Here is a 54,859-nt window from a genome sequence, read left to right on the forward strand (position 1 = left end):
GAAGAAGGTACGGGCCGCGATCGACGCGCCGTCGCCTATCATGTCCCGAATCTCGCGAAGCCCCGCGGCCAATTCGCCGGTGGGATCTATTTCCGCCATGCTGGCGATCATTGCGCTCTTCGCTGGTGCGACGGACGTCATATGCGGCAAACCTCAATTCTCTTGTTTGTCCGTCGGGTCATAGCGCGATCTGGTTAATCAGTTCTTAGCCGTGATCGCCCGGTCCCTCTGCCAGCGCGGCTTGCCCTCTTGACCGTTCGCTCTTAAGGGGACGGGAATCAGGGACAAGCATCAGGGACGTAGGTAGATATGGCGCGAACCACGAGCCGGCCGCTCTCGCCGCATTTGACGATCTGGAAATGGGGGCCTGCTATGGCCATCTCCATCCTGCACCGCGTGACCGGCAACGGTCTGGCCACGGTCGGGATTCTGGGCGTGGTTTGGTGGTTGATGGCCGCTGCGATCGGTCCCGAAGCCTATACCACCTTCATCAAATGCGCCACTTCGCCGCTTGGTTATCTGGTGATGATCGGCATCAGCTGGTTCTTCTTCCAGCATCTGATGTCGGGCCTGCGCCACTTCGTGCTGGATATGGGTGCGGGCTATGAGCTCAACACCAACAAGACATGGTCGCTGGTGATCCCGGTGCTGTCTACGCTGGCCACCGTGGCGCTGTGGGCCACCGTCTTTTCGGGGAAAATCTGATGGGTACGGGAACCGGAATTGGCCGCGTCCGTGGCCTGGGCTCGGCGCGGCATGGCGCGCATCACTGGCTGGCGCAGCGTTACACCGCTGTCGGCAACCTGCTGCTCGTTCTGTGGCTGATCTTCAGCCTCGTGAGCCTGCCGGGGCTCGATTATGAGAGCGTCCGCAACTGGATCGCCAATCCGCTGGTAGCAGTGCCGCTGATGCTGATGCTGGTCAGCATTTTCTATCACCTGCGCCTGGGCATGCAGGTGATGCTGGAGGATTATGTTCACGACAAGGGGCTGAACTTTTTCTGCATCCTGCTGCTGAACTTCTACACCATCGCTGGCGCCGCCGCTGGCATCTTCGCGATCGCCAAGATCGCCTTCACGGGGATCGTCAAGTAATGAGCGAAGCCTACAAGATCATCGATCACACTTACGACACGGTCGTGGTGGGCGCTGGCGGTTCGGGCCTTCGCGCGACCATGGGCAGCGCCGAAGCGGGCCTGAAGACCGCCTGCATCACCAAGCTGTTCCCGACTCGCTCGCATACCGTCGCGGCGCAGGGTGGAATCGCCGCTTCGCTCGGCAACAACTCGCCCGACCACTGGACCTGGCACATGTACGACACCGTCAAGGGGTCGGACTGGCTGGGCGACCAGGACGCGATCGAATATATGGTGCGCGAAGCGCCTGCGGCCGTGATCGAGCTGGAACATGCCGGCGTGCCGTTCAGCCGCAACGAGAATGGCACGATCTATCAGCGTCCCTTCGGCGGTCACATGCAGAATATGGGCGCCGGCCCGCCGGTGCAGCGCACCTGCGCCGCCGCCGACCGTACCGGCCATGCCATGCTTCATGCGCTCTATCAGCAGAGCCTGAAGTATGACGCGGACTTCTACATCGAATATTTCGCTATTGACCTGATCATGGAAGACGGCCCGAACGGCAAGGAATGCCGTGGCGTGATCGCCATCTGCATGGAGGATGGATCGATCCATCGCTTCCGCAGCAAGGCGGTGGTGCTGGCGACCGGCGGTTATGGCCGTGCCTATTTCTCCGCCACTTCGGCACACAGCTGCACCGGCGACGGCGGCGGCATGGTGCTGCGCGCTGGTCTGCCTTTGCAAGACCTGGAATTCGTGCAGTTCCACCCGACCGGCATCTATGGCGCGGGCGTGCTGATCACCGAAGGCGCGCGTGGCGAGGGCGGTTATCTGACCAACTCCGAGGGCGAGCGCTTCATGGAGCGCTATGCGCCTTCCGCGAAGGACTTGGCATCGCGCGACGTCGTATCGCGCTCGATGGCGATGGAAATGCGCGAAGGGCGGGGCGTGGGTCCGAACAAGGATCACATCTTCCTGCACCTCGACCATATCGATCCCAAGGTGCTGGCGGAGCGTCTGCCGGGCATCACCGAAAGCGGCAAGATTTTCGCGGGCGTCGATCTGACCCGTCAGCCGTTGCCCGTCACGCCGACCGTCCATTACAATATGGGCGGCATCCCCTGTAACTATCATGGCCAGGTGGTGACCAAGGTCGGCGACGATCCGGAAGTCGTTGTGCCGGGCCTCTACGCGGTCGGCGAAGCGGCCTGCGTGTCGGTCCATGGCGCGAACCGTCTGGGCTCCAACTCGCTGATCGACCTTGTCGTTTTCGGCCGCGCTACGGGTCTGCACCTCAAGGAAACGATCAAGCCCAATGGCTCGCACCGTCCGCTGCCGACTGATGCGGCCGATCTGGCGCTCTCGCGTCTCGATCATTATCGCAACGCCAAGGGCGGCTCGCCGACGGCAAGGATTCGCCTCGAGATGCAGCATACCATGCAAAAGCATGCCGCCGTATTCCGCGACAGTGCGCTGCTGAGCGAAGGCGTCTCTAAGATGGCGCAGGTCAATGCGAGCCTGCAGGATGTGGGCGTGTCCGACCGCTCGCTGATCTGGAACACGGACCTCATCGAGACGCTGGAACTGGACAACCTCATGTCTCAGGCGGTCTGCACCATGGTCAGCGCGGAAAATCGCAAGGAAAGCCGTGGCGCTCATGCGCATGAGGATTTCCCGAACCGCGACGACGCCGAATGGATGAAGCACACCGTTAGCTGGTTCGAAGGCTGGGGCGGCAAGGGCGGCAAGGTGTCGCTCGATTACCGCCCGGTGCATGACTACACGCTCACCGATGAGGCCGAATATATCAAGCCCAAGGCGCGCGTTTACTAAGGCGCGCCGTCCAGTGGGATAGGTAAGAGGGCGGGCTGCAAAGCTCGCCCTTTTTGTTTATGGGTTCAGTTCAAGTCGAGGGAGGTCAGGCGATGGCGGATGCAAGCAGACATGGCGGCCAGTGTCATTGCGGCGCCGTCCGGTTCGAGGTTGAGCTGAGCAATGGCCTCGACAGCGCCCGCCGATGCACCTGCTCATTTTGCCGGATGCGGGGCGCCGTAGCTGTTACGGCGAAGTTGGACGGGCTTCATGTCGTTCGGGGCGCCGATATGCTGACGAGCTATCGCTTCAATACGGGAGCGGCGCAGCATTTCTTCTGCTCGCGGTGCGGCATCTACACGCACCATCAGCGCCGCTCCAATGCAAACGAATATGGGGTGAATGTGGCATGCCTTGAGGGAATGAGCCCCTTTGATTTCGATAAGGTGCCCGTGCTGGATGGCAAAAACCATCCGAGTGACAATGGCGGGCTTGCGCGGATGGCAGGAGTGCTGCGGTTTATTCGCGCTGAAAGTGAGGGGTGAGAGGTAGGTCGCCGAACGGGTTGGGACAGGCGGACTTGTCGGCTGACGACCAAAATCCGACTCTTTTTATCTCCCCTCCCTTTCAAGGGAGGGGCTATGACTGCAATCCACCCCTCGATGTCATTGCGGAGCTTACGTTTAGAATTGCGGCAAAACCCCCTCTAGCGCCTGTGCCGTCGTCTCGCTAAGCCTTTATTCAATGACGATAGATCCTCTGGTCCTGCTGCAGGCCTATTCCATCGGCGTGTTTCCCATGTCGGATGACCGGGATGCGGAGGAGGTTTATTGGATTGAGCCCAAGCGGCGAGCGATCATGCCGCTCCATGGCTTTCGCATGTCCCATTCGCTGGCCAAGACGATCCGGCAGGAGCGTTTCCGCGTGACTGCCAACCGCGATTTTGGCGGTATTGTCTCGCTATGCGCGCAGGCGGCGGAGGATCGGCCGTCGACCTGGATCAACAAGGAGATCGAGCAGACATACCGGCATCTGCACGAGATCGGCTTTGCGCATTCGATCGAGGTCTGGGATGGCGATGAGCTGGCGGGCGGCCTCTATGGCGTCGCTTTGGGCCAAGCCTTTTTCGGCGAAAGCATGGTGTCTCGAAAAACCGATGCTTCAAAGGTCGCTCTGGCCTGGCTCACCGCCCGGATGCTCTTTTCAGGCTTCACCTTGCTCGACTGCCAATTCATGACCGACCATCTTCGATCATTGGGCGCGATAGAAATCAGCCAGAATGATTATCTAGGGCTGTTGGCAGGCGCGTTGGGCGATGTACCGCTAGGCGCGGGCCGTTCCTCGGCATTGGCCGGGGGTTCGGGGGGCTGGGCCGAGCTGGCATTTGCACCGCTTGGCGGAGAGGCGTCCGCTGGGGGTTCGCCTTTGCCGCCAAGCTTGACCGTGTCGGGGCCGCTTTCCGGCCAGGACATCGTGCAGCTTCTTACCCATACATCGTAGATCGGATGCTGCACCACGTTGCGGTCGGGCCGTTCCTTGAACAGCCAGCCCGAAAAGTTGCGGCGCCATTTATTGTCGGCGGTGCTGCGCACGTCGAGTTGAACGAAAGCGCCGGTTTCCTGAACATTTTCCCAAGGAGCGGTCGTCTCACACGCTTGCAGGCGGACGATCGCATCGCCTACGCGTAAGGCGTCGCCGGGCTTCATCGTGAGGTCGGTGGTGATGCCGTTGCGCTTGTTGAGCAGGCCGATCACCGCGACGCGATCCGCCATGGGCGTGCCAGGCAGGGCAGAAGAATCGCCATTGCGAATCTTCTGCCCCTCGATCTTCACGGGGCCGGTCTGGTTCGCAGTGGGGAGTTCATCGCCGCCGCAGGCCGCAAGCGACAACAGCAGGGCGAGGGGCAGGATCGGCAGGACCGTCCCCGCCGGGCGCAGGGTCATGATGCGTCGGGGCTCCACGCTTCATAATCGCCGGTCGCGCGCTGGCGCTGCGCACCTTTTTCCAGCGCACCCGTGGGCCGGTAAGCATTGGGAGTGCCAGTCGCGTTGGGCGTGAAATCCCGTTCCCAGATACGGGGCGGGGGAGGAAGCTTTCCGGCGTTCCTTCGATCGTGTGATGCAGCCACCCATGCCATTCCGCAGGCACGCGGCTAGCGTCGTTATTGCCGTTGTAGATTACCCAGCGGCGGGTGTGGCCGTGCACGTCCGTGCCGCCTTCATAATAGATATTGCCCTGATGGTCCTCGCCCACTTTCTTGCCCTTGCGGGAGGTATAAAGTGCGGTGCCGATGGTCGCGCCATTCCACCAGGTGAAGATCTTGGCCAGGATTCCCATGGGGCAAGCGCTTAGCGCCTGCTGTGGGGGATTGGCAAGGCGGATATGGCGTCAGCGGGTGCGCGGTGGGCAGAAATCGAGGTTGGCGGGGCTTTTGACCGCGGGATCGACGCAGCTGCCCCAAGATACACTGTCGCCCTCGGCGATGCCGAGTTCAGCCGCCCGCCCGCCTCGCAGTTCAAGGACGGCCGCCACGGGAACGCCTGCAGAAACCGGCACGCGTGAATAGGGTGCGGCATTGGCGGCGATGAAGGCGATCACCCCGTCGGTGCGGATGAAGAGCATGTCGAGCGGGATCAGGGTGTCCTTCATCCAGAAGCTGGCGGTGCGGGGCGGCGACATGGGAAAGAGCATGCCGCCATTTGCATCCAGCGACTTGCGGAACATCAGGCCCTTTTCCTGCTCCTTTTCGGTGATGGCGGTTTCCACCGCAAAACGGTGCTTGCCCGAGTCCGTACGGATTTCAAGGGGGAGCAGATTGGTCTGCTGGTTTGTAGGGCTGGCGGTCTTTTCCGCCTTGGGCTGAGTGGGAGAACAGGCGGCTAAAACCGCGACCAGGAAGGGAAAGGCGATCCGCATCCTGCTGTGCTAGCCTATCCGGGAGTAGTGGCGCCACAGATTTTCCAAGGCCCCATGGCGCGCCGTCACTGGTCGGGTTCTGGCGGTTCGCCTGGAGCAGCGTTCGTCCAGCGACGGGCGGTGTCGAAACTGTGGCCTGCGCGTAGGAAAGCGGCGATGGCCTTTTCACGCTGCTTAGGATCGGTTGCTGACGTGGCATAGGGGCCGAGGCGTTTGCGGCGGGCGAAACGATCGGCCGCAGCCCAGCTATCGTTATCGACCTGAGCGTCTGCTTCTGCCCGATCGGCGTCCGCTATGCCATCGGCGCGTAGGGTCTGCGCAACGCGGCGTGCGCCATAGCCGCGACGGGTAAGCGCCGCGCTTTTCATGACGGCAAAGCTGCGATCATCGACATAGCGCAGTTCGGCCAGCCGCTCGACCAGCCGTTCCGGCGCGGGCGGACCTTCGCCAGCCCATCCGCGTTCCTGCAACTTGCGGTTGAGATAAGCGAGCAGCTTCGCCCGGCTCGTCGCGAAACGGCCGACATAGCGCAGGGCCAGATCGCGCAGGCTATCGCCATCCAGCGGCGGTCGGGGGCGTTTGCCGGTCATATGAGCGCCTTCATGGCAATGGTTTATGCGACGGGCGCCTTGATTATGCCACAGTGGGGCCGGAATTTTACCGCGCCTCATGCTGTAGAAGGCCAAGCTGGAATGCAACTATCCGGTGCATTGCCGCGTCAAAGATGATAGCGGCGCGCCCGGATGACAAGATTGAAATTGGGTGAAACCAATATGACGGGTTCGCAAAGCATGATGGCACCGACGCCGACCAATGACGCCCTTCCCCGGCGCTTCTCGGATTTCGAGACGCTGGGCGAGGCGCTCGACTATGCGGCGCAGGGTCAGCGCGGGCTGAATTTTCATGATGCGCGGGGCAATCTGGCGCGACCCTATCCCTTTGCCGAACTGCGCGCCGATGCCATCGCATGCGCCCACCGCCTGATCGCCCATGGTGTGAAGCCGGAGCATCGCGTGGCTCTGGTGGCCGAAACGGGTACGGACTTTGCGCAACTTTTCTTCGGCATTATCTATGCCGGTGCGTGGCCGGTGCCGCTGCCGCTGCCCACCAGCTTTGGCGGCAAGGAAAGCTATATCGACCAGCTGAATGTCCAATTGGATAGCTGTGATCCGATGCTGTTCCTCTTCCCCAAGGAGCTGGAAGAGATGGCGGGTGAGTCAGGCCGTCAGAAGGATGTCGAGAGCATCGCTTTCGAGGACTTCATCGCGCGGGAGGCCGTGGCCTGCGATCTGCCGCAGGCGAAGGGCGAGGAAATCGCCTATCTGCAATATTCGAGCGGTTCGACCCGCTTCCCCCATGGCGTCGCCGTGACGCACCATGCGCTGCTCAGCAACCTCGCCGCGCACAGCCATGGCATGCAGGTGCAGGATAGCGATCGCTGCATCAGCTGGCTGCCTTGGTATCATGACATGGGTCTAGTCGGCTGCTTCCTGTCCGTCGTCGCTAACCAGGTGTCGACCGATTATATGAAGACCGAGGATTTTGCCCGTCGTCCGCTCGCGTGGCTGGACCTCATCAGCCGCAATGAAGGCACCTCGATCAGCTATTCGCCGACATTCGGCTACGACATTTGCGCACGGCGCATGTCGAGCCAGACGAAGGCTCAGGATCGGTTCGACCTGTCGCGCTGGCGGCTCGCGGGCAATGGCGCGGACATGATCCGGCCCGACGTGATGCAGAGCTTCGTCGACGCCTTCGCTGATGCGGGTTTCTCGCCCAAGGCTTTCCTGCCGAGCTATGGTCTGGCCGAAGCCACGTTGGCGGTCACCATCATGCCGCCCGGTGAGGGTATCATCGTCGAGCTGGTCGAGGAAACCGACCTGTCGGGCGGCGACGCGACCGAGGGACGCCCGCAACGCTTTCGTTCGATCGTCAATTGCGGCAGGCCCGCGCGCGACATGATTGTGGAAATCCGTGACGAGGACGGCGGGCTGCTGAATGAGCGGCAGATCGGCAAGGTCTGGACTACCGGCCCATCGCTGATGGTGGGCTATTTCCGCGATCAGGAGGCTACCGACGCCTGCATGGCGGATGGTTGGCTCGACACCGGCGACATGGGCTATCTGAGCGACGGCTATCTCTACATTGTCGGCCGCGCCAAGGACATGATCATCATCAACGGCAAGAATCACTGGCCGCAGGATATTGAGTGGGCCGTTGAGCAGTTGCCTGGTTTCAAGCAGGGCGACATCGCGGCCTTCGCGATCACCACGCCGGGTGGCGAGGAAGCGCCTGCGGTGCTGGTGCATTGCCGCACGTCAGACAATGACGAGCGTACGCGGCTTCGTGACCAGATCCGCGAGCGGGTGCGGGCGATCACCGGTATGAACTGTGTCGTGGAGCTGGTGCCGCCGCGTACCTTGCCGAGGACAAGCTCGGGCAAATTGAGCCGGTCGAAGGCGCGGAACCTGTATCTGACGGGTGAGATCAGGCCTTATGACATTGCTGCTTGATTGGTGCGTCCGCTCCGGAACGCACTGAGGCATAATAGGATAACTAACCTCCGTTCGGGCTGAGCTTGTCGAAGCCCTTCACTTGCTTCAGCGAAGTAAAGCCCTTCGACAAGCTCAGGGCGAACGGCGGTTCAGTAGCGTTTTTAGCTCGCCTTCAGCACCTGCCGCTCGATCGTCGTCCACAGGCCTGCGAAAGCCTGCGCCGGGGGTGAAGACGCCGCGAAGGCACCCAGCGGCTTCCTCTTCACCGTCATCTGTTCGACCATGCTGGCCATCGGGACAGCGGGCCAGCCGCGCTGTTCCTCCAGCGCCTTGCGGTGAAGCGCGCGGCGGCGGTCGACCATGGAATAGACGGGCAAGATCGGTGGATGCGATCCGCCGCGCTGGACGAGGTAGCGCGCTACTTCGCCCATTGCGCGTTGCGACAGGGGCGAGGGGATGACCGGGATCACGATCATATCGGCGGCACGCAGTACCTGTTCGCTGGTTTCAGTGAGGCCGGGCGGGCAATCCAGGATGATGCGGTCATAATCCTTGCCCAAATTTTCAATCAGCTTTGCGAGCCGTTTCTTCTTGTCCATCTCGCGAAAGAGGTGGTCGAGGCTGCGCAGAGAGGTGTCGGCGGCGATCAGGTCGAGGCCGGGTACGGTCGAAGGCTGGATGAGCTTGCGCACCTCCACATCCTTGCTGAAGATCGCTTGCGCCGCGTCACGGCTCTGCTTGTCAGTGGAGATGAGCCAACTGGCGGCAGCCTGTGGATCAAGGTCCCACAGCAACGTCCGCCGCCGAGAGATGGATGCAGATGCCCAAGCCAGATTGATCGCGAAGGTGGTTTTGCCAACGCCACCTTTGAGGCTGTAGACGGCGATGGTCGCCAATGCCGGTTCCTTTGCCATGGGGTGAAAGCTACGGCTTTGACCCGCCAAAGCAAGCGGACAATCATAAGTTAATGACGCTGTCGTGACAGGATTGGTTTTCCCGTGTCCTCGGCGGGGAAGGCCCATGAAAAATCCCGCCGGAAATATCCGGCGGGATTCTCTTCCATCGTTCTGAAGGATCAAGCCGCCGCGCGGCGTTCCTTCAGTTCCTCGTTCAGCATCTCCGCGAGCAGGAAGGCCAGTTCCAGGCTCTGCGCTGCGTTGAGGCGCGGGTCGCAATGGGTGTGGTAGCGATCGGCAAGGCCCTCGTCCGTGATGGCGATGGCGCCGCCGGTGCATTCCGTCACATTCTGCCCGGTCATTTCGGCATGGATGCCGCCGCCAAAGCTGCCCTCGGCGCGATGCACGGCGAAGAAGCCGCGCACCTCGGCCAGAATGCGGTCGAACGGCCGCGTCTTGTAACCATTGGCCGCCTTGATCACGTTGCCGTGCATCGGGTCGCAGGACCAGACGACCGGATGGCCTTCGCGCATCACCGCGCGGACCAGCTTGGGCAGGCCCGCCTCGATCTTGTCATGACCATAGCGCGTGATGAGCGTGATGCGCCCGGCTTCCCGCGTCGGGTTCAGCACGTCGAGAAGGCGGATCAGCGCGTCGGGCTCAAGGCTCGGGCCGCATTTCATGCCGATCGGATTGCCGATGCCGCGCAGATATTCGACATGCGCTGAACCTTCGAACCGCGTGCGGTCGCCGATCCAGAGCATGTGCGCCGACGTGTCGTACCAATCGCCGGTCAGCGAATCCTGACGGGTCAGCGCCTCTTCATAGGGGAGGAGCAGCGCTTCATGGCTGGTGTAGAAGCTGGTTCCGCCAAGCTGCGGCACAGTCTCCGGCGACAGGCCGCAGGCGCGCATGAAGTCGAGCGCCGCGCCGATCTGGTCGGCCACAGCGTCGAACTTCGCCGCGAGCGGGCTGCGGCCCATGAAATCCAGCATCCAGCCATGCACGCGATCCAGGCTGGCATAGCCGCCGGTCGAGAAGGCGCGCAGCAGATTGAGCGTCGCGGCCGACTGGTTGTAGGCGCGGATCATGCGCTGGGCATCGGGCTCGCGCGATTCCGGCGTGAACGCGATGTCGTTGACATTGTCGCCGCGATAGCTGGGCAATTCCACGCCACCGATCGTTTCCGTGTCGGCCGAGCGCGGCTTGGCGAACTGGCCCGCCATGCGGCCGACCTTCACGATCGGCAGCTTGGACGCGAAGGTCAGCACCACCGCCATCTGCAACAGCACGCGGAACGTGTCGCGGATGTTGTTCGGGTGGAACTCAGCAAAGCTTTCGGCGCAATCGCCGCCTTGCAGCAGGAACGCTTCGCCGGTCGTGACCTTGGCGAGTTCGGCCTTCAGGTTGCGCGCTTCGCCGGCAAAGACGAGCGGGGGAAACTGGCTGAGCTGACCTTCTACGGCGGCCAGCGCCTGTGCGTCACGATAGAAGGGCATCTGAATGCCCTTATGCTCCCGCCAGCTTCCCGGCGTCCACTTCGCCGTCACGTCATGTCTCCTCATGCTAAAAATAGTGGCCGCCCCTACGCCCATGTGGGAATCAAAGCAAGTTTATACCATCCCCATCCAGGATGCGGCGCGGAGAAGGCGGGTTTCAGGTGCAGCGGATTGTCCACGTGCTGCGCGAACCAAGTTCCGCCGCTTCATTTCTTGCAAGGATAATGCTCGTTCAGCGCGATACTGACGATGACCGAGGCAGGGGCGTTGCGCTGGTCGGGATAGCGTTCAAGATAGGCGATGACGATGCGCCGCACTTCTTCCGCCAGCATCCGGTCAGGCCAGCAATTAGGCTGGGCGCGACCAATGAACACGTCCTTCTTGATGCCGTCCACCGCGCCGACGATGTACGCGGTGCAGGCCAGCGCATATTCCGGCGCCTTGTTGCGGCACTTTGCGCGCAGCGTGGTGCCGGTTTCGAACATGAAATGCTGGGCGACGGCAGGCCGAGTGGCCACCGGGCTCCCGAACAGGAGCAGAGCTGTCAGAATGTGCCATTTCATGAGCGGATGGTGCGCTTCCTGCACTGGTCTGTCCAGCCGGGCAGGCGCGCGCGCGACACGGACTGGCGCATTATTACGAAACCGTAACATATGGTAAATAAAGGATTTACCCTAGCCTTGGCCGCCATTCCCAGCGCTGCGGGTCACCGTCCATGACGTCGATGCCACGTTCGATGAGAGCATCCCTGATTTGGTCCGACAGGGCGAAATCCTTTTCCGCACGAGCATTCTGGCGACGGTCGAGTTCCGCCTCCACCTCGGCGGGCGTCGTTTGCGCGTCCTTGGGCATGATCCGAAGGTCTGCGCGGCTCAGCTGAAGGAGGTTGAGCCCCAACGCCTGATCGAACGCGGCGATCAGGCACAGCTTCTCATCGACTGGCACCTTCTTGATGGTAATCGCCTCTTCCAGCAGCGGCAGAGCACGCGGGATCATCAGGTCGTCGCTGATCGCGGCGTCGAACTGTTCGAGCAGCGGCGCGAGCTTGGGGTGAAGGTTGGCGCGAAGGTAATCGAGGCGCGGTGACTGCCAGGTTACGCCTTCGGCGCGGCTTTTCAGCCCCTCAACCGCCATGATCAGACGCTTGAGGCGAGTGAGGGCTGCGCCGACGCTGTCCGCGCTGAACTCCAGCTCGCTGCGATAATGGGCGCCCAGGCACAGCAGGCGGTAGGCGAGCGGATGCACGCCCGCGTCGATCAGCGAGAAGAGGGTGGTGAAGCCGCCCTTCGACTTGCTCATCTTGCCTTGGCGATCGACGAGAAAGTTGTTGTGCATCCACCAGCGCGCACCGGTGAAGCCAGGTTGCGCATCGCTGCAGCCGCAATAAGCCTGATTCTGCGCGATCTCGTTGGGATGGTGGATTTCCCGATGGTCGATGCCGCCGGTGTGAATGTCGAACGGATGACCAAGGCGCGCCTCGCTCATGACCGAGCATTCGAGATGCCATCCCGGCGCCCCCTTGCCCCAGGGGGAATCCCATTCCATCTGGCGCTGCTCGCCCGGCGGTGACTTTCGCCAGATGGCGAAGTCCGACGGGTTGCGTTTGCCCGCTACCGGATCGATGCGAGCGTGGGCAGCATCGTCCCGCCCGCCCGCCAGTGCGCCATAGTCGGGAACGGTGCTGCTGTCGAAATAAAGGCCGCTTTCCAACTCATAGCAGTGGGCAGGCGCGATCTTCTTCGCGAACTCGATCATCTGCGGGACATAGTCGGTCGCGACGGTCCATTCGCTAGGGGCCATGATGTTGAGGTCTGCGATGTTCTGCTTGAAGGCGTCGGTATAATGGGTCGCTATGTCCCAGATGCTTTTCGCCTGGGCGCGGGCGGCGGCCTCCATCTTGTCATCACCCGCGTCGGCGTCGCTGGTCAGGTGGCCGACGTCGGTGATGTTGATGATGTGAGTGACGTCCAGGCCCTTCCACAGCAGCGTGCGGCGCAGCGTGTCCGTGAAGACATAGGCGCGGAGGTTGCCGAGATGGGCATAATTATAGACGGTAGGGCCGCAGCTGTAGACGCGCGCGTGGTTCGCGTCGATCGGAGCGAAAGGTTCGACCGTACGGGTCAGGCTGTTGAAGAGGCGCAAGGGCGCGTCGGCATGCTGCTCGGCAGGGGTGAACTGGTCGCTCATGGTGAGTGCCATGCGGCGCTTCACCGCAGGAATCAACCATCGCGTTCATTGTAACAAATTGTTGCTAACGGGCCGATGCCTTGCACTAAGGCGTTTCCTTACCGATATTGCTGATGCGGGCCGGGCCCCTCTGGCGGCTGGAGTTGATCCAGCTGTGATGTCGGACCGCATCGAGTGCGCTCGGTGCAGGTTCGTAGGGCTGTCCCCCCTTCTAGCCTCGCGAAGACCGCGCCGGGCCACTCGATCCACATGATGTTTGTTGTTGAAGGATGGAGTTTTAACGCCGTGAACAATCCCGTTCGTACACCGAATTATGGGACGACGCAGGCGGCGCAACATGACGCCGGGCTGCGCAGTCACATGCTGGGCCTTTTCCGTAACATGGGGATCGGCCTGGTCATCACTGGCCTGGTCGCTGCCTTCATCGGCAATACGCCCGCGCTGGCCGCCGCGATTTTCAACACGCCGCTCAAATGGGTGGCGATCTTCGCGCCGCTGGCGTTCGTGTTCTTCTTCAGCTTCCGCATCGAAAAGATGACGACTGCGGGCGCGCGTATGGCCTTCTGGGCCTTTTCCGCCGTCATGGGCGTGTCGCTGGCCAGCATCTTCCTGGTCTTCACCGGGGCGAGCATCGCGCAGGCCTTCTTCTCGGCGGCGGTGATGTTCCTTGCCATGGCGTTGTGGGGTTATACCACCGGGCGTGACTTGTCGAAAATGGGCTCATTCCTGATCATGGGCCTGATCGGCATATTGGTCGCGAGCCTCATCAACATCTTCATTGGCTCATCGGCCATGCAGATGGTGATCTCGATCATCGGCGTGGTGGTGTTCACCGGCCTGACCGCCTGGGACGTGCAGCGGATCAAGTCGGAATATTTCGCCTATGCCGGCCATGAGGTCGCGGAAAAGATGCAGGTCATGGGCGCGCTGTCGCTGTACCTGAACTTCGTGAACCTGTTTCAGATGCTGCTCAGCCTGACCGGTGAACGGGAATAATGATGCGCACGCCTGAAGCCGTGTCGGCCATGCTCTGCCCGGTTTGTCATGTCGGACTTTCGATGACGGACCGGCAGGGGGTGGAGATTGATTATTGCCCGCAATGCCGCGGCGTGTGGCTCGACCGGGGCGAACTCGACAAGATCATCGAGCGTTCCGGAACCGCAGCTGCCGCGCCGCCACCCCAGCAGGTGAACTATCGGCCGGATCGCGATTATCGCAACGACGGCCGCTATTATCAGAAGAAGCGCAAGAAGAGCTTCCTGGAAGAACTATTCGATTAGGACGGCCATCGAGCCGTCCTTTTTTTGAAGCGCTTGCCTCTCGCGGCTGATCCATTAGAGCTTGGCCCAACTTCACCTTAACGGCCAGGATTTCATGTCGACAAGCAATGCACCTCATGTCGAGGTTACGCCCGTCATTCTTGCGGGAGGATCGGGTACTCGGCTCTGGCCACTGTCGCGCAAATCCTATCCCAAGCAGTTCGTGCCGCTATTGAGCGATACGACATTGTTCCAATCGGTCGCGCGACGTCTTTCAGGGCAGGCTCAGGGATTTTCCTTTGACCGGCCGCTGGTCCTCACCAATTCGCTGTTCCGCTTCATCATTGCCGAGCAGCTGGCGAAGGAAAATATTGACCCGCAGGCGATCCTGATCGAGCCGGAAGGGCGCAACACCGCGCCCGCTATCCTGGCTGCCGCGCTGCATCTGGTGGCGCGCAAGCCCGACGCGATCATGCTTGTCGCGCCTTCCGACCATGTCGTGCCCGATGTTGAGGCGTTTCATGCAGCCGTGGGCAAGGGGCTGGGCGCAGCGCAGGGTGGCGACCTTGTCACCTTCGGGATCAGCCCGACGCGGCCCGAGACGGGCTATGGCTATCTTCAGGCACAGAACAAGCCGGATGGTTCGGGTGCGCCGATCAAGCTCGCCAGTTTCGTTGAAAAGCCCAATGCGGCGCGGGCGGAGGAGATGCTGGCGACGGGTGATTATCTGTGGAATGCGGGTATTTTCCTTTTTGCCGCAAAGGACCTGATCGCCGCTTTCGAGCGGCATGCGCCTACGATCCTGTCGGCCGTGCGCGACGCCGTTGAGCAGGCGGAGAGCGATCTTGGCTTTCTTCGATTGGCGGCGGAGCCTTGGGGGCAGGCGGAAAGCGTTGCCATCGACTATGCGATCATGGAGCGGGCGGACAATCTGTCCGTGGTGCCGTTTGACGCGGAATGGTCTGATCTGGGCGGCTGGGATGCGGTGTGGAGCCATTCGCAGCCGGATGAAAATGGCGTGGCGTTGTCGGGCGCGGCGACAGCGCTGGATTGCCGCGACACATTGCTGCGGTCGGAGAGCGAGGGGTTGGAACTGGTCGGGCTCGGTCTCAATAATATCGTGGCGGTGGCGATGAACGATGCGGTGCTGATCGCCGACAAATCGCGCACGCAGGATGTGAAGCTGGTCGTGGAGGCGCTGCAGGGCAAGGGCGCGCCGCAGGCGGAGGCTTTTCCGAAGGATCATAGGCCGTGGGGCTGGTATGAGAGCCTTGTCGTCGGCTCGCGCTTCCAAGTGAAGCGCATCACAGTTCTGCCTGGTGCCTCGCTCAGTTTGCAAAGCCATTTCCATCGATCGGAACATTGGATCGTCGTCGAGGGGACGGCCAAGGTGACGGTCGGTGACGACGTGCAATTGCTGTCGGAAAATCAGTCCGTTTATGTGCCCGTGGGCGCGGTTCATCGGATCGAAAATCCGGGCCGCATCGCGATGGTGTTTATCGAGGTGCAGACTGGCTCTTATGTGGGTGAAGATGACATCGTGCGATACGAGGATCGGTACGCGCGGAATTGATGCGGACCCAGACCGTCATCCCAGCGGAGGCTGGGATCGCTTGAGGCTATGCCCTGCCCCATCGCTTGAGATCCCAGCCTCCGCTGGGATGACGGTTTTGGGTTGAGGTGAAACTTCAGTGCGCCGCTCCCCAGCTTGGGCCGTGACCGATTTCCACGCCTAGCGGCACGCTGAGCTTCACGATCGGTTCGGCGGCAGTTTCCATGACTTGGCGGATGACGGCGCTGGCTGGCTCCACATCCGCTTCGGGCAGTTCGAAGACCAGTTCGTCATGGACCTGGAGCAGCATCTTCACATTGTTCAGCCCTTCGGCCGCTAGCGCCGGTCCCATGCGGGCCATGGCGCGTTTGATGATGTCGGCGCTGGTGCCTTGGATGGGCGCGTTGATGGCGGCGCGCTCGGCGCCTTGGCGCTCGTGCTGGATGGGCGCTTTGATGCGCGGGAACCATGTTTTTCGGCCAAAGAGCGTTTCAGTGTAGCCGCGCGCGCGCGCCTTTTCGAGGGTTTCGGTAATGTAGAGGCTGATCCCGGGGAAGCGCTCATAATAGCGGCTGATCATGTCCTGCGCTTCGTCGGCGCTGATCTCCAGCCGTCCGGCGAGGCCCCAGCGGGAAATGCCGTAGAGGATGGCGAAGTTGATCGTCTTGGCTCGACCGCGCGTGTCGCGGTTCACTTCACCGAACAGCTGCTGGGCCGTGGCGGCGTGAATGTCTTCGCCTGCAAGGAAGGCTTCTCGGAGCGCCGGGACATCGGCGATATGCGCGGCGAGGCGCAGTTCGATCTGGCTGTAGTCTGCCGCCAGGATGACATTGCCCGGCTCGGCGACGAAGGCGTGGCGGATCTGGCGGCCGACTTCGGTGCGGATCGGGATGTTTTGCAGGTTGGGATCGGTCGAGGACAGGCGGCCGGTCTGCGCGCCGGATAGTGAATAGCTGGTGTGGACGCGGGCGCTGTCCCTGTTGATCTGGGCTTGGAGCGCGTCGGTGTAGGTCGATTTGAGCTTGGACAGTTGGCGCCAGTCCAAAATCTTTCCGGCGATTTCCGCGCCTTGGGCCTTCAATTGCTCAAGGATGGTGACGTCGGTGGAATAGGCGCCGGACTTGCCCTTCTTGCCGCCCTTGTAGCCCATCTTGTCGAACAGGATTGCGCCCAGTTGCTGGGTCGATCCGATGGCGAAAGGCTGACCCGCAATGGCGTGGATTTCGCCTTCCAGCTTGGCGATTTCGGCGGTGAATTCGGCGGAGAGGCGGGAGAGGGCTTCGCGATCGACCTTGATGCCTTCATGCTCCATCTTCGCGATGACGGAGACAAGCGGGCGGTCCACCAGTTCATAGACGCGGGTCGCGCCTTCATTGGCGATGCGGTTCTTGTAGATTTTCCACAGGCGCAGCGTGACGTCGGCGTCCTCGGCGGCATATTCGGTCGCCTTGTCGAGCGGGACTTCGGCGAAGCTGATCTGGCTCTTGCCGGTGCCGCACACGTCTTTGAAGCTGATGCAGATGTGATTGAGGTGGACCTTCGCCGCTTCGTCCATGCCGTGACCGGCGAGGCTTTGCCCGGCGTCGAGGTCGAAGCTCATGACGATGGTGTCGTCATAGGGCGCGATTTCGATGCCGTGCCGACGCATGACGGTCAGGTCATATTTGAGGTTCTGGCCGATCTTGAGGACGCTGTCGTCCTCCAGCAGCGGCTTGAGCTTTGCAAGGACGAGGTCCTTGGCAAGCTGATCTGGCTTCTCCGCGAACATGTCCTTCCCGCCATGACCCACCGGAATGTAGCAGGCCGCGTTTGGCCCCACGGCCAGGCTCACGCCGACGAGCGCGCAGGATACGCAGTCGAGCATGTCCGTTTCGGTATCGACGGCGACGAAACCCTCGGCATGGGCGGCGGCGATCCAGCGATCGAGTGCTTCCTCCGTCACCACCGTTTCGTAGAGGCTGCGGTCGATCGGCGGCTCTTCTTCGAGGACCGGGGCGGACGGGGGCGTGCTTTCCGTGACGGCGAGCGCGGCGGTCGCGACGGCCACGGCAGCGGCGGGCGCGCCAAGGCGGGTCAGCAGCGACTTGAAGCCGTGATGCTCGAGGAAATTCTGGAGCGGTTCGGGCGGAATGCCCTTAAGAGTCAGCTCTTCCAGCGGTTCAGGCAGGTCCATCGCATCATGCAACGCGACCAGCCTGCGCGACAGGCGCGCCATGTCGGCATGGGCGATGAGGTTTTCCTGCATCTTCGACTTCTTCATCGAAGGCGCGGCCTCAAGCGCGGCTTCCAACCCGCCATATTCGCTGATCAGCTTGGCGGCGGTCTTGGGGCCGATGCCGGGGATGCCGGGGACATTGTCGACGCTGTCGCCCATGAGCGCCAGGACATCGCCCAACTGCTCCGGCTGGACGCCGAACTTCGTCATCACATAGTCGGCGCCGCGCCGCTCATTCTTCATCGTGTCGTACATGTCGACGCCGGGTTGGATAAGCTGCATCAGGTCCTTGTCGGAACTGACGATGGTGACGTGCCAGCCCGCTGCGACAGCGGCTTTGGTGTAGCTGGCGATGATGTCGTCAGCTTCGAAGCCCGCTTCCTCGATGCAGGGGAGGGAGAAGGCGCGGGTCGCGTCGCGGATCATCGGGAATTGCGGGACCAGATCCTCCGGCGCGGGCGGGCGGTTCGCCTTATACTGGTCGTACATGTCGTTGCGGAAGGTGTGGCTGCCCTTGTCCAGTACCACCGCGAGATGGGTCGGGCCTTCCGCCTTGCCCAGTTCCTCGGCCAGCTTCCAGAGCATCGTGGTGTAGCCATAGACCGCGCCGACGGGCTGACCATGCTTGTTGGTGAGCGGCGGAAGCTGGTGATAGGCGCGGAAGATGTAGCCGCTGCCGTCGACGAGGTAGAGATGATTCTGGGCCATGGGCGCAGGGGATAGCGGGTAATGCTGGGTGGCTCCAGTGGGGTTGGTTGAGATGGTCGTCCCCATGATTGAGCACGCTGTCCCGAGGGGCAGATGAAAATAGGAGCTGCTTTTGCGGACTGGCCAACGGAGCGACGAAAAATGGCGGTTTTCCGCCGAAGTTCACACCATATGCGCGCGCGAGCCTGAGCGCGCGTGTGCGCGAGGGCGCATGTGCCGGACGTTTCAAAGAGGGATCGAGGATAAGCGCGCCGATGCGGAATAGGACAGGGTGAAATCGCGCGGTGTTGGAGAAATAGGATGGTTTTTGGAGATGGTGTGGCAATCGGGGCACGCGTGAAACTGAGGCGGAGGAGGGGGCTGTCTGCTAACGATCAAGTCCAGCCTTCAATCACCCCTCCCTTTCAAGGGAGGGGACGGGGGTGGGTCGCCGCGCAAGCGGCGTTCTTCCATGGCCGATATGACAGAGCTCGCTGCGCTCGCACCCACCCCAACCCCTCCCTTGAAAGGGAGGGGCTATGACCGGCAGCGACCAGTTGCTGCCGCTGAATGACTAAAGCTCCTTGCCTAAAAGCGGCCATAACCTCAGGATCGTCGCATGGGGAGATATGCTGTAGTCGCGGTGGTATTGTTTGCCATCCAGGGGGCCTCGAGCCCAGCAAAGACGCCGTTGCCTAGGGCAGCGGATGTCCTGAGGGCCGAGCGCGCAGATTGGCAAGCGGCGATGTTGGGTATCGTTGGAAATGATGGGGCCACTGATCCGGATTTCTCGGGTAGTCCTCAGGCGATCTTCAATCTCAGATGCAGTGCCAAAGGGGCTGGACGCGCCTTTTGCAATTATGTGGTTACCGGTTTTCGCGGTTCGCATCGCCGGACTGGCAAACGACTTATGATCATGCGCGAATCCGGTCACTGGACGCGAGCCCTAGATGACGAGTAGCTATCGACCAGAAATTGCCGTTGGTGTTTGCAAATGCCATAGCTAAAATCGGTCACTCGGTCCCTATGGTTGAGGAAACCTATGCTCCGTAGATACTTTGGGATATTCAGCGTTCTTGGATTAGCGATGGCCGCGCCGGGGCTTGCTCAAAAATCCGATGCGGAAACTCTGGTCGAGAATATGCCGGTTATGCAACTCTGGTCCGATCCGAAGTTGGCTGCCACTTACAAGCCCTACTTTGACTGTTTTGCCGAAGCATTAGGAAATGGGGGCGGTTCGATGTTGGTGAATGATACAGATGTGTCGGAAGCAGCGAGCCGTGCTCAGGCCCGATGCGGCGAACAAAAAGGTAGCTCCACCGTCCTAGCAGATCGTCACCTAACTGCGCTCAAGCCAGGCCTGCCGCAGCAAGTACGCGCCGACATCTTGGCCAAGTATCGGCGACAAATGGGATTTTTTGCTGTGGCGGAGTGGTACAGGTCAAATGGTCGCTACTCGCAATTCCAAAGTTATCTAGAAAGAAGTGGGCGCTCAGCGAAGCGTGGACATGTACCGGTGATGTTTAGCACTGAATAGGGTTCGCCCAACTGTCAGCTTTCACGGCATGCGGGCCTGAAAGCTGACCATCCGCTTTCCACCCATCCAAGCCGTTAGTCATAAGGAACGACAGGCGTGGAAGTTTGCGCGAGTTCTAAGATTTCACAGGCGTTGCGCAGGCCCACCCCCGGCCCCTCCCGCTTGCGGGAGGGGAGGAGGAGGCTGTTTAGAGGACTTCGCTTGCCCGTTCGGGTGGGCGGGCGATTACTGCGCCCTTGTCGGTGATGACGATGGCGCGTTCGATCAGGATCGGGTGTTGCGCCATGGCGTCGAGGACGGCCTTGTCGTCCGTCACGTCGAGGCCGATTTCCTTCACCACGGCTTCGCCCTTGCGGAGCGCCTCGGAAGGACGGACGCCCGCCTTTGCCAGCACCGCTTCGATTTCGGCGCGGCTGGGCGGGGTTTTTAGATATTCCACTATCTCGACCTCAACGCCCGGCGTACCCTCCATGATCGCGAGCGCGGCGCGCGATTTGGAGCAGCGGGGGTTGTGCCAGATGGTGGCCCTCATACCACGATGACCTTCACGCCTGTTCGTCCTTGGCCAACCACTCTTCCAGCCACTTGATCGTGTAGTCGCCGTTCAGGAATTCGGGGTCCTTGAGCAGCTTCTGGTGGAGCGGAATCGTGGTCTTCATGCCCTCGATCACATATTCCTCCAGCGCGCGCTTCAACCGCATGATGCAGCCTTCGCGGGTGCGGCCGTAGACGATCAGCTTGCCTATCATGCTGTCGTAGTAAGGCGGTACGCGGTAGCCCTGATAGAGTCCGCTATCGACGCGGACGTGCATGCCGCCCGGAACGTGATAGCTGGTGACGGTTCCTGGCGATGGCGCGAAGGTCTTGGGGTCCTCCGCGTTGATGCGGCATTCGATGGCGTGGCCGTTGAATTCAATGTCCGCTTGCTCGACGGAGAGCGGCTTGCCTTCGGCGACGCGGATCTGTTCGCGGACGAGGTCTAGGCCGGTGATCATCTCCGTCACCGGATGTTCCACCTGCAGCCGGGTGTTCATCTCGATGAAGTAGAATTCGCCGTCTTCCCACAGGAATTCGATCGTGCCCGCGCCGCGATAGCCCATGTCGGCCATCGCCTTGCGCACGACTTCGCCCATCCGGTCGCGCTCTGCGGCGGAGAGGACGGGGGAGGGGGCTTCCTCCAGCACCTTCTGGTGGCGGCGCTGGAGCGAGCAGTCGCGCTCGCCCAAGTGGATGGCGTTGCCGTTGCCGTCGCCGAACACCTGGAATTCGATATGCCGGGGGTTGCCCAGATATTTTTCCATGTAGACGGTGTCGTCGCCGAAGGCGGCCTTGGCTTCGGAGCCGGCCTGCTTCATCGAGGTTTCGAGCAGGTCTTCGGACGGCACGACCTTCATGCCGCGACCGCCGCCGCCTGATGCTGCCTTGATGAGGACCGGATAACCGATCTTCGCGGCCACTTCCTTGGCTTCCTCGACGCTGGAGAGCGCGCCGTCGGAGCCGGGGACCAGCGGCAGGCCGAGCGCGCCAGCGGTGCGCTTCGCTTCGACCTTGTCGCCCATGATGCGGATATGTTCGGGCTTGGGGCCGACGAAGGCCAATCCATGCGCTTCCACGATTTCCGCGAACTGGGCGTTTTCCGACAGGAAGCCATAGCCCGGATGGATGGCATCCGCGCCGGAGATTTCAGCGGCCGAGATGATCGCTGCGACGTTCAGATAGCTGTCCTTGGCGGCGGGCGGCCCGATGCAGATCGCTTCGTCGGCAAGGCGCACATGCATGGCGTCAGCGTCGGCGGTGGAGTGGACCGCCACCGTCTTGATGCCCATTTCATGGCAGGCGCGGTGGATGCGGAGGGCGATTTCGCCCCGGTTCGCGATCAGCAGCTTTTCGATGGCCATGTGTCGCGCGGCCTTATTCGATGACGATCAGCGGCTGGTCATATTCGACCGGCTGGCCGTTATCGACCAGCACGGCCTTGACCGTACCGGCGTTGGGCGCGGTGATGGCGTTCATGACTTTCATCGCTTCGACGATCAGGACGGTGTCGCCCGCCTTCACGGTCGAGCCGACGGCGGCGAAGGGTGCGGCGCCGGGCTCTGCCGACAGATAGGCGGTGCCCACGATCGGCGAGCGAACGGCGTTAGCGGCAACAGCAGCTGCGGCTTCGGCAGGGGCTGCTGCGGGCGCGGCCACCGGCGCGGCAGCGGCCGGGGCTGCCACAGGAGCGGGCGCATAGGCGACGGCGGCGGCGTTTGCGGCCTTGCGCGCGACGCGGATTTTGCGATCGCCGTCCTCCACCTCGATTTCCGTCAGGTTGGTGTCGTCGAGCAGGGCGGCGAGATCCCGCACCAGCTGCACATCGACCTGCATTGCGCCCTTTTCAGCCTTATCGTTCATTTGAAGTCCCTGGACCGTAAAATCTCTTATGCGATGCCCGCGCCTATGCGCATTTGGGTCAAAGCGCAACTTTTGAGCGACGAGTTAAAGTTCCAGCGCGGCTTCCAGCGCCAGCATGTACGACATGGCGCCAAAGCCCGCGATCGTGCCCTTCGCCGCCATGCCCACATAGCTTTGGTGGCGGAATGGCTCGCGCTTGTGCGGGTTGGACAGGTGTACCTCTATGACGGGCACGCTGATCCCCTTGATCGCATCGTGCAGCGCGACGGAGGTGTGGGTGAGGCCGCCGGGATTGAGAATGACGGCATGCGCGCCTTCCTCATGCGCTTCCTGAAGCCAGTCGATCAGATGGCCTTCATGATTGGACTGGCGGAAATCGATTTCGACATGGGCGCGGGTGGCGGCATCCTCCATCCGTTCGGCAATGTCGTCCAGCGTGTCATAGCCGTAGATTTCCGGCTCCCGCGTGCCCAGCATGTTGAGGTTGGGGCCGTTCAACACAAAGATTTTCCGCGCGTCGGCCATGGCAATCCCCCTTAGCATGTTGCGGCAGGGGCGTCGTGGCCCCTATATGCGCCGTAATCCTTAGCCTTTCGTGTCCCGCCAAGTCGAGACACCTTCTTTCGTAAGAGACAGGACAGAGCATTGCACGTTGACGGAACAGTATCGATCTCCATCAATGGCGAGCATCGCCGCGTGCGCGCGGGCATGACGCTGGCGGAACTGGCGAGCGAACTCGGCTTCGTGCCGGAGAAGGTCGCGGTGGAGCGCAACCTGGAGGTCGTGCCGCGATCGACCCTCGCGCAGGTGTGCGTCGAGGATGGCGATGATCTGGAGATCGTGCATTTTGTTGGCGGCGGCGATGTGTCGGCGGTGGATGATGACAGCTGGACGGTCGCGGGCAAGACTTTCCGGTCTCGGCTGATCGTGGGCACGGGCAAGTACAAGAATTTTGAGCAGAATGCGGCGGCACTTGCGGCTTCGGGGGCGGAGATCGTCACCGTGGCGGTGCGGCGCGTCAATGTGTCGGACCCCAAGGCGCCGATGCTGACCGACTTCATCGATCCTAAGAAGATTACGTATCTGCCCAATACGGCAGGCTGCTTCACTGGCGAGGAGGCAATTCGCACGCTGCGGCTGGCGCGGGAAGCGGGCGGCTGGGACCTCGTCAAGCTGGAGGTGCTGGGCGAGGCGCGGACGCTGTACCCCGACATGGTGGAGACTTTGCGCGCAACCGAGGTTCTGGCGAAGGAAGGCTTCAAGCCGATGGTCTATTGCGTTGACGATCCGATCGCGGCCAAGCGGCTGGAGGATGCGGGCGCGGTGGCGATCATGCCGCTGGGCGCGCCGATCGGGTCTGGGCTGGGTATTCAGAACCGGGTGACGATCCGTCTGATCGTCGAGGGCACGAAGCTGCCGGTGCTAGTGGATGCAGGTGTGGGTACGGCGTCGGAAGCGGCAGAGGCGATGGAGTTGGGCTGCACCGGCGTTCTGATGAACACGGCGATTGCGGAGGCGAAGGACCCGGTGCTGATGGCGGCGGCTATGAAGGCTGGGGTGGAAGCCGGGCGCATGGCCTATCGCGCCGGGCGGATGGGGAAGCGTATGTATGCCGATCCGTCCAGCCCGCTTGCCGGCTTGATTTAAGCGCTTTGTGCTCCTGCGCAGGCAGGAGTGACCAGGTGAGGGGGAGACTGGGTTCCTGCCTTCGCAGGAACACCGGAGCGCTACTTTCGCCATTGCAGCAAATTGACCGGCTGCCCGCTTCCTCCTATGGGCGAAACGCATTCAGGAGGAGGAAAAGCGATGGTCAAGAAGCTATACCCCGATGCTGCGTCTGCGTTGGAGGGCCTTCTCTTCGATGGCATGCATCTTTGTGCAGGCGGCTTTGGACTTTGCGGAATTCCCGAGCGTCTGATCGACGCGATCCGTGATTCGGGGGTCAAGGACCTCACCATCGCCTCCAACAACGCCGGGATTGACGGCGAGGGGCTCGGCAAGCTGCTGCGCACCCGGCAGGTCAAGAAGATGATCTCCTCCTATGTCGGCGAGAACAAGGAGTTCGAGCGGCAATATCTGGCTGGTGAGTTGGAGGTGGAGTTTTGTCCGCAAGGGACGCTGGCTGAGCGCTGCCGCGCGGGCGGCGCGGGCATTCCGGGCTTCTACACCAAGACGGGCGTCGGCACGGCGGTTGCCGAGGGTAAGGAAGTGAAGAGCTTCGACGGGCAGGACTATATCCTGGAACGTGGCATCTTCGCTGACGTGGCGATCATCAAGGGATGGAAGGCTGACGAAAGCGGCAACCTGATCTTCCGCAAGACTGCGCGCAACTTCAACCAGCCAATGGCGACCGCCGCCAAGATATGTGTCGCCGAAGTCGAGGAAGTGGTGCCGGTCGGCAGCCTCGATCCTGACGCGATCCATCTGCCCGGCATCTATGTGAAGCGCATGATCGTCGGCGCGCCTTACGAGAAGAAGATCGAATTCCGCACCGTTCGCCAGAGGGAGACCGCATAATGGCCTGGAGCCGTGACGAGATGGCCGCGCGGGCGGCCAAGGAGCTGAAGGACGGATTTTACGTCAATCTTGGCATCGGCATTCCGACGCTGGTGGCGAACCATATTCCGGCGGGCGTGGAAGTGACGCTCCAGTCGGAAAATGGCATGCTGGGTATCGGTCCCTTTCCCTATGAGGGTGACGAAGACGCCGACCTCATCAATGCGGGCAAGCAGACGATCAGCGAATTGCCGAACAGCGCCTATTTTTCCAGCGCCGACAGCTTCGCCATGATCCGGGGCGGGCATATCGACCTGACCGTGCTGGGCGCGATGGAAGTCGCGGAAAATGGCGACATCGCCAACTGGATGATCCCCGGCAAGATGATCAAGGGCATGGGCGGCGCGATGGATTTGGTCGCGGGCGTCAAGAAGATCATTGTCGTCATGGAACATACGTCCAAGGACGGCAGCCCGAAGTTCATCCCGGCCTGTACCCTGCCGCTGACCGGCAAGAATGTGGTCGACATGATTGTCACCGACCTGTGCGTATTCCAGCGCCCCGACCATGACAGTGCGTTCAAGCTCGTTGAACTCGCGCCGGGCGTGACGGCGGAGGAAGTCGCCGCTAAGACCACGGCTCATTATCTGAGCTGAGGATACTGGCATGAGCCTTGAGGGCACCTATGACGAAGGCAATGTCTTTGCACTGATCCTTCAGGGCAAGATCCCTTCGACCAAGCTGTATGAAGATGCGCATACATATGCCTTCCTCGACATCCAGCCGCAGTCGAAGGGGCACAGCCTGGTCATTTCCAAATGGTCGAAGGCGCGCAACATCCTGGAGATCGAGGAGGATGCGCTGGCGCAGGTGATGGCCACGGTGAGGAAAGTCGCCAAGGCGACGGCCAAGGCGCTCGATCCCGATGGCATCCATGTCGCCCAGTTCAACGGTGCGCCTGCCGGACAAACCGTTTTTCACCTGCATTTCCATATCGTGCCGCGCTGGCAGGGCGGGCCGATGGGCTTTTCCGCCCATGCCCAAGGCAATTTCGCTGATCCCGCTGCTCTTGAAGCGCTGGCGGAAGAGATACGTGGCGCATTCTGAGCCGCGCGCGAATTTCATGACCAAGCCGATGGAGACGCGCTGACATGGCGCTGAAACCGTTCAAGGCGCCGGGCGCCCGGCTGGCGTTGCGATCGAAACCAGCAAGAAGCTATGTCGCGGCTGCGGATGGCAAGGCGGAGATCATCCTCGACATCTCGCGGCTATTGTCGCGCAGCTTCCATGCGGCGCCGACCGGCATCGACCGGGTCGAATATGTCTATGCGCGCGAATTGCTGGAGCGGATACCGGATCGGCTGGCCTTTGCCGCCGTGCATCCGGCGGGCGGCTATTATGGGCGGCTGAACAGTGCGGCGGTCCGGCAGTTTCTGGCGTTCACGGCGGCGCGTTGGCGCAACAGCAGCGCCAAGGATGAAGCGGCGAGCCGCGCCGCGGTGATCCGGCACCTGATCGCGCTGCGGCCCCGCCCCGTGCCTCGCGCCCGTAGCCCGCGCGTCTATCTGCAAGTGTCGCCCCATCATCTGGACGACCCGGCTCAGGTGGGCGCGATCCTGCGGGCGGAAGGCGCGCGTTTCGTGACGCTGGTGCATGATGTGATCCCGCTCACCCATCCGGAGTTCGCGCGGCCGCAGGGGGCGGAGGAACATCGGCGGCGGATACGCACGATCGATCGCTATGCCGATGGCATCATCGGCAACAGCCAGGCGACAATCGATGCGCTGGGGCCGTTTATGACGCGGAGCCTGGAAGGGCGCAGCCTCTGCGTCGCCCATTTCGGCTCTGACCCGCCCGACATATTCGGGGGCGAAGGCCATAATGTGCCGTCGCGGCCTTATTTCGTTTACATCTCGACCATCGAGCCGCGAAAGAACCACCTGCTGCTGCTCAATCTGTGGCGGCGTCTGGTGGAGCGGCTGGGCGATCAGGCTCCGGTGCTGGTGCTGATCGGCCGTCGTGGCTGGGAAAATGAGAATGTCGTCGACATGCTGGAGCGGGCGGAAATCCTGCGCGGCCATGTCATCGAAGCGGGCAGCGTGCCGGACACGGAAATGCACGCGCTTGTCGCGGGGGCGCGGGCGATGCTGATGCCTTCGTTTGAGGAGGGGTTCGGCATTCCGGTGATTGAGGCGCTGTCGGTGGGCGTGCCGGTGATTTGCAGCGATATCGTCGCACATCGGGAGGTCGGGGGAGAGGCGCCGGATTATCTCGACCCGCTGGACGGGCTGGGCTGGATGCGTTTGATCGAAGCCTATGCTCTGCCGGATTCGCCCGAACGCGCGGCGCAGATGGCGCGTATCAAGGCGTGGCGCGCGCCACAATGGCGGGACTATTTCGACATCGTCATGCAATTGCTGGACGATGTGACGGCTAGCGCGCCCGCTTGACGTCCCTGCCGGGGGTGCGCATGAAAGTTTTGTGGACAATTGCTTTTCTGCCGGGTGCGGACGGGATTTGACGAAGTGACGCCGCTGCCCTTTCTGCGATCGCCGCCCTTTCCCGGAATTGCCCCGCGCGTGGCGGCGGTGAGTGTTCTGCGGGAGCAGGCGGGTGAGCTGGACGAGGTTCCGGACAGCGTTATCGACCAGATCGCGGCGGCGCGGGTTGGCGGGGCCTTTTGGGGTCGCCAGCGCGAGGGCGTGAGGCTCGTCGCGCGAGCGGGGTGTCGTTTTCCCCGCGAGGGCTTGAGGCTGGATGAGATTGTGATTCTTCCGCTGCGGCAGTCAGCCAAGGCGTATGATCCCTGGGCGCTGGTGGCGCAGGCGCGCTCCGTCCACGCGGCGGCCGACGATGAGCTGGCGATCATTGCGGGGATGCTGGGCGTTGCTGTGCATGGACCTGATGGGGAAGTGATCGCGCCTGAACGGCTTCGGCTGGCGGCAAAGCGAGCGGTCGCGGCGGCCAGCTACCGGGATTGTTTCAGCGGCCAGGTGGTGGGCGTCGAGCAAGCCGTCGCGCAACTGGCGGAGTGGGGCCGCCATCTGCAAGGCAACCGGCATATCGCCGCCGCCAGCGGCATGGCCTTCTGGAAGCGCGAAGCGATGCGGCGGTTCCTATGGGATGGGGTGCGTTCGCCGCCCTTCCTTTCCCCACGCGCCGGGGTGCGGCGGGCAAGGCGCGAGGGCGGAGCGCTGGCGGTCTGGCCATCGCGGGTGCCATCGTCCTTGCAGGCGGACGCGCCGGACATTGCGGTTGCGCGGGTGGAGGACGGCTTCTTGCGGTCGAAGGGGCTGGGGGCCGCGCTGACGCCGCCGGGGTCGGTCGTCATCGACCGGTCTGGCATTTATTATGATGCGGGCAGGCCCAGCGATCTTGAGACGTTGCTTGCAACACATGCTTTTTCACCGGCGCTAGTGGAGCGCGCCGGTCGACTTCGCGCGACGATCCGGGCGACGGGCGTCACCAAATATGGGCAGGATGGTGGCCAGATGCCCAGCCTTCCTAGCGCCAAGCGCACGGTATTGGTCGTCGGGCAGGTGGAGGATGACCTGTCGGTCCAGCTCGGCGGCGCTGGTGTCGAGGGCAATCTGGGCCTGCTGAAGCGGGCGCGTCGGGCTGAGCCGGATGCCCATATCATCTACCGGCCCCATCCCGATGTGCAAGCCGGGCTGCGGCGCGGGCATTTGAGCGACGCCGTCGTGCATGAACATGCCGACGCGCTCGATTGTGGCGCACCGCTGATGACATTGGTGCAGGCGGTGGACGAAGTGCATGTGCTGTCATCGCTCACCGGGTTCGAGGCACTGCTGCGAGACCGGCCTGTCACGGTGCATGGCATGCCATTCTACGCCGGATGGGGCCTGACGCGAGACCTGGCCGAGCCCAATCCGCGTCGAGGGCGCAAGCTGACGATCGACCAGCTTGTGGCGGCCGCCCTCATTCTCTATCCACGTTACCTCGACCCGGTAACAGGTCTGCCCTGCGGCCCCGAAATCATGGTGGAGCGTTTGGGTGGCGGACCGACGTCATCAATTTCATGGCTGATCCGAATGCGGACGCTACAGGGGAAAATTAGAAGATTTATGACTTTGTCTGCCGAGCATCTCCATGGCTGACGGCCAAGCCAAGACCTTCCTTTTTCTTCAGGGACCGCATGGACCCTTTTTCGCGATGCTGGCGGACGCCTTGCGGGCGCGGGGGCATGGCGCGCTGCGGATCAACATCAACGGCGGCGACAAGGTCGATTGGCCGAGCGAAGCGACCGATTATCGCGGGTCCTTCCGCAACTGGCCGCTCTTCTTTGACGATTATATCGTCCAGCATGGCGTCACCGACCTGATCCTGTATGGCGATTGCCGCCCCTATCATGCGTCCGCGCACAAGATGGCGCGGCTGCGCGGCTTGCGCGTCCATGTGCTGGAGGAAGGCTATATCCGGCCGGATTTCATGACGTTGCAAGAGGACGGGGTGAACGGCAATTCAACGCTGCCGCTCGACCCGCAATGGTATCTGGATCAGGCGCTGGGCCTGCCGCCGGAGGGCGGGCGGGAGCCGCAAATTCCTTCGACCTTCCGCAGGCGCGCGGTGAATACGACGCGCAATGGGCTGGCGTCGGCAATGATGTGGCCGATCTTTCCATTTTACCGCACGCATCGGCCGCAAAGCTTCCTGCTGGAGGCGGCGGGATGGTTCAAGAAGCTGATGCTGCGAAAGCGTGACGTGCGTTTGTCGCGGGCGCAATGGGAGACGATATGGGACAAGCCCTATTTCGCTCTGCCGTTGCAGCTGGATTCGGACTATCAGATTCGCGTCCATTCGCCCTTCGGCAATATGCGCGCGGCTTTGAGGTTCGTGATCAAAAGCTTCGCGCGATATGCACCCGAGGGCACTAACCTGTTGGTGAAGCGGCATCCGCTGGATTCGGGATTGGTTGCCTGGGAACGGCTGACGCGGCGGCTTGCGGTCCGATATGGGGTGGCGGATCGCGTCTATTATCTTGCGGACCTCGACATCGCGCAGGTGGTGGGCCGGTCGCTGGGCGTGGTGACGGTCAACAGCACGGTCGGCACGCTGGCGCTGAACAAGGGCAAGCCGGTGCTGGTGCTGGGACATGCTGTCTACAAGGTGCCCGGCGTTGTTTATAGGGGGACGCTGGACGAATTCTGGCTCGATCCGGGCGCGCCGGACCAGACTCTCTATGCGGCGTTCCGCCGGGTGCTGATCGATCGATGCCTGATCCGGGGCGGCCTGTTAAGCGATCAGGGCCTCGATATGCTGGTGAACAATGCCGTGGAGCGGCTTTGCGACGAGAGGCAGCAGGGGGAGCGCCGTTCGGATGGACCAGTGCGGCGGATCAATCTTGCGCGGGTCAGCTGAGGACCGGATTCGCGCGCCGCGTAGGGCGTTGTTCAGATAGCGGGTGAAGGCTGCATTGCGGACGGGAGGCCGCGCGCGGAGCCATGCTAGCGCGACGATGGGACGCCATCGGGAAAGCTGATCGGACGTGACGCCGCTTTGCCTTTGATAGGCGAGGCCAAACTGACGGGCGGCCCAGTCGCGCCAGATGTTGGTGATGGGGTCGGCAGGGCCTTCGCCGAACCGCATCAGCATCTCGCTCCTGACGGCATCGGCGGCGGGCACGCCGATCGCGGCCTTCGCCCAGTCGAGGACGACCAGCCCGTTATCATTGACCAGAATATTGTCGATGTGGAAGTCGCCGTGGAGGAGCTGATTGCCCTCCGGGAGGCGAGCGAGGTAATCGGTGGCGGCGCGCTTGAGCCGATCGGGCGCCGGACCATATTCGATATCGGTTTTAAGCACGGACTTCACCGTGCGCAGTCCGGATGCCGAGCGACCGTGCATCTTATGGAAGAGGCGAGCCATGTCCCGGAGGAGGGAGGCCGCCGAGAAGGGCTTCTTGCGAATGGCTCTGGCGACGGATGGGCCGTCTATCTTTGGATAGATGAGGGCGCGTTTGTCATCGACCTCGACGCGCGCGCGGGGTGCGGCGGTGGGGAGGCCGAGGGAATCGGCCAGTGTGGCAGCCGCCCTTTCGCGCTCGATCATTTCTTCGGACACGGCGGGATGGAAGATCTTGATGACTTTTCCGTCGCCAATATGAAAAACCTCCGAGCTCTGGCCACGGTCGAGCAGCAGCCAATCGCTTCCCATTTCCAACGACATGTGCTGCATCATTTCCTCACTTCCGTGCATTTGCCGATCGCTCAATTGATGATAGCTGCGCCGACATGGAGTCCAGGAGCTTGCCCAAATGAAAGAGTTGATCGCCTTTGATCTCGACGGAACGCTGGCGGAAAGCAAGCAACCTTTGGGCGAGGAGATGGGGGAGGCGCTGGCTGACCTGATGACGGTCGCGCATGTTGCAGTGATTTCCGGGGGTGACTGGCCGCAATTCGACAAGCAGGTAGCGAGCCGCCTCCCCGGCCGCGCGGACCTGTCGCGCCTGTGGCTGATGCCGACGACTGGCACCAAGCTTTTCACGCATCAGGCAGGCGCATGGACGCCAGTCTATGCCGAACTGTTCGACGAAGCGCAGAAGCAGAACATCTTCGCCGCCTTCGATCAGGCGCTGGAAGCGACCGGTTTCGTGCCGGAAGAAACATGGGGCGAACGGATCGAGGATCGGGGCAGCCAGATCACCTTTTCCGCGCTGGGCCAGCAGGCTCCTATCCATGCGAAGGAGGGATGGGACCCCGACTTTGCCAAGCGCCGTATCATTCAGGCCGACCTGCGGGAGCGTCTGCCCGGCCTGTCGATCAACATGGGCGGCGCGACATCGATCGACATCACGCGCGAGGGTGTGGACAAGGCCTATGGCCTCAAGAAGTTGCGCGACGCGAGCGGCATCGCTCTGGATGCGATGATGTTTATTGGCGACGCGATCTTTCCGGGCGGCAATGACTATCCGGCCAAGGAACTGGGGCTGGACACGGTGCGCGTGCGTGACCCGGAAGAGACGCTGTCCGTGATCGCTGCCATTGTTTCCTGCCAGAAGTGACCGATTTACACTGATGGCGAGCGCCGTCGGTTGCGGCGTGCGGCCCATGATCTGAGAGGGGCGGGGGTGTGCTTCACAGGCAAACCCCTCCACCCGGCCTAGCCGTTGCGGGCGATGCCCTTCAGATGATGGAGCAGAAGATCGGCATTGGCTTCCCAGGTGAAGCGCAGTGCTGCATCGCGCACCGCTTCGCGCTCGGGCGGGTTGTAGAGAATCTCTCCGATCGCGGCCGCGATAGCTTCCGGGTCCCGGTCAACGATCCGGCCTGCTTCCGGTCGGTCGAGCAGTTCGCGCGCGCCACCAACATCGGTGATGACGATCGGCGTACCGCAGGCGAGCGATTCGACCCAGGCGTTCGCGAGCCCCTCGGACGAGGAGGGCAGCGCCATCACATCGGCCGCGGCATAAATGCGCGGCAGGCGGTCATGCGGGACGGAGCCGAGGAAACCGATGCGACGGTCAACGGCCAGTTCCTCCGCCTGCTTTTCCAGCGCCCGGCGATACTGACCTTGGCCAGCGAAGAGCAGGGTAATACCGGGCAGACGCGGAAGCGCCTGCACCAGCAGTTCCTGTCCCTTGCGCGGAATGAGCGCGCCGACGCACAGGACTACCGGCCCTTCAAAGCCCAATGCTTCCTTGGCGGCGGCGCGATCGGCCAATTCAAAGCGATCAAGATCGACGCCGGTATAGTGAACGCGGATCTTTTCCGCGTCCATGCCCAGCTTGACCATCGACCGGCGCATTGCGCTAGACACGGCGAGCAGGCCCGCCGCTTCCGCCCCGGCGCGTTTCACCAGACCGCGCGTGTCGCGCCGTTTGCCCCAATAATGGATGTCAGCGCCGCGTGCCTTGACGGAATAGGGGATGCCGAGGGCGCGTGACAGGCGCTGCGCCACCGGGCCGTCGGGGAAGAAGAAGCTGGCGTCGATGACGTCGAAGGGCTGCTGTTCATGCAGGTGGCGTACCAGCGGCAGGATCGCGCGCGTCATGCTGCCGACATTGTAGCGCGCGCCGATCTTCGGGATCGTCGAAAAAATCGGGCGGTAGACGGTGAGGTTCTGCCACCGTTCCTTGCGCGGCAGGGCGCGGAGCGGCGCATATTGATTGCCAAGGCCAATCGGCCAGATCGGAACCCCGAGCGGCGCGATCACCGTGACATTGACATCGGGGCGGCTGGCGAGTTCCCGCGCCTGCCGTTCGACGAACACCCCGAAATTCGGACGGCTCATGTCCGGGAACAGGGTCGAGAGCGTAAGGACATTCAGCGTCATGCTGTCCCCCTTAAGGCATCGCGGTTAATCGAGAGTTAGGGCTGAAGCGCGGCTTTGGCTACAATTGTCTCACCAATTGAACCGCCACGGCGCCCCAGGGTGGGTCGCTGATCACCTGCTGACGGCTGCCACTGCCGAGCGGCAATATTTGCAACTTGTCACCCTCTCGCCCGATCAGTCTGCCGAAGACGAAGCGTCCGGCATGGCGTGGCAGCAATATGTCGCGGTTCAGCGCGCTTGCAAATTCGTCCGGGCCGATGCGGCGGCACCAGATTTCATCCCCGCTGCGATAATCACCGATGCTGGCGGATACCTGAACGCCGATCATCGCGTCGGCGGGTACGGGTGGGGGGAAGGACAGGCTCCGCGTGGGCGCGCGGGCGCCTTCGGGACCCAGCAGCGCCGCGACCGGCACCACGCTTTGGCCCGGCAGCGCTACCAGCTCGGACGAACCAACGCCCAGAGCGTCGGCGATGCGGTTCAGCCAGTTGACCGATACGGTTCGCGTGCCGGTTTCCAGCCTGCCTATCGTCTGCGCCGTGGTTGCAGGGCGGCAGAGCGCCGCGACTTGCTCCAGCGTCAAACCCTTGGCTTTTCGAACTTCTCTAATCCGGGTGATCATGCCTATTCCCGATTTTTCACCTATTTGGTTTTTCGTCTTTCCTACAAATGGTTCGTCGTGGCAAGCCCCTTCGCATCATTCATGCATAAGGAGGAAGCCGATGCGAAGCCAATATGTGGAGCAGAAGATCGAGGACCCCGCAGGACATGTCCAGACGGTGGCGGTGAATATGGGCGAATCGCCGCTGGCATGGCTGCATGCACGTGGTCACCTGAGCGAGCGCTATTTCAGGGCGGGGGAGTTGTTGCGCGCTGACTGGGAGAAGGCGGGGCTTGGTCCGCGTGTCACCATGCGATGGGACGCGGCGCCTTCGATCGGTGGCCCAAGGCGTGGCTCGGAAGCACCCGATCCCAGCATGGCTCAACTGTCTGCGCGGGAGCGTTTCCATGCCGCCATCGCCGCCGCCGGGCCGGGGCTTAGCGACATATTATGGCGGGTTGCCTGCGCTGGCGAGGGACTGGTCGCGGCGGAGCGGGCGCTCGGATGGCCGAGCAGGGCGGGCAAGCTGGTCCTGACGCTGGCGCTGGAGAGGGTGGCGGCCTGGTATCGGGTGTCGTGACGTTTAACGGCTCAGCTCGGCACCGAGGAGCAGCAGCAGTTTGACGTCGATGGCAAAACCTTCGGCCCGCCAGACGGCGATCTGCGCCGCCAATTGATCCAGTGGAACGCGGTGGACGCGGATATCTTCCCCGTCCACGCCTCCACCATCGCCCGTCTTTTGCAGATCATGGGCGCGGAAAAGGCAGAAGCTTTCCGATACCATGCCGGGCGAACTGTAGAAGTCGCCAGCGGCCTCCATGTGACCTGCGCGGTATCCGGTTTCCTCTTCCAGTTCGCGGATGGCCGCGCGTTCGGATGCCTCGCCTTCCTCATCATCGCCGACGAGGCCGGCGGGCAGTTCGATGCAGCGGCGGCCGAGCGGCACCCGGAATTGGTCGACGAGCAGCACATGCCGCCGCCCGTCCGCATCCTCGTCTATGGCGAGGATGACGGCAGCATGGATGCCGCGCGCTCGCCCCACATATTCCCATCTGCCGCGACGCTTGGCGGTGATGAAACGGCCAGCCCACATGATTTCTTCCGGGGCGGCCATATCCTGTTCACTCATAATTCGATCAGCCTGTCGGGCAGTTCATTGATGTCATCATGCTCGCGCGGGAAATGCGTCGCGAGGACGGCGCCGACCTGACGCACGGCCTGTGCTAGCCCTTCACCTGGCTGGCCTGCCCGGATCGCATCGATCAGCGCCGCCATCGCATCGCCCCACGCTTCGGGCGCGACTTTTTCGTTGATCGCGCGGTCAGCGACGATCTCGGCTCGATGCTCGTCAAGCGAGAGATAGATGAGGACGCCCGTGCGCCCGCGCGTGCGTGCTTCGGCGGCGGTGCGGAAGAGAAGGATCGCGCGGCGGCGCACCCGACGGGCCTTGGTAGCGCGCGGCGTCATCAGCATCCGCAGCGGCATGATGGCGAGCAGATAGCGGACCACGAGAAACGTCAGGATGAGAAGGCCGGTCAGGCTTAGGATGAGCTTCCAGTCGGCAAGCTCATGTTCCCAATCCAGCAGCAGAGTGGACAGAAAGGCGCGCAGCTGCGCCGGGAACGCGGCCATGGAAGACAAAGCGAGGAATATGGCCACCACCGCCCAGCTGAGGCCGACGTCATGATAGCTGTCGGAACGGCGCGTGACGATCGTCACGATCTCGCCGGATGTTTGTGCCTCTGCTTCCTTGACGGCGGTGGTGACAAGGTCGTGATCGGTTTGACTAAGAAGAACCTGCATCACCAGCCCCCCGAGGCGCCACCGCCCCCGAAGCTCCCGCCGCCGGAAAAACCGCCACCGCCACCCCAGCTTGATCCCCCCCCGCCGCCAGAGCCCCATCCAGAGCCCATGCCCGGCCCCCAGATAATGACAGGCGCGCCGCCACCACGGCGATAGCGCTTGCCGCCGCGCGCTCGTGACAGCAGTGGCAGCAGGACGAAGAAGATAAAGAACATGATGATCCAGAAGCCGAGGATGCCGCCGCCTCCGCTATCCTGCTGGCGGGCTTCGGCCTCCGCCTGCACGGCACGTGCTCGCGCCTGGTCCGGGGGCAGGGCGAGCAGCGACGTGATCTGATCGACGCCCGCGTCGATCCCGCCCGCCATGTCGCCAGCCTTGAAGCGGGGCGTGATCGCGTTGCGGATAATCTGCGACGACAGCGCGTCCGTCAGTATGCCTTCGACGCCATAGCCGACCTCGATCCGCACCTTGCGTTCATTGGGTGCGATGATCAGCAAAACGCCCTGGTTATTCTTGTCGCCAATCCCCCAGGCGCGGCCGAGGCGGTAGCCATAGTCCGATATGTCATAGCCTTGCAGGTCTGGAATGGTGGCCACCACCAGCGACCGCCCGCTCGCCTGCTTCTGCGCGATCAGCTTCTGGCTGAGCGCCTGTTCCTGCGCGGGGTCGAGGATGTTCGCGGCATCCACCACGCCCTTGTCGTCGAACTTCGGAAAGCTCTGGGCTCCGGCGGACGGAGCCATGCCAAGCATCGCTGACAGGAGCGCGAAGATCAGGAGCAGGCGGCGGAGCATCGCTGGCGCTTACTTGCTGAAGTCGACCTTGGGCGCTTCTTCGGCTCCCGGCGTGGTTGCCTGGAAGGGGGTCATCGGCTTGGCGCCATAGATGATCTTGGCACCGATCGCGTCAGGGAAGGTGCGGATGCGCGTATTATAGGCGCGCACTGCTTCATTATAGTCCCGAATGGCGACGGCGATGCGGTTCTCGGTGCCTTCCAGCTGTGACTGGAGGTCGAGGAAATTCTGGTTGGTCTTGAGGTCGGGGTAAGCCTCCACCGATGCAAGAAGCCGCCCGAGGCCCTGGCTCAGTTGCGCCTGCGCTTGCTGGAATTGTTGGACCTTGGCGGGGTCGGAGAGATCCTCGGCGTTGACCTGTACCGATGTCGCCTTGGCGCGCGCCTCCGTGACCTTCACCAGCGTGTCCTGTTCCTGCTTGCCGGCCGCCTTCACGGTGGCGACCAGATTGCCGATCAGGTTGGAGCGGCGCTGATATTGCGCCTGAACGTCGGCCCATTTGGCTTTGGCCGCTTCCTCCGCAGTGGGGACGCTGTTGATGCCACAGGCGGACAGCGCAAAAGCTGTCAGCAAAGGCAGGAGGAAAGCAGGGGAAAATCGGCGCAGGATCGTCATGGAACATCCTCGGCATTGTTACGATGTCGGAAATAGGTGGTTGTCGAAGCGGGTGCAACGGCTCATCCTGTTAAACACGCAATCAGTGCAAGGGGTTCTCACATGGGACTGATTTCCGAATTCAAGACATTCATCAACCGGGGCAGCGTGATCGACCTGGCTGTGGGCGTCATCATTGGCGGCGCCTTCGCCACCATCACCAAGTCGTTGACCGATGACCTGATCATGCCGGTGGTGGGCTATCTGTTCGGTGGGGCGGACTTTTCCCGCTATTTCATCCGGCTCGGCGACATACCGGCCGGGTTCAAGGGCAATCCGGAAAGCTATGCCGACCTCAAGGGCGCAGGGGTCGCCATGTTGGGGTGGGGCGAATTCCTGACCGTGCTGGTCAATTTCCTCATCCTCGCCTTCATCATCTTCCTGCTGGTGAGGGCAGTGAACAGGCTGATGCCCAAGCCCGATGAGGCGCCTGCTGCAACCCCGGAGGAGGTGCTGCTGCTCCGTGAAATTCGCGATAACCTCAAAAAATAATTCGTTTCTGCGACGAAAGGAGCCTGCGGCGGGAACCATCTGCCGTGCGACCAGTTGATCGCGGTCAGAGTTCTGGGTGCTTTGCGCGGCCGGAATTCTTGCCGAATGACGTCAGCCCCAGGGGGGCGCAACAGGAGAACACGCCGTGAAAACCATCGTCTCAGTCCTCGGCCTTGCCAGCTTGATCGCGCTTGCTGCGTGCGATTCCAAGCAGGAAAACAAGGTCGAGAACGCATACGAGAATCAGGCGGACGCCATCGACAACCAGGCCAGCAACATGGAAGCGATGGCCGATAACCTGTCCGGCAATGCCGAGAGAGCCGCTGAGAACGCCGCCGACGCTTTGGAGAACAAGGCCGAGGCCACTCGCGAAGCGGGTGAACGCGCTGCCGATGCCGTCGAAGAGAAGACGGAGCGCTAAGCTTTCGCTTTCCCAAGCCGGAAAGGGCGTCGCGATGATGATCGCGGCGCCCTTTTTGCTGGCTGTTCAACGTCTTTAACGAGCCTTTAACCACGCCTTCCCCATGGTGCCGTCGCGCGCATCCGTGAAGGCCAAGGGAATGGACGAACTACTTCAGGAATTCATTGCCGAGACACAGGAAACGCTGGAAGCCCTGGCGGGCGAGGTCGTTGCCTGGGAGGCCGATCCCAGCGATCGCGACCGGCTGGACGCCATTTTCCGCTTCTTCCATACGGTAAAGGGCAGCTGCGGCTTCCTCAACCTGCCGCGTTTTGAACGGCTGAGCCATGCGGCCGAGGACGTGCTGTCGGAAATCCGCGCTGGAAACCGTACCGCCGATCCGGCGACGGTGAGCGCCGTGCTGGGCATTATGGACCGGATCGCCGAACTTGCCGAGGCGGTGGCGATCGGCGCTGCGCTGCCGGATGAAAATGACGACTATCTGATTGGCGCCCTCGCCGCACGCGAGGAAGGACCGGCGGCGGCGACGGACGTTGCGCCCGCGATCGAGGCTGTGCGTCAGGGCGGCGCGCAGGCGGTGCCCCGGACCATCCGCTTGCCGCTGTCGTTGATCGACCAGTTGATGAACGGCGTGTCGGACATGGTGCTGGCGCGCAACGAGCTGTCTCGCAAGCTGCGCGAACGGTCGAGCGACCCTGAGCTGGAAAGCAGCTTCGAACGGCTTTCTACCTGCGTTGCCGACATGCGGGACGCCATTTCCAAGACACGGATGCAGCGCGTGGAGCGGCTGTTTACCGCCATTCCGCGCATGGTGCGTGATCTGGGCCGCGAACTGGGCAAGAGGATCGACCTGGTCCTTGAGGGCGGCGACGTCGAAATGGACCGCGAGATGGTGGAGATGGTGGTCGATCCGCTGACCCACATCGTGCGCAACAGCATCGATCATGGCATCGAAATGCCCGAGCAGCGCAAGGCGCTGGGCAAGCCCGAAGCCGGGACGCTGAAGTTGCAGGCACGCCAGTCGGGCAATCAGATCGTGATCGAGGTCAGCGACGACGGGCAGGGTATCGACACCGGGCGGCTGGTGGAAAAGGCAGTTTCAGCAGGCAAGCTGACCCGCGATGCCGCCGCCAGAATGAGCGAGGCGGAAAAGCTGGAGCTGATCTTCCAGGCCGGGCTGTCGACTGCCAGCCACGTAACCGCGATATCGGGCCGGGGGGTCGGGATGGACGTGGTGCGCGCCAATGTGGAGCGGATCGGGGGCGTCATCGCGCTGCACAATGAGCTGGGGCGGGGATTGCGGATCGTGCTGCGCGTTCCGTTGACGCTGACGATCATTCCAGGCCTCATCATTCGGTCTGGGGGGCTGCACTTCGCCATTCCGCGCGCGGCGGTGGTCGAGATACTGCACGATAATAACGAGACGCTGCACGTCGCCGAAGTCGGTGGCGCGAAGATCGCGACGATCCGTTCGGTGCGTCATTCGATGATCGATCTGGAAGATGTTCTGGGAATGGAGAAGTCCGCCCAGCCGGGTCCGCGCGCGATCATGGTGGTGCGATCCGCGACCGGCGTTCCCTTCGCTCTGGGTGTCGCCGCTGTCGATAACCATGAGGAACTGGTTATTCGTCCTGCCTCTCCGCTGGTCATGGCGACCGGCGTCTATGCGGGCATGACGCTGCCCGACAATGGCAAGCCGATGCTGCTGCTCGACGCGGCGGGCCTCGCCAATGCCGCGCGCCTACCGAATGTTGCGGATGAACGGGCCAATGATCAGGCGGATGACAATGACGATGGCGCTGTCCGGGTCGAGATGGTGTCGGCCCTGCGTTTTGAGGAGCTGTCGGGCGAACGACGGCTGATCAAGCTGTCGCTGGTTGAGCGGGTGGAGGACGTTGACGCGTCGCTCTTTGGTCGTTCGGGCGCTCATGCCTTTGTGCGGCTGGATGGACGGCTGGTGCCGGTGGCCAACGGCGCGCATAAATTTACTGCCGATCATGTTTCGGCGCTGCGGCTTCGGGATGGCAATCAGGAAGCCTGCTATCCGGTCGCCGCTGTTCTCGACATCGTGGAAATGCCTGCCGTGCCCGACATGGTCGCCCTGCAAGGCGTGCTGAGCGGCGTCGCCATGGTCGATGGCGAACATCTTGAGGTCCTTAATCCCTTCGCGCTGTTTGCCTCTCTGCCAGATAGTGGCTTCGCGAGACGCGTTCGGGGACGGTGCGTCCTTGCTGACAGCGAGGATGGCTGGACGCGTGAGATATTGGCGCCCTTGCTGCGTCAGGCGGGCCATGAAGTCCTTCTGGGCCTGCCCCAGGAAGAGGCCGTCGATCCGGCGGACGTGGTTCTTTGTTCTGACCGTGACCTGACGCAGGCGGCCGAGATATTGGGATGCCGCATCGTTCAACTGCGCGCGTCACCAAAACCGGCGGGGCCAGAGGATGGCAGCGTCTACCGCTATGATCAGGACGCCCTGATGGCGGCCATCACCGGCACCCGGCGCTAAGGAGGTTTTTATGGAGCAGCTTTACCTTCTGGCGACATTGGCCGACACCCGCGTCGCCGTGGAGGCGAATGAGGTCGAGGCGGTCGTCAAGCTGGCCGACATCTCGCCGGTGCCCGGCATGCTGGGGCATGTCGCCGGACTGTCCGCCCTGCGCAGTCGTGTGCTGACGATCATCGACGTGCCCGCCCTGATCCATGGCGCGCCCACGCCGCCGGATCGGCAGGGCCTGGCAATCATCGCCGACATCAGCGGGCACAGCTATGGCCTGATGGTGGATGCGGTGCATGATATTTGCCAGGTGCCCGAAGGCGACCTGCCGCTGCGTGGGCAGTTGGACAAGGCCTGGGCGCCTTATGCGCGGGCGATCGTCGAACAGGACGGGCATCCGCACCTGTTGGTTTCGCTGGCGAGCTTCATCGAAACCGGCCCGCTGGCGCAGGCCGCATAAATTCCTGGCTCGTTTACGAATTACTCGGCTTTGGTGGCTAATCTTTCCTGCACGGGGAAAAATCCAAGGGACGCTTCATGAAAAACTGTCTGGTAGTCGATGATTCGAAAGTCATCCGCAAAGTTGCACGGCATATCCTGGAATCACTTGATTTGTCGGTAAGTGAAGCGGTGGATGGGCAGGATGCGCTGACCCAATGCGAAGCCGCAGCGCCGGACGTGGTCCTGCTGGACTGGAACATGCCGGTCATGAGCGGAATGGAATTTCTTCAGGCGCTTTCCACCGCGAAGGTGACCGCTCGGCCGAAGATCATATTCTGCACCACTGAAAACGGCATCAGTCATATCAAGGCAGCCGTGGAGGCAGGCGCCGACGAATATGTGATGAAGCCGTTCGATCGCGAAACGCTTGAAAGCAAGCTGTCGATCGTGGGCGTCATCTGAACCGTTCATTCGCCCCAGTCCATTCCTGACGCCAGAAAGCCCATCAATGTCCGCCGTCACGCCTATCCTGGCCAGCCAGAGCAGACCGCAGGTCCGCACGATGGTTGTCGATGATTCTGTCGTGGTGCGGACGATGATCGCGCGCATCCTGGATAGCGATCCGGCGTTTTCGGTGGTTCACAAGACCAACAGCGCCGAACATGCATTGGGTTATCTGGCCGCGCATGAGGTCGACCTGGTCCTGTTGGACATCGAGTTGCCGGGGCAGAGCGGATTGTCGGCGCTTCCCGCCCTCCTCCGCGCGAATCCTGGCGGCAAGGTGGTTATCCTTTCCGGAAATTGCGAGGAAGGCAGCGGAGCCGCGGTTGAGGCGCTGGCACTGGGGGCGAGCGACATTTTCGCAAAGCCCGGCAGCGGCAGCTTTGGTGAGCAGTTTCCCCAGTCGCTGATCGATCGGTTGTCGCGCCTGTTCGGCGCAAATGCGCAACAGGCGGAGGAAACGCGGCCGGTGGTGATGGCCGCGAGCAAGGCGATCGCCCCGCTTGCCTGCCTGGGCATCGGCGCTTCGACAGGCGGTATCCACGCGCTGAGTCAGTTGTTTGCCGGCATGACCGAGCCGCTGGGCGTGCCGATCCTGCTCACCCAGCATCTGCCGGTCAGCTTTACATCCTATTTCGTACAGCAACTCGCCCGGATGACCAGCCTGCGCGTGAAGGTTGGCGAGCAGGGCGAAATGCTGGTGCCAGATACCATCTATGTCGCGCCCGGCGACGCCAATTTGCAGGTCCGCCGGGGGCTATATGGGCGAGTGATGGTCACGTTGAATCCCCATCGCACGCCTGCGGGAAACCTGCCCGGCGTCGATCCGATGTTCACCACCATGGCCGAAGCCTATGGGGCGGGCGCGGCAGGCGTCGTCCTGACCGGGATGGGCCGTGACGGCACGGTCGGCGGATATGACATCGTTGCCGCAGGCGGCTGGATCGTGGCGCAGAATGAAACGAGCAGCGTCGTTTGGGGCATGCCGGGATCGGTGACAGCGGCTGGGCTCAGCTGTGCGTTGCTGGACCCCTATGCCATCATGGATTTCGTCGCGCGGCGCGGAAAGAGCAGAGGTTTGACACATTGACCCTTTCGACCAATTCATCCTCGAGCGGCGCCGCCCGCATCTTTTCGGCTCTGCTGGAGGCGCGCACCGGGCAGATATTGTCGGAAAGCCGCGCATGGCGGATGGAAACGGCGCTGAAGCCCGTCATGCGCACCCATGGCCTTGCCGACATGGACGAACTGGCCGCCCGCTTGCTGGGCAATCGGGATCCGCGGCTGGAAGATGAGGTGATCAACGCGCTGCTCAACAACGAAAGCAGCTTTTTCCGCGATCTCCAGATCTTCGACATGATCCACCGGCATATTCTGCCCTCCTTTTATGCGGATCGGCGGGACCGGGTGCTGCGGATCTGGAGCGCGGGCTGTTCCACGGGTCAGGAAGTCTATTCCTTGGCGATTCAATTGCGCAACGACATCGCGCGCTGGCGTGGCTGGCGCATCGAAATATTGGCGACGGACATTTCGACCGCCGCCATAGATCAGGCGCGCAGCGGCGTCTTTTCGCAGATGGACGTTCAGCGCGGTCTTGCCGTTGGCGACCTGATCAAATGGTTCGAACCCACTGGAGACAATTGGCGCGCCAGTCCGGAACTGCGCCGGATGATCGATTTCCGGACGGACAATCTGTTCGATCCGAAGGCCCCATCGGGTGAATATGACCTGCTTCTTTGCCGCAATGTGCTGCTTTATTTCACGCCGGAACGGCGGCAGGAGGTATTCCGCCTTCTGAAGCGCCATAGCCAGGAAAAGTCGGTGCTGTTGCTGGGGGCGGGCGAGACCGTGATCGGACATAGCGAGGATTTCATTCCCCATCCGGAATTTCGCGGCGGATATGCGCGGCGGCTGGAAACGGCGCGGAACAGCGACGAGGCGCTTCGCCGCGCCATCTGACCAGGTTTTTGCGCACATCCTGTCCCTGACGCGGGGTCAAAGGGAAGTGCTTGCGCTTGATCGGCCTATCGCTCTCGGTCATTGTCTGCGGCAGTTGCCCGTCCTGATGCGGCGGGGCGAGGACAGATGATGGTTACGGGTTTCCGATGAGCGACATTCCAATGATCGAAACGCCGTCGCCCAATTTCGACGACCGCAAGCTGCCCATATCCATGCTGGTGCTGCATTATACCGGCATGCCGGACGCCCAGAGCGCGATCAACTGGATGGCCAGCCCCGAATCCAAGGTGTCCGCCCATTATGTGGTGACCGAAGAAGGTGAGATCGTCCGCATGGTCGATGAAGCCAGACGAGCCTGGCATGCGGGCCGGTCCCACTGGCGCGGCACGGATGACGTCAATTCGGCGAGTATCGGGATCGAAATCGTCAATCCTGGCCATGAATGGGGTTATCGGCCCTTTGCCGACGCGCAGATTGAGGCACTCATCCCGCTGATGCATGACATCGTGCAACGTCACGCCATCACGCGTGGCAATATCGTCGGGCATAGCGACGTCGCCCCGGCGCGCAAGCAGGACCCGGGCGAGCTTTTCCCCTGGTGGCGACTGGCCCGGCTGCGTCTGGCGCTGCCGCGTCCCACCCGTAATCTGATGGATCCGCTTTGGTCGGACAGTGCTTTCCTGCTGGCGCTGGAGCGCTTTGGCTATGACATTGCCGAGCCTGATGCGGCGGTGATCGCATTCCAGCGGCGCTTCCGGCCGGAACTGATCGACGGGGTGATCGATGGCGAATGCCGTGCGATCCTGCTCGCCTTGTTGCTGCCAAAGCCGAGGGGCGATGAATAAGCGGGGATGACGGGCGCGCGCAGTGCGTGTATAGCGCGCTCTGCCAGAGGGCCGGGCGGCCGCGGCGTGGCGGGTAACTTCCACGGCGAGGAAAGTCCGGGCTCCACGAAATGACGGTGCCGGCTAACGGCCGGCTGGAGTGATCCAAGGGACAGTGCAACAGAAAGCAGGTCGCTAACGCTTCGGCGCAGCGAAATTGAAAGGGTGCGGTAAGAGCGCACCGCGTCTCCGGCAACGGAAGGCGGCACGGTAAACCCCACCGGGAGCAAGACCGAATAGGGGCGGCACGCAGCTTTGACTGCTAGGCCTGTTTCGGCTGAGACCGCCCGGGTTGGTTGCTTGAGGGACGGAGCAATCCGTCTCCTAGAGGAATGGCCGCCCATCCATGGCAACATGGTGGACAGGACCCGGCTTATAGGCCCTCTGGCATTTAAGATCCTCCCCATCGATAGATGGGGAGGGGGACCAGCCGGAGGCTGGTGGAGGGGCCGTCGCGTTAGCGACGGTTGCACCGCCGCTCCCCTCCACCATTCGCTTTGCGAACGGTCCCCCTCCCCCCGCTTCGCGCGGGGAGGATGAGATGGCAGTAATTTCATGAACCGCCGGGGTGGCGTTCTGCCTGCGGCTTACCTAATTGAGACCGATGGCACGAAGCAGCCGATCAAATGACTGGGGATTTCCCCGCTGGCGCAGCTACGGCGCATCGCGTGAGGCGCAACAGGTGCGCATGTGCGATCGGTATGGCTGTGACCAGCCGGGCAACTGCCCCGCGCCCAAGTCACCCAACAGCCCGGAACGCTGGTATTTCTGTTCCGATCATGCGGGCGAATATAACCGCAACTGGGACTATTTTCAGGGGCTGGACAAGGAAGAGCGGGAGCAGCGCGAGCGCGCCGAGCGTCGCGATGCTGGCGGCTATCAGGGCAGCGCCTATCATGGTTGGGGCGGGCCGGGTGACGGCAGCCGGTCGCGGGACGAGCTTCACGCTTTGAAGGCGCTGGAGCTGGAGGACGATGCCGATTTCGAGGCGGTGAAAAAGAGCTGGCGGCGTTTGGCCAAGGAATATCACCCCGACGTGAAGCCGGGCGACGCGGACGCCGCCGTCCGTTTCCAGACGATCCAGGCCGCCTATGAAGTGCTGCGGTCGGCGGAGGAACGGCGGACGTGGAAGCCGCGGGAGACCGCGGATTGACGGATCATGTCCGGTCCAATTGGCAGAATGCGGTCCTGGTCTGCCGCAAATGTTCGAAGAAGCTGTATGGGGGCTTTGGTCCCGATGGGGATGAGCGGCTCGCCAAGGCGCTACGGAAGCGGTTGTCGTTGAAGAAAGGGCGCAAGGCGGCGGCGGGGATTATCGAGGTGAATTGCCTCGGTGTTTGCCCCAAGGGGGCGGTGACCGTGGTCAATGGCGCGCAGGCGCGGGACTGGCTGCTGGTCCGGCCGGGCGCTGATCTGGACGAAGTCGCGCGAAGCTTGGGTCTTGCCCCGACCGATGGCGGGGTCAGCTAGCCTGTTTGAGCGGCGGCTCCAGCCCTGCTTGGGCGAGCAGGGGCATCAGCAGTTTCTCTTCCTTGCGCATCCGGTTGAGCAAGGCATCGATGATCTGGCGGCTTTCGCGGCAAAATTCGGGCCATTCGCGCGCAATGCGATCATCGCTCCATCGGGACATATAGTGGGTGAAGTCCAGCGCCAGCGGCGCCATTTCCGCTTGCAGCTTCGCCGCTGTTTCCCGCAGGGGTGCATGCGCCTGCCTCTGCATCGCGGGATAGAAGATATGGTCTTCCAGGGCGAGATGGGACATTAGTTGCCGGGCAAACTGCCAGCGGAAGGTGCCAAGCTGGCGGGGCGTGGCGTTGTCGGAAATCAGCTGCAAAAATCCATCGGCGGCTACGTCAAGCGCGTCATGCTGGCTTTGTAATTGCTGCAGGTCCATCGGCCGTTTCCAAACATAGGATAAGATGCTTTTCGCACGGCGCCGTTAATAATCCGTTCTTTTCGGCGGATATTGACCGAGGGAGGCGCCGTCCGCCGCGCCTTTCGGGCGGCGGACGGCGTGACAAGCATCAGCCCGGCTGATCGGCGCGGCTCGCGCCTTCGCCATCCAGGTTCAGCGCGACGAAATCCCAGTCGATCGCGTCCTTCAGCAGGCGCTCGGCATAGTTGGGACGCAGGTTGCGATAGTCGATATAATAGGCATGCTCCCACACATCGAGGATCAGCAGCGGCGTGTGGCCATGCGCGACAGGGGTGTCGGCGTCATGATAGCTGGTGACTTCCAGCTTGCCGTCCTTCAGGATCAGCGCGGCCCAACCGCTGGCGAAATGGCCGACGGCCTCCGCTTTCAGCTTTTCGATCAAGGCATCGACCGAGCCGAAGCCTTCGTTGATGAGGGCGAGCAGCGTGCCGGTCGGCTGCTTCTTTTCCGGCGACAGCGACAGCCAGTAGAATGTGTGATTCCAGATCTGTCCGACCTGGTTGAACAGCGCGCCCTTGCTGCTCTTGATCAGCTCGACCAGCGACTTGCCCTGCAGGGCGGGGTCTGCGGCGACCAGTTCATTCGCCTTCACGACATAGGCATTGTGATGCTTGCCATGGTGATAGTCGAAGGTTTCAACCGAAAGAATGTCGCCAAAGGCATCCTTGGGGTAAGGCAGATTGGGCAGCACAAAGGCCATGTCGGAACTCCTCGGGTTCTTGGGATGGATGGCGGCATAACGGGTATGCCACCGAAAGGGTCCCGGCCCCGTAGCAGCCTTATTGCACTGCGGAAAACAGGATATTTTCGTTTAGCTGCATGGAAATATCCATGTGACAGCAGCGTAACGATGACATAGAATCATCGGTCAGGCCGTTCACAAATAGCGGCCGGATAATAGGGGACGGATCAATGGCAAAATTCTTTGGTAATTTGCATCTGGTGCTCGCCGTGGGGCTGGTGTTTGCGCTGGTGGTGATTTTCTCGGTTCCGGCGAACACGATTCCCGAGCAAGCGATCCTGCGCTGGCTCCACCTGTTCTTCGGCATCGTGTGGATCGGCCTTCTTTATTATTTCAACTTCGTCCAGATCCCGACCATGCCCAAGGTTCCGGCCGAACTGAAGCCGGGCGTGTCGAAGTTCATCGCGCCTTCGGCCCTGTTCTTCTTCCGCTGGGGCGCGGCGCTGACCGTGCTGACCGGGGCAACCATCGCCTGGCGCAGCGCCTATCTGGTGGAAGCGCTGACGCTTCAGCAGGGCTTCGTGCTGATCGGCGTGGGCATGTGGCTGGCGCTGGTGATGGCGTTCAATGTGTGGTTCATCATCTGGCCGAACCAGAAAAAGGCGCTGGGCATCGTCCCTGCCGAGGATACGGTGAAGGCCAAGGCTGCGACCACGGCGATGATGTTTTCGCGCATGAACACCTTGCTTTCGCTGCCGATGCTTTACTGCATGGTGAACTTCAACGGCGGTTGATGATGAATGCGCGGGCGGGGCTGGTTGAGGCTGGCTCCGCCCTGCGTTTTATATGATGTGCTCCTGCCTTCGCAGGAGAACGGTAGTATAAGGGTTCTCCATCACCCCTGCGGCGGGGTGGTCTCGCCGATTTCCTCGCTGTCGATATTATTACCCAACGTCAGTCCGTGGCGTGTAAGCATCGGGATGTTGGCGAGGGCGAAGAGCAGCGAGACGACGGTGACGCCCCAGACCTTCACCGCCAGCCAGGCGTCGAAGGTCATTGAGTGGCGCATCAGTTCATTGGCGACCGCCATGGCGGCGAAAAAGAAGCCCCAGTTGCGCGACAGCTTGCGCCAGCCTTCGTCGGTAAGGCCGTCATAGGCGGCTTGTAGCAGATATTTGAGCAGTGCCTTGCCGCGGAGCAGCCCGCCGAACAGCATCAGGGCGAAGAAGCTGTAGATGATCGTCGGCTTGATCTGAATGAAGCTCTGATCCTGGAAATAGATGGTGAGGCCGCCGAAAAAGAGGACGAGCATCGCTGACAACCACAGCATCGGCGACACGCGGCCGAGCTTTATCTTCGAAATGATCACGGCGATGACGATCGCGGCCATGAAGGCGGCCGTGCTGAGGGTCATCGCGGTAATCGGATTGCCGTGACCCCAGATCCAGCCCGCGCCCTTGTAGCTCAGGAAGAAGACGAGCAGGGGGCCGAAGTCGAGCGCAAGGCTCAGATTGCCGCCGTGGGTGGGTTTTGTTTCAGTCATTGTGCATTTCCGTCCTCCCAGCGTTGAAATGAGGCGCGTGACTCATTTCAACTGGGATCTTATGAGGCTGGGTTGGGCCGTAGCGGCCCGAGATCCCAGCGTTCGCTGGGATGACGGAGGTTGGGAGCTTATCGCGCATAGGCTGTTCCCGCGATCGCGCGCGCCATGTCGCCTGCATCGAAGGGGCGCAGATCCTCGATCTTTTCACCGACGCCGATCGCGTGGATGGGCAGGCGATATTTCTCCGCCGCCGCGACCAGCACGCCGCCGCGCGCGGTGCCGTCCAGCTTCGTCATGACGAGGCCGGTCACCTGCGCGACTTCCTTGAAGACCTCGATCTGGTTCAATGCATTTTGTCCCGTGGTCGCATCCAGCACCAGCACAACGTCATGGGGTGCGGCCGGGTTCAACCGGCCGAGGACGCGGCGAATCTTGGCCAGCTCGTCCATCAGCTCGGTCTTGTTCTGGAGGCGGCCTGCGGTGTCGACGATCAGCACGTCGATGCCGGTGGCGGTCGCCTGCTTGACTGCGTCAAAGACGATGCCTGCCGCGTCGCCGCCTTCCTTGCCCGCGACGATGGGGATGCCAAGGCGATCGGCCCAGACCCTGAGCTGCCCGATGGCGGCGGCGCGGAAGGTGTCGCCCGCCGCCAGCATCACGCCATAATCCTGCTCCAGGAAATTATTGGCGAGCTTGGCGATGGTGGTGGTCTTGCCGGAGCCATTGACGCCGATGACCAGGATCACCTGCGGTCGGGGGAAGGCTTCGATCTCCAGCGGACGCGCGACCGGGGCGAGGACCTTCTCGATCTCCTCCGCGATGATTTCGCGCAGATAATCTTCCGTCAGTTCGCGGTTGTAGCGGCCTTCGGACAGACGGTCGCGCACGCGGGCGGCCATGGCGGGGCCAAGGTCGCTGACGATCAGCGCTTCCTCGATCTCGTCGAGCGTCTGGTCGTCCAGCGCGGCCTTGGTGAAGAGGCCGGTGAGGTTTTCGCCGAGCTTGTCGGAGGTGCGCTTCAGGCCGCCGAAGAGGCGGTCGCGCCAGCTGGTGCCGGGTTCAGTCATTGCCGAGCCTCTTGCGCGATCAGCACGCCATTCTCAAGGGCCGTGATGGTCGCGGGCGTGATGGAGGAGGGGGGCTGGGGCGTTTCGAAACGCACCGGGGCGAAATTTTCCGCATGGCCGGTGAGACCGTTGCGCTCGACCAGCACAGACTGGGTGCTGCCGATGAGGCTTTCAAGCCATTGCTGGCGCTGCGCTTCGCAGGCCGCGCGGAGGCGGGCGGCACGGGCCTTTATGGTAGCGCGATCGACCTGCGGCATGCGGGCGGCGGGGGTGCCTGCGCGCGGGGAGTAGGGGAAGATGTGGCCGTGGACGATGGCGCATTGCTCGACCAGCTTCAGGCTGTTTTCAAACATCGCCTCATCTTCGGTCGGGAAACCGGCGATGATGTCCGCGCCGATGCTGAGGGTAGGGCGGGCGGTCTTGAGGCGCTCCACGATGCGGACGGCGTCGGCGCGACTGTGGCGGCGCTTCATGCGCTTGAGGATCATGTCGTCGCCAGCTTGGAGCGAGAGGTGCAGGTGCGGCATCATGCGCGGCTCATGAGCGATGAGGTCGAAGAGCCGGTCGTCGATCTCCACGCTGTCGATGGACGATAGGCGGAGGCGCGGCAGGGTAGGCACGGCCTTCAGGATGCGTTCGACCAGCAGGCCGAGCGAGGGCGATCCGGGGAGGTCGGGGCCATAGCTGGTGACGTCCACGCCCGTCAGCACGATTTCCTGATAGCCTGCGTCCACCAGCTCGCGCGCCTTGTCGATGACCGCGCCTGCCGGGACGGAGCGGCTGTTCCCCCGGCCATAGGGGATGATGCAGAAGGTGCAGCGATGGTCGCAGCCATTCTGGACTTCAAGGAAGGCGCGGGCATGTTCGGCGAAGGCGCTGGCCATGTGCGGCGCGGTGTCGCGGACGGCCATGATGTCGGAGACGTTCACGACCGCCCGTTCGCTTCGAGCGAAGTCGAGAAGCGGTCGCGCATCTGTGTCTCGACTGCGCTCGAAGCGAACGGAAGTGGAGTGAGCGTCCGCCTCCACCTCCACCTCCACCTCCCGCGTCACCCCAGCGGAAGCTGGGGTCTGATGCCCAACGTTATGCCCTGTCCCCTGAGATCCCAGCTTTTGCTGGGATGACGGGTAGTGGGTGGGATCGAGTTTCTCGCGGTTGCCAATCACCGCATCGACTTCCGCCATCCGCGCAAAGGTTTCCGGCTCGGTCTGTGCGGCGCAGCCGGTGACCATGATCCTCGCTTCTGGCCGTTCGCGGCGGGCGCGGCGGATGGCTTGGCGGGTTTGGCGCACGGCTTCGGCGGTTACCGCGCAGCTGTTGACGACGATGAGGTCATCTTGCCCGCCTGCCATCTCGCGGATGGCTTCGCTTTCCGCGATGTTGAGGCGGCAGCCGAGGGTGATGATCTGCGGGCCGCTCATGCTCTAAAAGCGGGTCCAGTCAGCCTCGCCATCGAAGACGTGGGTGGCGGGGCCGGTCATCATGATGTGGCCGCCGGGCTGCCAATCGATGATGAGGTCGCCCCCGGGCAGGGTTACGCGTGTCGGGCCGCTGACGAGCTTGCGCCGTATGGCTGCAACGGCCGTGGCGCAGGCGCCGGTGCCGCAGGCACGGGTGAGGCCAGCGCCGCGTTCCCAGACGATGAGGCGGATATGATTGTCGCCGATGACCTGCGCAAAGTTGACGTTGACGCGGGCGGGGAAGAGCGGATCACTCTCTATCAGCGGGCCAAGACGCTCAAAGTTCACACCGTCCAGATCGTCCACGAAGAAGACGACATGCGGGTTGCCGACATTGACAGCGGCGGGGGCGGGAAGGTCTTCCCAGCTGACCGGCATGGTCAGCGTGTCCATCGCGTAGGCGAGCGGGATCGCGTCCCAGTCGAGCCGGGGCGCGCCCATATCGACGGTAGCGCCGCCATTGATCGCCTTGGCTTCCAGCAGTCCCGCCTTGGTTTCGATCAGCACGTCGCGGCCGACGAACAGGGGCACGCAGCGTGTGGCGTTGCCGCAGGCTTCGACTTCGCTGCCGTCACTGTTGAAGATGCGCATGGATACGTCCGCGCGATCGGACTGGCCGATGAGGATCAGCTGGTCGCAGCCTATGCCTGCGTGACGGTCGGCTATGGCTTGGGCGCGGGTGGGGGACATTTCGACCGCGCCCTCGCGCGCGTCGATCACCACGAAGTCATTGCCCAGCCCGTGCATTTTGGAAAATCGGCCCATAATGGTCGCGCATGTAGGGGGTGTGGGGGGAAAAGGCCAGAGTTGCCCTTCATCCGTCATCCCGGGCTTGACCCGGGATCCCGCTTACTTGCGCGGGACCAAGCGGGACCCCGGATCAAGTCCGGGGTGACGGGTAGAGAATGTGGTTCGCGTCATTGCATCCCCCACCCCATTCCGCTAAGGGCCACATCGCAATCGGGCGGTTCGCCGTCTGATACCCTGACAGATCCATGGCGCTCACAAGGGAGCACCGGATGGACGCTGGCCGGCGAGTTTTCGCCCGCCGGCGGTTTTGTCGTTTGGCGGGGTGGTGCTGTTTTCCGGGCTTTTCGGCCCAAATGAGGTGATGATGTTCGATTCGCTAAGCGATCGTCTGAGCGGGGTATTCGACAAGCTGCGTGGGCGCGGTGCGCTTACGGAGGACGATGTCCGCGCCGCGATGCGCGAGGTGCGAATCGCGCTGTTGGAAGCCGACGTTGCGCTTCCAGTGGTGCGCCAGTTCGTCGATCAGGCGACCGAGCGGGCTGTTGGCAGCGATGTGCTGCGGTCGGTCACGCCGGGCCAGATGGTCGTCAAGATCGTCTCCGACACGCTGACCGAGACGCTCGGTTCCGAAACGTCCGATCTGCTGATCGATGTCAGCCCGCCCGCCGTCATCATGATGGTCGGCCTGCAGGGGTCGGGCAAGACCACCTCCACCGCCAAGATCGCCAAGCGCCTGAAGGAAAAAGAGCGCAAGAAGGTGCTGATGGCGTCGCTCGACGTCCAGCGTCCGGCGGCGCAGGAACAGCTGGCGGTGCTGGGCACGCAGACCGATGTTGCGACCCTGCCGATCGTGGCGGGTCAGCAGCCGGTCGATATCGCCAAGCGCGCGTTGCAGGCGGCGAAGCTTCAGGGCTTCGACGTGGTGATGCTCGACACGGCGGGCCGTTTGCACGTCGATCAGGCGCTGATGGACGAGATGAAGGCGGTGGCCGAAGTCTCGAACCCGGCGGAAATCCTTCTGGTGGTCGACTCGCTGACCGGGCAGGACGCGGTGAATGTCGCGACCAGCTTTACCCAACAGGTGCCGCTGACCGGCGTGGTGCTGACCCGCATGGACGGCGATGCGCGTGGTGGTGCGGCGCTGTCGATGCGCGCGGTCACGGGCCGCCCGATCAAGTTTGCGGGCACGGGCGAGAAGCTCGACGCGATCGAGCCTTTCCACCCTGCGCGCGTGGCGCAGCGCATCCTTGGCATGGGCGATGTCGTGTCGTTGGTCGAGCGTGCGGCTGAGAGCATCGACGCCGAGGAAGCCGACAAGCTCGCCAAGAAGATGGCGAAGGGTCAGTTCGACATGAACGACCTGCGCAGCCAGCTTAATCAGATGCGGCGCATGGGCGGCCTTGGCGCGCTCGCGGGCATGTTGCCGGGCCTCAAGAAGGCGCAGGCGGCGATGGCGGCGAGCGGCGCGAGCGACAAGACGCTGATCCATCTGGACGCGATGATCGGGTCGATGACGCTCAAGGAGCGGGAAAAGCCCGCCCTGATCAACGCCAAGCGCAAGATTCGTATCGCCAAGGGTTCCGGCCGCACCGTGCAGGAAGTCAACAAGCTCCTGAAAATGCATCAGGAGATGGAAACGGCGATGAAGAAAATCCGCAAGATGGGCGGATTGAAGGGCCTCGCCAAGATGTTCACCGGCGGCGGCATGGACAAGCTGATGGGCGGCGCGGGCGGCGCGCCGGACCTTGGCGGTCTTGGTGGATTGGGCGGCCTTGGCGGCGGTGGCAACATGCCCAACCTGCCGCCGGGCTTTCAGAATTTCATGAAGAAATAGCCCGTCATCCCAGCGAAAGCTGGGATCTCAGGCACAAGATCCCAGCCTTCGCTGGGATGACGAATTGAAGCTAAGTAGATTAGAGTAGAAAGGTCAAAAACAGCATGGCAACGTCCATTCGTCTTTCGCGCGGTGGTTCCAAGAAGCGTCCTTATTACCGCATCGTCGTGGCGGACAGCCGCGCCCCGCGTGACGGCAAGTTCATCGAGCGCATCGGCAGCTACAACCCCGTCCTGCCCAAGGGCGACGAGAAGCGCGTTGTTATCGACGTTGAGCGTGCGAAGCACTGGGTTGCCGCTGGCGCGCAGCCGACCGACCGCGTTGCCCGCTTCCTGGACGCCGCTGGCGTGAAGGAACGCGCTGCTCGCAGCAACCCGAAGAAGGCTGAGCCGGGCCAGAAGGCCAAGGATCGCGCCGAAGATCGCGCGACCAAGGCTGCGGAAGCCGCTGAAGCTGCCGAAGCCGCCAAGGCTGCCGCCGCTGAAGCCGCTGCCGCTCCTGCGGTTGAAGAAGCGCCGGCCGTCGAAGAAGCGCCTGCCGCTGAGGAAGCTGCTCCCGAAGCCGCTTCTGAAGAACAGGCTGAAGGCTAAATGGGTAATCACCCCTCCCCTTCAGGGGAGGGGCCGGGGGTGGGGGCTGGCCATGGCTCCGCGCCCGGAACCCCCCACCCCAACCCCTCCCCTGAAGGGGAGGGGCTAGCCTCTTCGCGCGCCCTCACTCTCGCCGTCATCATCGGCGCGCATGGGGTGGCGGGCGAGGTTCGTCTGAAGCTCTTTGGGGAAGGCGTGGAAACGCTCAAATCCTACAAGAGCTTCGACGCTGCGGGCGGTGCGCTGACGTTGAAGTCGGTGCGCGCCGGTTCCAATGGCGCGGTTGCGCGCTTCGCCGAGGTCAATGACCGAAGCGCGGCCGAAGCCCTGCGCGGGACGGAACTCACCGTTCCCCGCTCTGCCCTGCCTCCGCTGGAGGAGGGCGAATATTATCACGCCGACCTCATCGGCTTGCCCTGTTTCTCCAGCGAGAGTGAGGGGCTGGGCAATATCGTCGCGGTCGAGAATTTCGGCGCTGGCGATATCATCGAGGTCGAACGGCCCAGCGGCAAACGCTTCATGGCGCCCATGCATGCGGTCACGATCGCGGACGGACGGGCCGTGATCGAAGCGGCCTTTGCGGTTTGATCGGCGGTCGCTGATGCCCCAAATTCTTACCGCCCTCTATCTGCTAATGA

The 54,859-nt window shown here is 62.5% G+C and carries 58 protein-coding genes, 1 other RNA gene and 3 pseudogenes (2 of these 62 cut by a window edge); 35 read left to right on the top strand and 27 right to left on the bottom strand.

Going from position 1 to position 54,859, the window contains the following annotated elements:
• Positions 1-141: the 5' end (the start) of a methyl-accepting chemotaxis protein gene (locus ACWNC0_RS09390; RefSeq protein WP_196225339.1), read on the bottom strand. Its footprint begins 1,191 nt before the window's first position; only the first 141 of its 1,332 coding nucleotides appear in the window; the start codon lies at positions 139-141; its stop codon lies beyond the left edge, outside the window.
• A gap of 168 nt (positions 142-309) precedes the next feature.
• Between ACWNC0_RS09390 and sdhC the strand changes: the two genes are divergently transcribed.
• The 5 genes from sdhC (at position 310) to aat (ending at position 4,387) form a co-directional block, all read left to right on the top strand.
• Complete coding sequence (gene sdhC / locus ACWNC0_RS09395; protein ID WP_449471181.1) at positions 310-705, top strand: succinate dehydrogenase, cytochrome b556 subunit; 396 nt, start codon at positions 310-312, stop codon at positions 703-705.
• Positions 705-1,094, top strand: coding sequence for a succinate dehydrogenase, hydrophobic membrane anchor protein (sdhD, locus tag ACWNC0_RS09400; RefSeq protein ID WP_196225341.1), 390 nt, complete (start codon positions 705-707; stop codon positions 1,092-1,094). Before sdhC ends, sdhD begins: the two co-directional genes overlap by 1 nt.
• On the top strand, positions 1,094-2,908 hold the full coding sequence (sdhA, locus tag ACWNC0_RS09405) for a succinate dehydrogenase flavoprotein subunit (RefSeq protein WP_449471183.1): 1,815 nt from the start codon (positions 1,094-1,096) through the stop codon (positions 2,906-2,908). The genes sdhD and sdhA overlap by 1 nt, the downstream gene beginning before the upstream one ends.
• A 92-nt stretch (positions 2,909-3,000) precedes the next feature.
• Complete coding sequence (locus tag ACWNC0_RS09410; protein ID WP_449471184.1) at positions 3,001-3,432, top strand: GFA family protein; 432 nt, start codon at positions 3,001-3,003, stop codon at positions 3,430-3,432.
• Between the two features lie 199 nt (positions 3,433-3,631).
• Positions 3,632-4,387 (top strand): leucyl/phenylalanyl-tRNA--protein transferase, encoded by a 756-nt coding sequence (gene aat / locus ACWNC0_RS09415; protein ID WP_449471185.1) that lies wholly within the window; start codon positions 3,632-3,634, stop codon positions 4,385-4,387.
• Positions 4,388-4,422: 35 nt separating this feature from the next.
• On the opposite strand, the pseudogene ACWNC0_RS09420 reads toward aat, so the two are convergent.
• The 4 genes and pseudogenes from ACWNC0_RS09420 to ACWNC0_RS09435 all read right to left on the bottom strand — a co-directional run.
• A pseudogene (locus tag ACWNC0_RS09420) lies at positions 4,423-4,830 on the bottom strand (DUF2155 domain-containing protein); the annotation flags it as partial.
• Positions 4,827-5,224, bottom strand: a pseudogene (locus ACWNC0_RS09425) (NADH:ubiquinone oxidoreductase subunit NDUFA12). The pseudogenes ACWNC0_RS09425 and ACWNC0_RS09420, both read right to left, overlap by 4 nt.
• A 51-nt stretch (positions 5,225-5,275) precedes the next feature.
• Positions 5,276-5,803: a DUF192 domain-containing protein gene (locus tag ACWNC0_RS09430; protein WP_449471187.1), complete on the bottom strand. Its 528-nt coding sequence runs from the start codon at positions 5,801-5,803 to the stop codon at positions 5,276-5,278.
• Between the two features lie 65 nt (positions 5,804-5,868).
• Complete coding sequence (locus ACWNC0_RS09435; protein ID WP_449471189.1) at positions 5,869-6,393, bottom strand: regulatory protein RecX; 525 nt, start codon at positions 6,391-6,393, stop codon at positions 5,869-5,871.
• Between the two features lie 201 nt (positions 6,394-6,594).
• Here ACWNC0_RS09435 and ACWNC0_RS09440 point away from each other — a divergent pair, with 201 nt between their 5' ends.
• The gene (locus tag ACWNC0_RS09440) at positions 6,595-8,316 is read left to right on the top strand and encodes a fatty acyl-AMP ligase (protein WP_449474588.1); all 1,722 of its coding nucleotides are present in this window, start codon (positions 6,595-6,597) and stop codon (positions 8,314-8,316) included.
• Positions 8,317-8,459: 143 nt separating this feature from the next.
• On the opposite strand, the gene ACWNC0_RS09445 is transcribed toward ACWNC0_RS09440, so the two are convergent.
• The 4 genes from ACWNC0_RS09445 to cysS all read right to left on the bottom strand — a co-directional run bounded on the left by ACWNC0_RS09445 (position 8,460) and on the right by cysS (position 12,880).
• Entirely contained in the window at positions 8,460-9,212 is a 753-nt protein-coding gene (locus ACWNC0_RS09445; protein ID WP_449471191.1) for a ParA family protein, read from the bottom strand.
• A 161-nt stretch (positions 9,213-9,373) separates the two neighbouring features.
• Positions 9,374-10,744, bottom strand: coding sequence for a class II 3-deoxy-7-phosphoheptulonate synthase (locus ACWNC0_RS09450; RefSeq protein ID WP_449471192.1), 1,371 nt, complete (start codon positions 10,742-10,744; stop codon positions 9,374-9,376).
• 155 nt (positions 10,745-10,899) lie between these two features.
• The gene (locus tag ACWNC0_RS09455) at positions 10,900-11,256 is read right to left on the bottom strand and encodes a Rap1a/Tai family immunity protein (protein ID WP_449471193.1); all 357 of its coding nucleotides are present in this window, start codon (positions 11,254-11,256) and stop codon (positions 10,900-10,902) included.
• Positions 11,257-11,362: 106 nt separating this feature from the next.
• Entirely contained in the window at positions 11,363-12,880 is a 1,518-nt protein-coding gene (gene cysS, locus ACWNC0_RS09460; RefSeq protein ID WP_449471194.1) for a cysteine--tRNA ligase, read from the bottom strand.
• A gap of 285 nt (positions 12,881-13,165) precedes the next feature.
• Between cysS and ACWNC0_RS09465 the strand changes: the two genes are divergently transcribed.
• The 3 genes from ACWNC0_RS09465 to ACWNC0_RS09475 all read left to right on the top strand — a co-directional run bounded on the left by ACWNC0_RS09465 (position 13,166) and on the right by ACWNC0_RS09475 (position 15,712).
• Positions 13,166-13,876, top strand: coding sequence for a Bax inhibitor-1/YccA family protein (locus tag ACWNC0_RS09465; protein WP_449471196.1), 711 nt, complete (start codon positions 13,166-13,168; stop codon positions 13,874-13,876).
• A gap of 2 nt (positions 13,877-13,878) precedes the next feature.
• On the top strand, positions 13,879-14,160 hold the full coding sequence (locus ACWNC0_RS09470) for a TFIIB-type zinc ribbon-containing protein (protein WP_449474589.1): 282 nt from the start codon (positions 13,879-13,881) through the stop codon (positions 14,158-14,160).
• 94 nt (positions 14,161-14,254) lie between these two features.
• A complete protein-coding gene (locus ACWNC0_RS09475) occupies positions 14,255-15,712 on the top strand; it encodes a mannose-1-phosphate guanylyltransferase/mannose-6-phosphate isomerase (protein ID WP_449471197.1) in 1,458 nt (485 codons plus the stop codon).
• A gap of 115 nt (positions 15,713-15,827) precedes the next feature.
• Here ACWNC0_RS09475 and polA read toward each other — a convergent pair whose 3' ends face one another.
• A complete protein-coding gene (polA, locus tag ACWNC0_RS09480; RefSeq protein WP_449474590.1) occupies positions 15,828-18,614 on the bottom strand; it encodes a DNA polymerase I in 2,787 nt (928 codons plus the stop codon).
• A gap of 1,066 nt (positions 18,615-19,680) precedes the next feature.
• Between polA and ACWNC0_RS09485 the strand changes: the two genes are divergently transcribed.
• A complete protein-coding gene (locus ACWNC0_RS09485; RefSeq protein WP_449471198.1) occupies positions 19,681-20,130 on the top strand; it encodes a hypothetical protein in 450 nt (149 codons plus the stop codon).
• A 187-nt stretch (positions 20,131-20,317) separates the two neighbouring features.
• On the opposite strand, the gene arsC is transcribed toward ACWNC0_RS09485, so the two are convergent.
• From arsC to aroQ, 4 genes are all read right to left on the bottom strand, one after another.
• Positions 20,318-20,662, bottom strand: coding sequence for an arsenate reductase (glutaredoxin) (gene arsC, locus ACWNC0_RS09490; protein ID WP_449471199.1), 345 nt, complete (start codon positions 20,660-20,662; stop codon positions 20,318-20,320).
• A gap of 13 nt (positions 20,663-20,675) precedes the next feature.
• Complete coding sequence (gene accC / locus ACWNC0_RS09495; protein ID WP_449471200.1) at positions 20,676-22,028, bottom strand: acetyl-CoA carboxylase biotin carboxylase subunit; 1,353 nt, start codon at positions 22,026-22,028, stop codon at positions 20,676-20,678.
• Positions 22,029-22,041: 13 nt separating this feature from the next.
• Positions 22,042-22,527: an acetyl-CoA carboxylase biotin carboxyl carrier protein gene (gene accB, locus ACWNC0_RS09500; protein ID WP_449471202.1), complete on the bottom strand. Its 486-nt coding sequence runs from the start codon at positions 22,525-22,527 to the stop codon at positions 22,042-22,044.
• Positions 22,528-22,611: 84 nt separating this feature from the next.
• Entirely contained in the window at positions 22,612-23,052 is a 441-nt protein-coding gene (aroQ, locus tag ACWNC0_RS09505; RefSeq protein ID WP_449471203.1) for a type II 3-dehydroquinate dehydratase, read from the bottom strand.
• Positions 23,053-23,172: 120 nt separating this feature from the next.
• Between aroQ and thiS the strand changes: the two genes are divergently transcribed.
• The 7 genes from thiS to ACWNC0_RS09540 all read left to right on the top strand — a co-directional run bounded on the left by thiS (position 23,173) and on the right by ACWNC0_RS09540 (position 30,402).
• Positions 23,173-24,174, top strand: a complete 1,002-nt coding sequence (gene thiS, locus ACWNC0_RS09510; RefSeq protein WP_449471205.1) for a sulfur carrier protein ThiS — start codon at positions 23,173-23,175, stop codon at positions 24,172-24,174.
• Between the two features lie 159 nt (positions 24,175-24,333).
• Positions 24,334-25,044 carry a CoA transferase subunit A gene (locus ACWNC0_RS09515; protein WP_449471206.1) on the top strand — a complete coding sequence of 237 codons (711 nt, stop codon included), beginning with the start codon at positions 24,334-24,336 and terminating at the stop codon, positions 25,042-25,044.
• On the top strand, positions 25,044-25,679 hold the full coding sequence (locus ACWNC0_RS09520) for a CoA transferase subunit B (RefSeq protein WP_449471207.1): 636 nt from the start codon (positions 25,044-25,046) through the stop codon (positions 25,677-25,679). The genes ACWNC0_RS09515 and ACWNC0_RS09520 overlap by 1 nt, the downstream gene beginning before the upstream one ends.
• Positions 25,680-25,689: 10 nt before the next feature.
• The gene (locus ACWNC0_RS09525; RefSeq protein WP_449471208.1) at positions 25,690-26,130 is read left to right on the top strand and encodes an HIT family protein; all 441 of its coding nucleotides are present in this window, start codon (positions 25,690-25,692) and stop codon (positions 26,128-26,130) included.
• 44 nt (positions 26,131-26,174) lie between these two features.
• Positions 26,175-27,473: a glycosyltransferase family 4 protein gene (locus ACWNC0_RS09530; protein ID WP_449471210.1), complete on the top strand. Its 1,299-nt coding sequence runs from the start codon at positions 26,175-26,177 to the stop codon at positions 27,471-27,473.
• A gap of 75 nt (positions 27,474-27,548) precedes the next feature.
• Positions 27,549-29,141 carry a capsular polysaccharide export protein, LipB/KpsS family gene (locus tag ACWNC0_RS09535; protein WP_449471211.1) on the top strand — a complete coding sequence of 531 codons (1,593 nt, stop codon included), beginning with the start codon at positions 27,549-27,551 and terminating at the stop codon, positions 29,139-29,141.
• A complete protein-coding gene (locus ACWNC0_RS09540) occupies positions 29,134-30,402 on the top strand; it encodes a capsule biosynthesis protein (RefSeq protein WP_449471212.1) in 1,269 nt (422 codons plus the stop codon). Before ACWNC0_RS09535 ends, ACWNC0_RS09540 begins: the two co-directional genes overlap by 8 nt.
• Before the next feature lie 195 nt (positions 30,403-30,597).
• Here ACWNC0_RS09540 and ACWNC0_RS09545 read toward each other — a convergent pair.
• Positions 30,598-31,239 (bottom strand): annotated as a pseudogene (locus ACWNC0_RS09545) (phosphotransferase family protein); the annotation flags it as partial.
• 58 nt (positions 31,240-31,297) lie between these two features.
• Between ACWNC0_RS09545 and ACWNC0_RS09550 the strand changes: the two are divergent.
• The gene (locus tag ACWNC0_RS09550; protein ID WP_449471214.1) at positions 31,298-32,044 is read left to right on the top strand and encodes an HAD-IIB family hydrolase; all 747 of its coding nucleotides are present in this window, start codon (positions 31,298-31,300) and stop codon (positions 32,042-32,044) included.
• Positions 32,045-32,142: 98 nt separating this feature from the next.
• Here the strand turns inward: ACWNC0_RS09550 and ACWNC0_RS09555 are convergent, their stop codons facing one another.
• Together ACWNC0_RS09555 and ACWNC0_RS09560 are read right to left on the bottom strand one after the other, a co-directional pair.
• Positions 32,143-33,315, bottom strand: a complete 1,173-nt coding sequence (locus tag ACWNC0_RS09555; RefSeq protein ID WP_449471216.1) for a glycosyltransferase — start codon at positions 33,313-33,315, stop codon at positions 32,143-32,145.
• A gap of 58 nt (positions 33,316-33,373) precedes the next feature.
• Positions 33,374-33,937, bottom strand: coding sequence for a helix-turn-helix domain-containing protein (locus ACWNC0_RS09560; RefSeq protein ID WP_449471217.1), 564 nt, complete (start codon positions 33,935-33,937; stop codon positions 33,374-33,376).
• 100 nt (positions 33,938-34,037) lie between these two features.
• Here ACWNC0_RS09560 and ACWNC0_RS09565 point away from each other — a divergent pair, with 100 nt between their 5' ends.
• The gene (locus tag ACWNC0_RS09565; protein ID WP_449471218.1) at positions 34,038-34,496 is read left to right on the top strand and encodes a DUF6456 domain-containing protein; all 459 of its coding nucleotides are present in this window, start codon (positions 34,038-34,040) and stop codon (positions 34,494-34,496) included.
• A gap of 3 nt (positions 34,497-34,499) precedes the next feature.
• Here ACWNC0_RS09565 and ACWNC0_RS09570 read toward each other — a convergent pair whose 3' ends face one another.
• From ACWNC0_RS09570 to ACWNC0_RS09585, 4 genes are read right to left on the bottom strand one after another with little or no spacing between them, the layout of a single operon-like run.
• Positions 34,500-35,045, bottom strand: a complete 546-nt coding sequence (locus tag ACWNC0_RS09570) for an NUDIX hydrolase (RefSeq protein ID WP_449471220.1) — start codon at positions 35,043-35,045, stop codon at positions 34,500-34,502.
• A complete protein-coding gene (locus tag ACWNC0_RS09575) occupies positions 35,042-35,719 on the bottom strand; it encodes a TPM domain-containing protein (protein ID WP_449471222.1) in 678 nt (225 codons plus the stop codon). The genes ACWNC0_RS09570 and ACWNC0_RS09575 overlap by 4 nt, the downstream gene beginning before the upstream one ends.
• Positions 35,719-36,513, bottom strand: coding sequence for a TPM domain-containing protein (locus ACWNC0_RS09580; protein ID WP_449471224.1), 795 nt, complete (start codon positions 36,511-36,513; stop codon positions 35,719-35,721). Before ACWNC0_RS09580 ends, ACWNC0_RS09575 begins: the two co-directional genes overlap by 1 nt.
• Positions 36,514-36,522: 9 nt before the next feature.
• Positions 36,523-37,128: a LemA family protein gene (locus tag ACWNC0_RS09585; RefSeq protein ID WP_449471225.1), complete on the bottom strand. Its 606-nt coding sequence runs from the start codon at positions 37,126-37,128 to the stop codon at positions 36,523-36,525.
• A 102-nt stretch (positions 37,129-37,230) separates the two neighbouring features.
• Between ACWNC0_RS09585 and mscL the strand changes: the two genes are divergently transcribed.
• The 11 genes from mscL (at position 37,231) to ACWNC0_RS09640 (ending at position 45,829) form a co-directional block, all read left to right on the top strand.
• Positions 37,231-37,659, top strand: a complete 429-nt coding sequence (gene mscL, locus ACWNC0_RS09590) for a large conductance mechanosensitive channel protein MscL (RefSeq protein ID WP_196225374.1) — start codon at positions 37,231-37,233, stop codon at positions 37,657-37,659.
• Positions 37,660-37,804: 145 nt separating this feature from the next.
• Positions 37,805-38,080 carry a hypothetical protein gene (locus ACWNC0_RS09595; protein WP_449471228.1) on the top strand — a complete coding sequence of 92 codons (276 nt, stop codon included), beginning with the start codon at positions 37,805-37,807 and terminating at the stop codon, positions 38,078-38,080.
• A 139-nt stretch (positions 38,081-38,219) separates the two neighbouring features.
• Entirely contained in the window at positions 38,220-40,586 is a 2,367-nt protein-coding gene (locus tag ACWNC0_RS09600) for a chemotaxis protein CheA (protein WP_449471229.1), read from the top strand.
• 10 nt (positions 40,587-40,596) lie between these two features.
• Complete coding sequence (locus ACWNC0_RS09605; RefSeq protein WP_449471231.1) at positions 40,597-41,034, top strand: chemotaxis protein CheW; 438 nt, start codon at positions 40,597-40,599, stop codon at positions 41,032-41,034.
• Between the two features lie 77 nt (positions 41,035-41,111).
• Positions 41,112-41,477 carry a response regulator gene (locus ACWNC0_RS09610; protein WP_196225378.1) on the top strand — a complete coding sequence of 122 codons (366 nt, stop codon included), beginning with the start codon at positions 41,112-41,114 and terminating at the stop codon, positions 41,475-41,477.
• A gap of 46 nt (positions 41,478-41,523) precedes the next feature.
• Positions 41,524-42,606 carry a chemotaxis protein CheB gene (locus ACWNC0_RS09615; RefSeq protein ID WP_449471233.1) on the top strand — a complete coding sequence of 361 codons (1,083 nt, stop codon included), beginning with the start codon at positions 41,524-41,526 and terminating at the stop codon, positions 42,604-42,606.
• Positions 42,603-43,475 (top strand): CheR family methyltransferase, encoded by an 873-nt coding sequence (locus ACWNC0_RS09620; RefSeq protein ID WP_449471235.1) that lies wholly within the window; start codon positions 42,603-42,605, stop codon positions 43,473-43,475. Before ACWNC0_RS09615 ends, ACWNC0_RS09620 begins: the two co-directional genes overlap by 4 nt.
• A 146-nt stretch (positions 43,476-43,621) precedes the next feature.
• Entirely contained in the window at positions 43,622-44,320 is a 699-nt protein-coding gene (locus ACWNC0_RS09625; RefSeq protein ID WP_449471236.1) for an N-acetylmuramoyl-L-alanine amidase, read from the top strand.
• Positions 44,321-44,363: 43 nt separating this feature from the next.
• An RNA gene (gene rnpB / locus ACWNC0_RS09630) (RNase P RNA component class A) lies at positions 44,364-44,751 on the top strand.
• A gap of 212 nt (positions 44,752-44,963) precedes the next feature.
• Positions 44,964-45,512: a J domain-containing protein gene (locus ACWNC0_RS09635; protein ID WP_449471237.1), complete on the top strand. Its 549-nt coding sequence runs from the start codon at positions 44,964-44,966 to the stop codon at positions 45,510-45,512.
• Positions 45,485-45,829, top strand: a complete 345-nt coding sequence (locus tag ACWNC0_RS09640; protein WP_449471238.1) for a (2Fe-2S) ferredoxin domain-containing protein — start codon at positions 45,485-45,487, stop codon at positions 45,827-45,829. The genes ACWNC0_RS09635 and ACWNC0_RS09640 overlap by 28 nt, the downstream gene beginning before the upstream one ends.
• On the opposite strand, the gene ACWNC0_RS09645 is transcribed toward ACWNC0_RS09640, so the two are convergent.
• Positions 45,822-46,253 (bottom strand): hemerythrin domain-containing protein, encoded by a 432-nt coding sequence (locus ACWNC0_RS09645; RefSeq protein ID WP_449471239.1) that lies wholly within the window; start codon positions 46,251-46,253, stop codon positions 45,822-45,824. The genes ACWNC0_RS09640 and ACWNC0_RS09645 overlap by 8 nt on opposite strands.
• A 130-nt stretch (positions 46,254-46,383) precedes the next feature.
• Complete coding sequence (locus ACWNC0_RS09650) at positions 46,384-46,995, bottom strand: superoxide dismutase (RefSeq protein ID WP_449471240.1); 612 nt, start codon at positions 46,993-46,995, stop codon at positions 46,384-46,386.
• A 212-nt stretch (positions 46,996-47,207) separates the two neighbouring features.
• Between ACWNC0_RS09650 and ACWNC0_RS09655 the strand changes: the two genes are divergently transcribed.
• Positions 47,208-47,771 carry a urate hydroxylase PuuD gene (locus tag ACWNC0_RS09655; RefSeq protein ID WP_449471242.1) on the top strand — a complete coding sequence of 188 codons (564 nt, stop codon included), beginning with the start codon at positions 47,208-47,210 and terminating at the stop codon, positions 47,769-47,771.
• 101 nt (positions 47,772-47,872) lie between these two features.
• Here the strand turns inward: ACWNC0_RS09655 and ispZ are convergent, their stop codons facing one another.
• From ispZ to dapF, 4 genes are all read right to left on the bottom strand, one after another.
• Positions 47,873-48,520, bottom strand: coding sequence for a septation protein IspZ (gene ispZ / locus ACWNC0_RS09660; protein ID WP_449471243.1), 648 nt, complete (start codon positions 48,518-48,520; stop codon positions 47,873-47,875).
• Between the two features lie 128 nt (positions 48,521-48,648).
• Complete coding sequence (ftsY, locus tag ACWNC0_RS09665; RefSeq protein ID WP_449471245.1) at positions 48,649-49,587, bottom strand: signal recognition particle-docking protein FtsY; 939 nt, start codon at positions 49,585-49,587, stop codon at positions 48,649-48,651.
• A complete protein-coding gene (mtaB, locus tag ACWNC0_RS09670; protein ID WP_449471247.1) occupies positions 49,584-51,008 on the bottom strand; it encodes a tRNA (N(6)-L-threonylcarbamoyladenosine(37)-C(2))-methylthiotransferase MtaB in 1,425 nt (474 codons plus the stop codon). Before mtaB ends, ftsY begins: the two co-directional genes overlap by 4 nt.
• A gap of 3 nt (positions 51,009-51,011) precedes the next feature.
• The gene (dapF, locus tag ACWNC0_RS09675) at positions 51,012-51,812 is read right to left on the bottom strand and encodes a diaminopimelate epimerase (protein WP_449471249.1); all 801 of its coding nucleotides are present in this window, start codon (positions 51,810-51,812) and stop codon (positions 51,012-51,014) included.
• A gap of 346 nt (positions 51,813-52,158) precedes the next feature.
• Between dapF and ffh the strand changes: the two genes are divergently transcribed.
• The 4 genes from ffh to ACWNC0_RS09695 form a co-directional block, all read left to right on the top strand.
• Positions 52,159-53,631: a signal recognition particle protein gene (gene ffh, locus ACWNC0_RS09680; protein WP_449471251.1), complete on the top strand. Its 1,473-nt coding sequence runs from the start codon at positions 52,159-52,161 to the stop codon at positions 53,629-53,631.
• A gap of 104 nt (positions 53,632-53,735) precedes the next feature.
• Positions 53,736-54,221, top strand: a complete 486-nt coding sequence (rpsP, locus tag ACWNC0_RS09685) for a 30S ribosomal protein S16 (RefSeq protein ID WP_449471253.1) — start codon at positions 53,736-53,738, stop codon at positions 54,219-54,221.
• On the top strand, positions 54,222-54,809 hold the full coding sequence (rimM, locus tag ACWNC0_RS09690; protein WP_449471254.1) for a ribosome maturation factor RimM: 588 nt from the start codon (positions 54,222-54,224) through the stop codon (positions 54,807-54,809). It begins immediately after the preceding gene.
• Between the two features lie 13 nt (positions 54,810-54,822).
• On the top strand, positions 54,823-54,859 hold the 5' end (the start) of the coding sequence (locus ACWNC0_RS09695) for a hypothetical protein (protein ID WP_449471256.1). The gene runs 236 nt beyond the window's last position; only the first 37 of its 273 coding nucleotides appear in the window; its start codon is at positions 54,823-54,825; the stop codon falls past the right edge of the window.

This window comes from Sphingobium chungangianum, assembly GCF_977014255.1.

Coding starts and splice junctions, on each gene's coding strand:
- ACWNC0_RS09555 (WP_449471216.1), bottom strand. CDS start 33,315: ATGACGCTGAATGTCCTTACGCTCTCGACCCTGTTCCCGGACATGAGC.
- ACWNC0_RS09475 (WP_449471197.1), top strand. CDS start 14,255: ATGTCGACAAGCAATGCACCTCATGTCGAGGTTACGCCCGTCATTCTT.
- rimM (WP_449471254.1), top strand. CDS start 54,222: ATGGGTAATCACCCCTCCCCTTCAGGGGAGGGGCCGGGGGTGGGGGCT.
- ACWNC0_RS09615 (WP_449471233.1), top strand. CDS start 41,524: ATGTCCGCCGTCACGCCTATCCTGGCCAGCCAGAGCAGACCGCAGGTC.
- ACWNC0_RS09470 (WP_449474589.1), top strand. CDS start 13,879: ATGCGCACGCCTGAAGCCGTGTCGGCCATGCTCTGCCCGGTTTGTCAT.
- ACWNC0_RS09650 (WP_449471240.1), bottom strand. CDS start 46,995: ATGGCCTTTGTGCTGCCCAATCTGCCTTACCCCAAGGATGCCTTTGGC.
- sdhD (WP_196225341.1), top strand. CDS start 705: ATGGGTACGGGAACCGGAATTGGCCGCGTCCGTGGCCTGGGCTCGGCG.
- arsC (WP_449471199.1), bottom strand. CDS start 20,662: ATGAGGGCCACCATCTGGCACAACCCCCGCTGCTCCAAATCGCGCGCC.
- ACWNC0_RS09580 (WP_449471224.1), bottom strand. CDS start 36,513: ATGCTCCGCCGCCTGCTCCTGATCTTCGCGCTCCTGTCAGCGATGCTT.
- ACWNC0_RS09530 (WP_449471210.1), top strand. CDS start 26,175: ATGGCGCTGAAACCGTTCAAGGCGCCGGGCGCCCGGCTGGCGTTGCGA.
- ACWNC0_RS09410 (WP_449471184.1), top strand. CDS start 3,001: ATGGCGGATGCAAGCAGACATGGCGGCCAGTGTCATTGCGGCGCCGTC.
- ACWNC0_RS09440 (WP_449474588.1), top strand. CDS start 6,595: ATGATGGCACCGACGCCGACCAATGACGCCCTTCCCCGGCGCTTCTCG.
- ACWNC0_RS09445 (WP_449471191.1), bottom strand. CDS start 9,212: ATGGCAAAGGAACCGGCATTGGCGACCATCGCCGTCTACAGCCTCAAA.
- ACWNC0_RS09485 (WP_449471198.1), top strand. CDS start 19,681: ATGGCCGCGCCGGGGCTTGCTCAAAAATCCGATGCGGAAACTCTGGTC.
- aroQ (WP_449471203.1), bottom strand. CDS start 23,052: ATGGCCGACGCGCGGAAAATCTTTGTGTTGAACGGCCCCAACCTCAAC.
- ftsY (WP_449471245.1), bottom strand. CDS start 49,587: ATGACTGAACCCGGCACCAGCTGGCGCGACCGCCTCTTCGGCGGCCTG.
- ACWNC0_RS09550 (WP_449471214.1), top strand. CDS start 31,298: ATGAAAGAGTTGATCGCCTTTGATCTCGACGGAACGCTGGCGGAAAGC.
- ACWNC0_RS09520 (WP_449471207.1), top strand. CDS start 25,044: ATGGCCTGGAGCCGTGACGAGATGGCCGCGCGGGCGGCCAAGGAGCTG.
- sdhA (WP_449471183.1), top strand. CDS start 1,094: ATGAGCGAAGCCTACAAGATCATCGATCACACTTACGACACGGTCGTG.
- ACWNC0_RS09645 (WP_449471239.1), bottom strand. CDS start 46,253: ATGGACCTGCAGCAATTACAAAGCCAGCATGACGCGCTTGACGTAGCC.
- ACWNC0_RS09435 (WP_449471189.1), bottom strand. CDS start 6,393: ATGACCGGCAAACGCCCCCGACCGCCGCTGGATGGCGATAGCCTGCGC.
- ACWNC0_RS09540 (WP_449471212.1), top strand. CDS start 29,134: ATGGCTGACGGCCAAGCCAAGACCTTCCTTTTTCTTCAGGGACCGCAT.
- ACWNC0_RS09610 (WP_196225378.1), top strand. CDS start 41,112: ATGAAAAACTGTCTGGTAGTCGATGATTCGAAAGTCATCCGCAAAGTT.
- ACWNC0_RS09600 (WP_449471229.1), top strand. CDS start 38,220: ATGGACGAACTACTTCAGGAATTCATTGCCGAGACACAGGAAACGCTG.
- ACWNC0_RS09605 (WP_449471231.1), top strand. CDS start 40,597: ATGGAGCAGCTTTACCTTCTGGCGACATTGGCCGACACCCGCGTCGCC.
- accB (WP_449471202.1), bottom strand. CDS start 22,527: ATGAACGATAAGGCTGAAAAGGGCGCAATGCAGGTCGATGTGCAGCTG.
- ispZ (WP_449471243.1), bottom strand. CDS start 48,520: ATGACTGAAACAAAACCCACCCACGGCGGCAATCTGAGCCTTGCGCTC.
- dapF (WP_449471249.1), bottom strand. CDS start 51,812: ATGGGCCGATTTTCCAAAATGCACGGGCTGGGCAATGACTTCGTGGTG.
- aat (WP_449471185.1), top strand. CDS start 3,632: ATGACGATAGATCCTCTGGTCCTGCTGCAGGCCTATTCCATCGGCGTG.
- ffh (WP_449471251.1), top strand. CDS start 52,159: ATGATGTTCGATTCGCTAAGCGATCGTCTGAGCGGGGTATTCGACAAG.
- accC (WP_449471200.1), bottom strand. CDS start 22,028: ATGGCCATCGAAAAGCTGCTGATCGCGAACCGGGGCGAAATCGCCCTC.
- mscL (WP_196225374.1), top strand. CDS start 37,231: ATGGGACTGATTTCCGAATTCAAGACATTCATCAACCGGGGCAGCGTG.
- ACWNC0_RS09655 (WP_449471242.1), top strand. CDS start 47,208: ATGGCAAAATTCTTTGGTAATTTGCATCTGGTGCTCGCCGTGGGGCTG.
- ACWNC0_RS09565 (WP_449471218.1), top strand. CDS start 34,038: ATGCGAAGCCAATATGTGGAGCAGAAGATCGAGGACCCCGCAGGACAT.
- ACWNC0_RS09625 (WP_449471236.1), top strand. CDS start 43,622: ATGAGCGACATTCCAATGATCGAAACGCCGTCGCCCAATTTCGACGAC.
- rpsP (WP_449471253.1), top strand. CDS start 53,736: ATGGCAACGTCCATTCGTCTTTCGCGCGGTGGTTCCAAGAAGCGTCCT.
- sdhC (WP_449471181.1), top strand. CDS start 310: ATGGCGCGAACCACGAGCCGGCCGCTCTCGCCGCATTTGACGATCTGG.
- ACWNC0_RS09635 (WP_449471237.1), top strand. CDS start 44,964: ATGGCACGAAGCAGCCGATCAAATGACTGGGGATTTCCCCGCTGGCGC.
- ACWNC0_RS09455 (WP_449471193.1), bottom strand. CDS start 11,256: ATGAAATGGCACATTCTGACAGCTCTGCTCCTGTTCGGGAGCCCGGTG.
- mtaB (WP_449471247.1), bottom strand. CDS start 51,008: ATGAGCGGCCCGCAGATCATCACCCTCGGCTGCCGCCTCAACATCGCG.
- ACWNC0_RS09525 (WP_449471208.1), top strand. CDS start 25,690: ATGAGCCTTGAGGGCACCTATGACGAAGGCAATGTCTTTGCACTGATC.
- cysS (WP_449471194.1), bottom strand. CDS start 12,880: ATGAGCGACCAGTTCACCCCTGCCGAGCAGCATGCCGACGCGCCCTTG.
- ACWNC0_RS09515 (WP_449471206.1), top strand. CDS start 24,334: ATGGTCAAGAAGCTATACCCCGATGCTGCGTCTGCGTTGGAGGGCCTT.
- ACWNC0_RS09560 (WP_449471217.1), bottom strand. CDS start 33,937: ATGATCACCCGGATTAGAGAAGTTCGAAAAGCCAAGGGTTTGACGCTG.
- ACWNC0_RS09585 (WP_449471225.1), bottom strand. CDS start 37,128: ATGACGATCCTGCGCCGATTTTCCCCTGCTTTCCTCCTGCCTTTGCTG.
- ACWNC0_RS09430 (WP_449471187.1), bottom strand. CDS start 5,803: ATGCGGATCGCCTTTCCCTTCCTGGTCGCGGTTTTAGCCGCCTGTTCT.
- ACWNC0_RS09570 (WP_449471220.1), bottom strand. CDS start 35,045: ATGAGTGAACAGGATATGGCCGCCCCGGAAGAAATCATGTGGGCTGGC.
- ACWNC0_RS09575 (WP_449471222.1), bottom strand. CDS start 35,719: ATGCAGGTTCTTCTTAGTCAAACCGATCACGACCTTGTCACCACCGCC.
- polA (WP_449474590.1), bottom strand. CDS start 18,614: ATGGCCCAGAATCATCTCTACCTCGTCGACGGCAGCGGCTACATCTTC.